This is a genomic window from Austwickia sp. TVS 96-490-7B (assembly GCF_019331795.1).
Classification (GTDB): domain Bacteria; phylum Actinomycetota; class Actinomycetes; order Actinomycetales; family Dermatophilaceae; genus Austwickia.
This window is the reverse complement of sequence record NZ_JAHPZL010000008.1, coordinates 57672-115342: the sequence shown is the minus strand read 5'-3', so window position 1 is coordinate 115342 and position 57671 is coordinate 57672. Positions and strand designations below refer to the sequence as shown.

General features: G+C 62.9%; 57 protein-coding genes and 1 riboswitch (2 of these 58 cut by a window edge). Of the genes, 15 read left to right on the top strand and 42 right to left on the bottom strand.

Annotated features, from left to right (window positions below; genetic code table 11):
- The 5 genes from KEM60_RS11100 to aat form a co-directional block, all read right to left on the bottom strand.
- Nucleotides 1-1050: the 5' portion of an Ig-like domain-containing protein gene (locus KEM60_RS11100; RefSeq protein ID WP_219107682.1), read on the bottom strand. Its footprint begins 216 nt before the window's first position; 1050 of the gene's 1266 nt are visible here — the first part of the coding sequence; it begins with the start codon at nt 1048-1050; its stop codon lies beyond the left edge, outside the window.
- 248 nt (nt 1051-1298) lie between these two features.
- Entirely contained in the window at nt 1299-1715 is a 417-nt protein-coding gene (locus KEM60_RS11095; protein ID WP_219107681.1) for a cytochrome c oxidase subunit 4, read from the bottom strand.
- Nucleotides 1712-3493, bottom strand: a complete 1782-nt coding sequence (ctaD, locus tag KEM60_RS11090) for a cytochrome c oxidase subunit I (RefSeq protein ID WP_219107680.1) — start codon at nt 3491-3493, stop codon at nt 1712-1714. Before ctaD ends, KEM60_RS11095 begins: the two co-directional genes overlap by 4 nt.
- On the bottom strand, nt 3493-4476 hold the full coding sequence (gene coxB, locus KEM60_RS11085; protein WP_219107679.1) for a cytochrome c oxidase subunit II: 984 nt from the start codon (nt 4474-4476) through the stop codon (nt 3493-3495). The genes ctaD and coxB overlap by 1 nt, the downstream gene beginning before the upstream one ends.
- A 114-nt stretch (nt 4477-4590) precedes the next feature.
- Nucleotides 4591-5304 (bottom strand): leucyl/phenylalanyl-tRNA--protein transferase, encoded by a 714-nt coding sequence (aat, locus tag KEM60_RS11080; RefSeq protein ID WP_219107678.1) that lies wholly within the window; start codon nt 5302-5304, stop codon nt 4591-4593.
- Between the two features lie 99 nt (nt 5305-5403).
- On the opposite strand from aat, the gene KEM60_RS11075 reads away from it, so the two are divergent.
- Together KEM60_RS11075 and KEM60_RS11070 are read left to right on the top strand one after the other, a co-directional pair.
- Complete coding sequence (locus KEM60_RS11075) at nt 5404-5745, top strand: PadR family transcriptional regulator (RefSeq protein WP_219107677.1); 342 nt, start codon at nt 5404-5406, stop codon at nt 5743-5745.
- A gap of 1 nt (nt 5746) precedes the next feature.
- Nucleotides 5747-6274, top strand: a complete 528-nt coding sequence (locus tag KEM60_RS11070) for a hypothetical protein (protein WP_219107676.1) — start codon at nt 5747-5749, stop codon at nt 6272-6274.
- 82 nt (nt 6275-6356) lie between these two features.
- Here KEM60_RS11070 and KEM60_RS11065 read toward each other — a convergent pair whose 3' ends face one another.
- The 3 genes from KEM60_RS11065 to KEM60_RS11055 form a co-directional block, all read right to left on the bottom strand.
- The gene (locus tag KEM60_RS11065; RefSeq protein WP_219107675.1) at nt 6357-6707 is read right to left on the bottom strand and encodes an iron-sulfur cluster assembly accessory protein; all 351 of its coding nucleotides are present in this window, start codon (nt 6705-6707) and stop codon (nt 6357-6359) included.
- Nucleotides 6708-6808: 101 nt separating this feature from the next.
- Nucleotides 6809-7984 (bottom strand): glycerate kinase, encoded by a 1176-nt coding sequence (locus KEM60_RS11060; RefSeq protein WP_219107674.1) that lies wholly within the window; start codon nt 7982-7984, stop codon nt 6809-6811.
- Between the two features lie 142 nt (nt 7985-8126).
- On the bottom strand, nt 8127-9539 hold the full coding sequence (locus tag KEM60_RS11055) for a dipeptidase (protein ID WP_219107673.1): 1413 nt from the start codon (nt 9537-9539) through the stop codon (nt 8127-8129).
- A gap of 78 nt (nt 9540-9617) precedes the next feature.
- Here KEM60_RS11055 and KEM60_RS11050 point away from each other — a divergent pair, with 78 nt between their 5' ends.
- Nucleotides 9618-10208 (top strand): DUF3043 domain-containing protein, encoded by a 591-nt coding sequence (locus tag KEM60_RS11050; protein ID WP_219107672.1) that lies wholly within the window; start codon nt 9618-9620, stop codon nt 10206-10208.
- 11 nt (nt 10209-10219) lie between these two features.
- On the opposite strand, the gene KEM60_RS11045 is transcribed toward KEM60_RS11050, so the two are convergent.
- From KEM60_RS11045 to hisF, 4 genes are all read right to left on the bottom strand, one after another.
- Nucleotides 10220-10432: a hypothetical protein gene (locus tag KEM60_RS11045; protein ID WP_219107671.1), complete on the bottom strand. Its 213-nt coding sequence runs from the start codon at nt 10430-10432 to the stop codon at nt 10220-10222.
- A gap of 82 nt (nt 10433-10514) precedes the next feature.
- Nucleotides 10515-11732 (bottom strand): YihY/virulence factor BrkB family protein, encoded by a 1218-nt coding sequence (locus KEM60_RS11040; protein WP_219107670.1) that lies wholly within the window; start codon nt 11730-11732, stop codon nt 10515-10517.
- A 122-nt stretch (nt 11733-11854) separates the two neighbouring features.
- Complete coding sequence (cbiE, locus tag KEM60_RS11035; RefSeq protein WP_219107669.1) at nt 11855-13141, bottom strand: precorrin-6y C5,15-methyltransferase (decarboxylating) subunit CbiE; 1287 nt, start codon at nt 13139-13141, stop codon at nt 11855-11857.
- Nucleotides 13142-13225: 84 nt separating this feature from the next.
- Nucleotides 13226-14029 (bottom strand): imidazole glycerol phosphate synthase subunit HisF, encoded by an 804-nt coding sequence (hisF, locus tag KEM60_RS11030; RefSeq protein ID WP_255574536.1) that lies wholly within the window; start codon nt 14027-14029, stop codon nt 13226-13228.
- 195 nt (nt 14030-14224) lie between these two features.
- Between hisF and trpS the strand changes: the two genes are divergently transcribed.
- The 3 genes from trpS to KEM60_RS11015 are packed head-to-tail and all read left to right on the top strand — an operon-like array spanning nt 14225 to nt 17558.
- Nucleotides 14225-15388, top strand: a complete 1164-nt coding sequence (trpS, locus tag KEM60_RS11025; RefSeq protein ID WP_219107667.1) for a tryptophan--tRNA ligase — start codon at nt 14225-14227, stop codon at nt 15386-15388.
- Nucleotides 15389-15391: 3 nt separating this feature from the next.
- Nucleotides 15392-16360, top strand: coding sequence for a hypothetical protein (locus KEM60_RS11020; protein ID WP_219107666.1), 969 nt, complete (start codon nt 15392-15394; stop codon nt 16358-16360).
- Between the two features lie 10 nt (nt 16361-16370).
- On the top strand, nt 16371-17558 hold the full coding sequence (locus KEM60_RS11015) for an aromatic acid exporter family protein (protein WP_255574534.1): 1188 nt from the start codon (nt 16371-16373) through the stop codon (nt 17556-17558).
- 23 nt (nt 17559-17581) lie between these two features.
- Here KEM60_RS11015 and KEM60_RS11010 read toward each other — a convergent pair whose 3' ends face one another.
- Nucleotides 17582-18397, bottom strand: coding sequence for a DeoR/GlpR family DNA-binding transcription regulator (locus KEM60_RS11010; protein WP_219107664.1), 816 nt, complete (start codon nt 18395-18397; stop codon nt 17582-17584).
- 318 nt (nt 18398-18715) lie between these two features.
- On the opposite strand from KEM60_RS11010, the gene KEM60_RS11005 reads away from it, so the two are divergent.
- From KEM60_RS11005 to KEM60_RS10995, 3 genes are read left to right on the top strand one after another with little or no spacing between them, the layout of a single operon-like run.
- Nucleotides 18716-20056, top strand: coding sequence for an ABC transporter substrate-binding protein (locus tag KEM60_RS11005; RefSeq protein WP_219107663.1), 1341 nt, complete (start codon nt 18716-18718; stop codon nt 20054-20056).
- The gene (locus tag KEM60_RS11000) at nt 20053-20961 is read left to right on the top strand and encodes a carbohydrate ABC transporter permease (RefSeq protein ID WP_219107662.1); all 909 of its coding nucleotides are present in this window, start codon (nt 20053-20055) and stop codon (nt 20959-20961) included. The genes KEM60_RS11005 and KEM60_RS11000 overlap by 4 nt, the downstream gene beginning before the upstream one ends.
- Nucleotides 20958-21875, top strand: coding sequence for a carbohydrate ABC transporter permease (locus KEM60_RS10995; RefSeq protein ID WP_219107661.1), 918 nt, complete (start codon nt 20958-20960; stop codon nt 21873-21875). Before KEM60_RS11000 ends, KEM60_RS10995 begins: the two co-directional genes overlap by 4 nt.
- A gap of 133 nt (nt 21876-22008) precedes the next feature.
- Here KEM60_RS10995 and KEM60_RS10990 read toward each other — a convergent pair whose 3' ends face one another.
- Nucleotides 22009-23748: an ABC-F family ATP-binding cassette domain-containing protein gene (locus KEM60_RS10990; RefSeq protein ID WP_219107660.1), complete on the bottom strand. Its 1740-nt coding sequence runs from the start codon at nt 23746-23748 to the stop codon at nt 22009-22011.
- Nucleotides 23749-24045: 297 nt separating this feature from the next.
- Between KEM60_RS10990 and KEM60_RS10985 the strand changes: the two genes are divergently transcribed.
- Together KEM60_RS10985 and KEM60_RS10980 are read left to right on the top strand one after the other, a co-directional pair.
- Nucleotides 24046-25263, top strand: a complete 1218-nt coding sequence (locus KEM60_RS10985) for an MFS transporter (RefSeq protein WP_219107659.1) — start codon at nt 24046-24048, stop codon at nt 25261-25263.
- Nucleotides 25264-25353: 90 nt separating this feature from the next.
- Nucleotides 25354-26595, top strand: coding sequence for an MFS transporter (locus tag KEM60_RS10980; RefSeq protein WP_219107658.1), 1242 nt, complete (start codon nt 25354-25356; stop codon nt 26593-26595).
- Here the strand turns inward: KEM60_RS10980 and KEM60_RS10975 are convergent.
- The 3 genes from KEM60_RS10975 to KEM60_RS10965 all read right to left on the bottom strand — a co-directional run bounded on the left by KEM60_RS10975 (nt 26582) and on the right by KEM60_RS10965 (nt 28345).
- Nucleotides 26582-27082 (bottom strand): PH domain-containing protein, encoded by a 501-nt coding sequence (locus KEM60_RS10975; protein ID WP_219107657.1) that lies wholly within the window; start codon nt 27080-27082, stop codon nt 26582-26584. The genes KEM60_RS10980 and KEM60_RS10975 overlap by 14 nt on opposite strands.
- 49 nt (nt 27083-27131) lie before the next feature.
- The gene (hisG, locus tag KEM60_RS10970) at nt 27132-27977 is read right to left on the bottom strand and encodes an ATP phosphoribosyltransferase (protein WP_219108178.1); all 846 of its coding nucleotides are present in this window, start codon (nt 27975-27977) and stop codon (nt 27132-27134) included.
- Nucleotides 27978-28081: 104 nt separating this feature from the next.
- Nucleotides 28082-28345, bottom strand: a complete 264-nt coding sequence (locus KEM60_RS10965; protein ID WP_219107656.1) for a phosphoribosyl-ATP diphosphatase — start codon at nt 28343-28345, stop codon at nt 28082-28084.
- A gap of 345 nt (nt 28346-28690) precedes the next feature.
- Between KEM60_RS10965 and KEM60_RS10960 the strand changes: the two genes are divergently transcribed.
- From KEM60_RS10960 to KEM60_RS10950, 3 genes are read left to right on the top strand one after another with little or no spacing between them, the layout of a single operon-like run.
- Nucleotides 28691-29611 (top strand): hypothetical protein, encoded by a 921-nt coding sequence (locus KEM60_RS10960; protein ID WP_219107655.1) that lies wholly within the window; start codon nt 28691-28693, stop codon nt 29609-29611.
- Nucleotides 29602-30864, top strand: a complete 1263-nt coding sequence (locus KEM60_RS10955; RefSeq protein ID WP_219107654.1) for a hypothetical protein — start codon at nt 29602-29604, stop codon at nt 30862-30864. Before KEM60_RS10960 ends, KEM60_RS10955 begins: the two co-directional genes overlap by 10 nt.
- A gap of 12 nt (nt 30865-30876) precedes the next feature.
- Nucleotides 30877-31632, top strand: coding sequence for an ABC transporter ATP-binding protein (locus tag KEM60_RS10950; protein WP_255574532.1), 756 nt, complete (start codon nt 30877-30879; stop codon nt 31630-31632).
- On the opposite strand, the gene ribH (KEM60_RS10945) is transcribed toward KEM60_RS10950, so the two are convergent.
- The 7 genes from ribH (KEM60_RS10945) to KEM60_RS10915 form a co-directional block, all read right to left on the bottom strand.
- Nucleotides 31560-32051 (bottom strand): 6,7-dimethyl-8-ribityllumazine synthase, encoded by a 492-nt coding sequence (ribH, locus tag KEM60_RS10945; protein WP_219107652.1) that lies wholly within the window; start codon nt 32049-32051, stop codon nt 31560-31562. The two genes, KEM60_RS10950 and ribH (KEM60_RS10945), sit on opposite strands and share 73 nt — an antisense overlap.
- A gap of 60 nt (nt 32052-32111) precedes the next feature.
- A complete protein-coding gene (pnuC, locus tag KEM60_RS10940; RefSeq protein WP_219107651.1) occupies nt 32112-32870 on the bottom strand; it encodes a nicotinamide riboside transporter PnuC in 759 nt (252 codons plus the stop codon).
- Complete coding sequence (ribH, locus tag KEM60_RS10935) at nt 32870-33373, bottom strand: 6,7-dimethyl-8-ribityllumazine synthase (RefSeq protein ID WP_219107650.1); 504 nt, start codon at nt 33371-33373, stop codon at nt 32870-32872. The genes pnuC and ribH (KEM60_RS10935) overlap by 1 nt, the downstream gene beginning before the upstream one ends.
- A 3-nt stretch (nt 33374-33376) precedes the next feature.
- On the bottom strand, nt 33377-34636 hold the full coding sequence (ribB, locus tag KEM60_RS10930) for a 3,4-dihydroxy-2-butanone-4-phosphate synthase (RefSeq protein WP_219107649.1): 1260 nt from the start codon (nt 34634-34636) through the stop codon (nt 33377-33379).
- Entirely contained in the window at nt 34633-35247 is a 615-nt protein-coding gene (locus tag KEM60_RS10925; RefSeq protein ID WP_219107648.1) for a riboflavin synthase, read from the bottom strand. The genes ribB and KEM60_RS10925 overlap by 4 nt, the downstream gene beginning before the upstream one ends.
- A 17-nt stretch (nt 35248-35264) precedes the next feature.
- The gene (ribD, locus tag KEM60_RS10920) at nt 35265-36281 is read right to left on the bottom strand and encodes a bifunctional diaminohydroxyphosphoribosylaminopyrimidine deaminase/5-amino-6-(5-phosphoribosylamino)uracil reductase RibD (RefSeq protein WP_219107647.1); all 1017 of its coding nucleotides are present in this window, start codon (nt 36279-36281) and stop codon (nt 35265-35267) included.
- Nucleotides 36282-36338: 57 nt separating this feature from the next.
- Nucleotides 36339-36569, bottom strand: a complete 231-nt coding sequence (locus tag KEM60_RS10915) for a hypothetical protein (RefSeq protein ID WP_219107646.1) — start codon at nt 36567-36569, stop codon at nt 36339-36341.
- Nucleotides 36542-36675, bottom strand: a riboswitch (FMN riboswitch). Its footprint overlaps the gene before it by 28 nt.
- 353 nt (nt 36676-37028) lie before the next feature.
- Between KEM60_RS10915 and KEM60_RS10910 the strand changes: the two genes are divergently transcribed.
- Nucleotides 37029-38336 carry an MFS transporter gene (locus tag KEM60_RS10910; RefSeq protein WP_219107645.1) on the top strand — a complete coding sequence of 436 codons (1308 nt, stop codon included), beginning with the start codon at nt 37029-37031 and terminating at the stop codon, nt 38334-38336.
- 18 nt (nt 38337-38354) lie between these two features.
- Here the strand turns inward: KEM60_RS10910 and KEM60_RS10905 are convergent, their stop codons facing one another.
- The 18 genes from KEM60_RS10905 to carB all read right to left on the bottom strand — a co-directional run.
- Nucleotides 38355-39230, bottom strand: coding sequence for a carbohydrate kinase family protein (locus tag KEM60_RS10905; protein WP_219107644.1), 876 nt, complete (start codon nt 39228-39230; stop codon nt 38355-38357).
- A complete protein-coding gene (locus tag KEM60_RS10900; protein ID WP_255574531.1) occupies nt 39227-40018 on the bottom strand; it encodes a nucleoside/nucleotide kinase family protein in 792 nt (263 codons plus the stop codon). Before KEM60_RS10900 ends, KEM60_RS10905 begins: the two co-directional genes overlap by 4 nt.
- A gap of 15 nt (nt 40019-40033) precedes the next feature.
- Nucleotides 40034-40690, bottom strand: a complete 657-nt coding sequence (gene rpe / locus KEM60_RS10895; RefSeq protein WP_219107643.1) for a ribulose-phosphate 3-epimerase — start codon at nt 40688-40690, stop codon at nt 40034-40036.
- Between the two features lie 86 nt (nt 40691-40776).
- A complete protein-coding gene (locus KEM60_RS10890; RefSeq protein WP_219107642.1) occupies nt 40777-42378 on the bottom strand; it encodes an RsmB/NOP family class I SAM-dependent RNA methyltransferase in 1602 nt (533 codons plus the stop codon).
- Nucleotides 42371-43345 carry a methionyl-tRNA formyltransferase gene (fmt, locus tag KEM60_RS10885; RefSeq protein WP_219107641.1) on the bottom strand — a complete coding sequence of 325 codons (975 nt, stop codon included), beginning with the start codon at nt 43343-43345 and terminating at the stop codon, nt 42371-42373. Before fmt ends, KEM60_RS10890 begins: the two co-directional genes overlap by 8 nt.
- 4 nt (nt 43346-43349) lie before the next feature.
- Nucleotides 43350-43895: a peptide deformylase gene (gene def, locus KEM60_RS10880; RefSeq protein WP_219107640.1), complete on the bottom strand. Its 546-nt coding sequence runs from the start codon at nt 43893-43895 to the stop codon at nt 43350-43352.
- A 75-nt stretch (nt 43896-43970) separates the two neighbouring features.
- Nucleotides 43971-45374, bottom strand: coding sequence for an MFS transporter (locus KEM60_RS10875; RefSeq protein WP_219107639.1), 1404 nt, complete (start codon nt 45372-45374; stop codon nt 43971-43973).
- 161 nt (nt 45375-45535) lie between these two features.
- Nucleotides 45536-47578, bottom strand: a complete 2043-nt coding sequence (locus KEM60_RS10870; RefSeq protein ID WP_219107638.1) for a primosome assembly protein PriA — start codon at nt 47576-47578, stop codon at nt 45536-45538.
- A gap of 37 nt (nt 47579-47615) precedes the next feature.
- The gene (metK, locus tag KEM60_RS10865) at nt 47616-48830 is read right to left on the bottom strand and encodes a methionine adenosyltransferase (RefSeq protein ID WP_219107637.1); all 1215 of its coding nucleotides are present in this window, start codon (nt 48828-48830) and stop codon (nt 47616-47618) included.
- A 99-nt stretch (nt 48831-48929) separates the two neighbouring features.
- A complete protein-coding gene (coaBC, locus tag KEM60_RS10860; protein ID WP_219107636.1) occupies nt 48930-50237 on the bottom strand; it encodes a bifunctional phosphopantothenoylcysteine decarboxylase/phosphopantothenate--cysteine ligase CoaBC in 1308 nt (435 codons plus the stop codon).
- A gap of 59 nt (nt 50238-50296) precedes the next feature.
- Entirely contained in the window at nt 50297-50560 is a 264-nt protein-coding gene (gene rpoZ / locus KEM60_RS10855) for a DNA-directed RNA polymerase subunit omega (protein ID WP_219107635.1), read from the bottom strand.
- 172 nt (nt 50561-50732) lie between these two features.
- The gene (gene gmk / locus KEM60_RS10850) at nt 50733-51266 is read right to left on the bottom strand and encodes a guanylate kinase (protein WP_255574530.1); all 534 of its coding nucleotides are present in this window, start codon (nt 51264-51266) and stop codon (nt 50733-50735) included.
- Between the two features lie 63 nt (nt 51267-51329).
- Nucleotides 51330-51647 carry an integration host factor, actinobacterial type gene (mihF, locus tag KEM60_RS10845; RefSeq protein ID WP_219107634.1) on the bottom strand — a complete coding sequence of 106 codons (318 nt, stop codon included), beginning with the start codon at nt 51645-51647 and terminating at the stop codon, nt 51330-51332.
- A 239-nt stretch (nt 51648-51886) separates the two neighbouring features.
- Nucleotides 51887-52252 (bottom strand): chorismate mutase, encoded by a 366-nt coding sequence (locus tag KEM60_RS10840; RefSeq protein ID WP_219107633.1) that lies wholly within the window; start codon nt 52250-52252, stop codon nt 51887-51889.
- On the bottom strand, nt 52249-53157 hold the full coding sequence (pyrF, locus tag KEM60_RS10835; RefSeq protein WP_219107632.1) for an orotidine-5'-phosphate decarboxylase: 909 nt from the start codon (nt 53155-53157) through the stop codon (nt 52249-52251). Before pyrF ends, KEM60_RS10840 begins: the two co-directional genes overlap by 4 nt.
- A gap of 131 nt (nt 53158-53288) precedes the next feature.
- Nucleotides 53289-54266 carry a dihydroorotate dehydrogenase gene (locus tag KEM60_RS10830; RefSeq protein ID WP_219107631.1) on the bottom strand — a complete coding sequence of 326 codons (978 nt, stop codon included), beginning with the start codon at nt 54264-54266 and terminating at the stop codon, nt 53289-53291.
- Nucleotides 54266-55165: a dihydroorotate dehydrogenase electron transfer subunit gene (locus KEM60_RS10825; protein WP_219107630.1), complete on the bottom strand. Its 900-nt coding sequence runs from the start codon at nt 55163-55165 to the stop codon at nt 54266-54268. The genes KEM60_RS10830 and KEM60_RS10825 overlap by 1 nt, the downstream gene beginning before the upstream one ends.
- On the bottom strand, nt 55158-57671 hold the 3' portion of the coding sequence (carB, locus tag KEM60_RS10820; RefSeq protein ID WP_219107629.1) for a carbamoyl-phosphate synthase large subunit. Its footprint extends 867 nt past the window's final position; the window shows 2514 of its 3381 coding nt (coding positions 868-3381); its start codon lies beyond the right edge, outside the window — the gene reads right to left on this strand; its stop codon occupies nt 55158-55160. The genes KEM60_RS10825 and carB overlap by 8 nt, the downstream gene beginning before the upstream one ends.

The following is a 57671-nucleotide window of genomic DNA, read 5'->3' as shown; positions in this document are numbered from 1 at the left end:
AGCCATATTAATGCAGCCGTGGGAGACATTCTCTGATCCCTGTTTATCTACTGACCAGGGAGCTGAGTGCAAGAACTCGCCACTGCTTGTTATCCGCATGGCCCATTTCACTTTGGTGCGGTAATACTCCGGGTCCGACTTGTCGACTCCGAACGTCGAGGAGTCCATCGTGATGTCTGGATGTTTGTCCTGAATGACTTTGGTGCCGTTGCGGGTCTCAAACCGCTCCCCCGGCCGCCCCCCACTGATCTGGAAGGTCTTGACCTCCTGCCCGTTTTCTTTCAGGACCATCGTGTGCGCATTGAGATCAACTTTCATGATGCGCTGGGTGCCGATATTAAGCTTTGCTCCGTGATCTTCGGTGAGGTAGTTGCCTGAGGTAATTCTGATCCCAGATAAGGGGGCGTTCACGGTAAGTTTGGTCCCTGCAGCCCAGTATTCCTTGGGCCTGTACAACAGAGTCGTGTCATTGGTCCACCCCCACGACCCCACCTGAGAAGGTTCGGCGGTCACCGTCAGCATCGACTCGATGTCTTTGCGCACCTCAACATCGGTCACCGGGGCGTTGAATTTCACCTGGATCGGCATCCCCGATCCCACCGTCCATCCGTCGGGGGTCACGGTATAACCCACGGAGTTAGCAGCGGCGACAGTGCTGAAAGTCGAGGTCGTCGTTGTCTCACCGGAACCGTTCTTGGCAGTCGCCTTCACGGTGTACGTCGTCGTTGGTGCCAGAAATCCCGTGGAGGTCCAGGATTTGTCGGGACCAATGGCACCGTTGACGGTGCGTTTGCCATCTGAGCTGGCGACGGTGACTTCACCTAGAGTCCCGCCCTCAGCTTTGACCGAGATGACTTTCTTGGTGTCCACATCTTTAGCGCCATCTGGGAGGGACACACTGATTTTGACCGGCGCAGATGTCGCAGGCATCGCCTGGGGGTCGCCCACGTTTTCCTGTTCGGAGCTGCAGGCGGATGTTCCAGCCAACAACACCGTCCCAGCTACCACCACAGAAATCCTGCGCCCCCGCACTCCACCGTCACGCTGCATCTCGTGTCCCTGTCTTCGATGATGGCCACATCGCCTTGTCCACCTTCAGTCCCTCTCCGATCGGCCACCGGTGAGTGCAGCCCAGAAGAACAGTCCGACGTTGGGACTCCGCGTTCAACAGAATGCTACGCCGCGCTGGGAGGCACGGTACAACCTCCTGAGATCACGCTGTGGAAACGCTGGCCAGCACAGTTGCGCCGGGGCACCTCGCTTCAGCGAGGTGCCCCGGCGCAACTGTGCTGGAGAGGTCAGATCCCGATGTCTCCACGGTAGTACTCGAAAGTCCAGCCCAGCAGGGCGATCACCCCGAAGATAAACCCCACGATGAACACCCACCACCCCACGGCAAGTCCCAGGAAGAGCAACAATGCCGCACCTGCGAGTGGCAGTGGCCACCAGCTATGCGGGCTAAAGAATCCATAGTCACCTTCGACGTCCTCGATGCGGGCTGCCGGGTCATCTTCCGGGCGAGCGTCGAGTTTGCGGGCGGTGTTGGCCAGGTAGAACCCGACCATTCCCGTCATCACCCCGGTCAAGCCGATGCACACCACCCCAACCGGCTCAACACCGGTGGGGGTGAACTTCCAGGTCGCCCAGCCATACACCGCGGCAACGATCAAGAAGGGCACCGCGCCGTACTGAAACAGTTTGGTCTCAATCCTCATCGGGGGTTGTCTCCCTCACGCCGGGACGCGCCCGGCTCCTCGGTGCCGACACCATGCTCGTCGATGTCGGCTTCGCCGTACAGCTTGTCCAGGACATTCTTGTCCGGAGTCGGGCTGTCGAGCTCTTCCACGTCAGGATGATGCAAATCCCATGCGGGACGCTCTGATCGGATCCGCGGGATGCTGTTGAAGTTGTGGCGCGGAGGCGGGCAGCTGGTCGCCCATTCCAGCGAGGCCCCGTATCCCCAGGGGTCATCAACGGTCACTTTGTTGCCCTCCCGAGCGGTTTTCCACATGTTGTAGAAGAACGGCAGGAAGGACAGACCCAATAGTACTGACCCCACGGTGGACACGATATTCAATGGCTGAAAACCATCTTCAACCAGGTAATCGCCGTATCGGCGGGCCATACCCTGCACGCCGAGCCAGTGCTGCACCAGGAAGGTGAGGTGGAAGCCCACGAACAGCAGCCAGAAGTGCCACTTGCCGAGCCGCTCGTCCAGCATGTATCCGGTGAATTTGGGCCACCAGAAGTAATAACCGGCGAACATCGCAAACACCACAGTCCCGAAGACCGTGTAGTGGAAATGCGCGACCACGAAGTAGCTGTCAGAGAGGTGGAAGTCCAACGCTGGGCTGGCGAGCATGACACCGGTCAATCCTCCGAAGAGGAAGGTCACCAGGAAGCCCAAGGCCCACACGATGGGGGTTTCGAAGGTGATTGATCCACCCCACATCGTGCCGATCCAGTTGAAGAACTTCACTCCGGTGGGGACTGCGATGAGCATCGTCATCACCGAGAAGAAGGGCAACAGGACTTGGCCGGTGACGTACATGTGGTGGGCCCACACTGTGACCGACAACGCGGCGATTGCGATCGTCGCAAAGATCAGGCCCTTGTATCCAAAGATCGGTTTCCGAGAGAAAACCGGGAAGATCTCACTGACGATGCCAAAGAACGGCAAAGCGATGATATAGACCTCGGGATGCCCAAAGAACCAGAAGAGATGCTGATAGAGGATCGGGCCGTTATTGGCCGGATCGTAGATATGCATTCCGAAGAGACGGTCACCAGCCAGCCCCATGAACGCCGCGGTCAGCACCGGGAAGACCATCAGCACGAGGATGGAAGTGACCATGATCGTCCAGGTGAAGATTGGCAACCGGAACATCGTCATACCCGGGGCTCGCATACAGATCACCGTGGTGAGGAAGTTTACCGAGCCCATGATCGTGCCAAAACCGGTCAAACCAAACCCGAGAATCCACAGGTCGCTACCCAGATTGGGAGAAAAAGCTGGGTTTGATAGCGGCACATAGGCGAACCACCCGAATGACGCCGCCCCACCCGGCACCAGGAATCCTGAGACCGCCATCAAGCCACCGAAGAGGTACAACCAGTACGCCAGCATGTTGAGCCGCGGGAAGGCCACATCCGGCGCACCGATCTGCAGCGGTAACAAGGCATTGGCGAATCCGGCAAAGAGCGGAGTCGCGAAGAGCAGCAGCATGATCGAGCCATGCATGGTGAACAACTGGTTGAACTGCTGCAAGTTATGCAGCACCTGCAAGCCTGGTGAGACGAGTTCCGCTCGGATCACCAAGGCCATCAACCCGGCGAGCAAGAAGAAGAACATCGACGTCACGAAATACAGATTGCCGATGACCTTGTGGTCGGTAGTGGTGATAATCGAGACGAATCGTTGCCCCGGAGTGGGGCGGCGCCGAGTCGGCGCGGTGACCGCGCCGTGGCTCGCCGGTGAGAGGACGGTCGACATCACTTCTTCCCCTCTGGAGTCCACTGCATCAGCTTCTCCTGGCCAGGTTCCAACGGAGAACGGTTGAGGCTGTTATCCAACATCCCGGTCTGTCCTTTGTCGCGCAGCCCTTGGAGGTGTTTGTCATATTCCTCTTGGGTGACGACTTTGACGTTGAACAACATCGCCGCGTGATACTGCCCGCAGAGCTCTGCACACTTGCCCTGGTAGGTACCAAGTTCGCGTGGGACGACCTGGAATTTATTCACTTTGCCGGGGATCATGTCCAGTTTTTGCTGGAAGGCCGGCACCCAGAACGAGTGGATGACATCTCGAGAGGTCAAGACAAACTCGACGCGCTTGTCCTTGGGCAGATAGAGAGTGGGGAGCGTCTTCTCCACGCCGGGTTCGCCGGTGAGTTTGGCTTGGACGCCGGACTCCCACACTTTGCCGTCGACATAGTTGAAGTCCCAGCTCCACTGTTTGCCGACAACATTGATGGTGACATCTGGTTTTTGGCTGGTGTCCAGCAGCACCGCTTCGTCACGAGCGGTGTAATAGAACAGGACAAAGATCATCATCACCGGCACGACGGTGTAAAGCAGCTCGATCGGCACGTTATATCGCAGCTGGGGTGGCAGCCCGGTGTCATCCTTCTTACGCCGATAGGCCACCATGCACCAGATGGTCAACCCCCAGACGAGGGCCCCCACCGCTAGTGCGGCGATCCAGCCTCCGACCCAGAGGTCCTGCACCCGTTGAGCGCCGTCGGAGGCGCCTCGAGGCAGGAATCCGCGAGACAGCTCCTCGCTGCTGCAACCGGAGAGGACGAGGGCTGCCAGGCCCGCGACCGCCGCGACGCTTCGCACCCGGCGTGGCCCACGGCCACGGGGGTCAACTTGCCGACGCAATGGCGCACCTTCCACTGACGGTGAATAAAGGCCCCGCCGTACGTCGGCCAGGGAAGGCCGATCCACCTCGACGGCAGGGCGCGTGGTGCTCATGACATTACCGGCCGCTGCAGTGCTCACCTGGGGGTCTGAGGGGGATGGACCGGGGGGTGCACCTCCTGAATCGGTGGGCGGCTCTCTGAGCCGACCAGCGGCGGTGACAGCCTGTCAACGGGCTCTGAATGGCACCTGAATTGACGTCCCGGACGGCACATTCAGCGGTGGCGCCTGGAGGGCTAGCGCCAGTCGGTCGAAATAGTCATCTCGGGGGATCTCTTGGACACCGAGGCTGCTCAGGTGCGGGGTGGCCCATTGCACATCGATGATCCGGCGGGGGTCGTGATCGGTTCGCATGACGGCGACGAGAGCTGCCAGCGCTGCCTTGGAGGCATCGGTGCGTCGTCGGAACATCGATTCCCCGGCAAATAACCCCCCGACAGCGACGCCGTAGAGCCCGCCAATGAGCTCGTCACCGTCCCATACTTCCACCGAGTGCGCCCAGCCCAGGTCGTACAGCTCCCGGTAGGCCCCGCGGATCTCGTCAGTAATCCATCGTCCCGGTCGAGTGGGATCGGCGCAGCCAGTCAGGACGGCGTCGAAGTCGCTGTCCCACGTGAATCGCCACGTCCGCATCGATCGACGTAGTGAACGGGACAGATGCATCTGCGCAGGGTCAAGGACACCACGAGGGTCGGGGCTCCACCAGCCAAATGGCGGCGCGCCGTCGTCGTCCAGCCCCATGGGAAATAGGCCGGATCGATACCCCTCCAGGAGAGTTCCGGGTTCAAGGTCGGCACCGACGGCGACGAGATCCTCGTCCTCGGTCAGCGCAAGGTCGCAGAGATTCCAAGGGGTCGCGGGGGGTTCGACTGGCTGTGGCACAGCGAACACCCTAGTCAGCAGAACAGGCCTGGTGATCCAACGACACGATCACCGCAACGCTACTAGACTTTGCCAAGTACCAGTCTTAGCCTAGATTTCATGTCCGGCCACGACCCACAAATGCTCAAAGGGGTCCTTTCTCTGCTGCTTCTGCGCCTCATCGCCGACCAGGACGGTTATGGCTACGGCATCGTCACCCGACTGCAACAGTCGGGGTTTCCCGATCTCGCCGAAAGCACCGTCTACCCGGCCTTGACCCGCCTCGAATCCGCTGGTCACCTCGAGTCCTACCTGCTGAGATCCGTCGCTGGCCCCGCCCGCAAGTACTACCGAATGACCGACAGTGGCCGCACCGAACTCGCTCGCGCCGACGCCGCCTGGACCGCCCTGGTCACCGCCGTCGCGACCCTCCATGACACCGCACTCACCGAGGAAGCCTGACATGTCCATACTCGACACCGTGCGCCTCCACGCCGCCGTCATCCGCTACGACTTTGCCTTGGACCTGCGCGGCGTCCCCGGACGAGCCCGCCGCGATCTGCGGCGGGAACTCCGCAGCAATCTCCGCTCCTCCGCCACACAGAGCGGTATCAATCACGCCCTCGCCGGGATCGGGTCCCCCGAAAGCCTCGCCAGAGAATCAGCAGCTGCGCTGCGCGACCCCCGCCGTCCAGCCTGGACCCGCGGCCTCGTCTGGGTCGGCTTTGCCCTGACCGCCTACTGGATCATCGGCATCATCACCATGTTCACCTGGATGGACGCCATCGTCGCCAGTGGCGTCACCCATGAGGTAGTTGGTGGCGTCACCATGCTGCCGGGAATCGAATACCGAGCCCAACACACCACCACCAGTGTCAGTTTGGGATTGACGTTGTCCGCACCAACCATGCTGGTCAGCCTCGGCATCTTCACCCTCACGTTCGCTCTCGGAGCCCGCCTGTGGCGCCCCCTCCGACGCGTTGACGCCTGACTGCTTTCCCGGGGGGCACGCCCAACGGCCGCCGCTTCCCATTCAGGAAGCAGCGGCCGTCGTACGACGTCCTCAGGAACGATCAGTGGAAGCTGTCACCACACGCGCAGGAACCCTGCGCACTCGGGTTGTCAATCGTGAATCCCTGCTTCTCGATCGTGTCAGAGAAATCGATCGTCGCCCCGTCCAGGTACGGCGCGCTCATCCGGTCCACGACGACCTCAACGCCATCGAAATCCCGGACCAAGTCACCGTCGAGGTTGCGCTCGTCGAAATACAACTGGTAGATCAAGCCGGAACAGCCACCAGGCTGTACGCCGATCCGCAATCGCAGGTCGTCGCGGCCTTCCTGCTCCAATAAGCTCTTCACCTTCGTCGCGGCGACATCGGTCAGGAGCACGCCGTGGGCCGCGGTGTCGTTCTGGGTGGTCATGACTGCGTCCTTCGCTGGTCTCGAGCGGGTCGTGGAGTCAACGCCACGACAACGGCGAAACATTCCCCGCCCGGGCAGCGTACGCGATCGACACCGGACATCTACACCGCACCGCCAGCAGGTGACCAGGTCGCTGCCAACCGGGCGGTCCGCTCTCGCACCGCACACACCGGATCCGCCATCGCCGCTGCCACCTGGTCAGCAGTTGACGCCACCGCATACGCCCCCGCCAGCCCCATTTCCATCCACTCGCGTCGTCCCACCATCACCTCACCAGCCAATGCGACCACCGGCACCGCTCGATGCGACACCGCAGCCGAGACCTCGGCCACCACTCCCCCATGCATCGATCGATGGTCCAAACAGCCCTCACCCGTCACCACCAGGTCGATACGGGACGCCAACTCCGGCATCCCCCAGGCCTGCAGGCACCATTGCGCGGCGCTCCACCGGCGCGCCCCCAAGACCATCAGCCCATATCCCAGCCCACCACCGGCCCCAGCTCCCGGTAATCGATCTACCCGCCGTGCTGCCCCCGTCAAAAGATCGACCGTCGCTGCTGACACCTCATCCACGACCTCCCGGAAACGTCCCAGCGCGAATTCCAACTGCTGTGCTTGCTCCGGGCTGGCACCACGCCCGCCTGCCGTCGCCGCTGAGGTCCCCTGCAGACCCAGCAACGGCAGATCCTCCTGGGTGGCCACCACCACCTCCACCTCTGCGAAATGCTCCCGCACCCGACCTAAACCATCCAGGTCCCCGGCAGCCACCCCCGCCAAAGCCGCGCCACCGCGCGCTAACGTGGAGACATCTCCCACCCCTAATGCCGCCAACAGCCCTGCCCCGCCGTCGTTGCTCGCCGCATCCCCGACTCCCACCACGATGCGGGTAGCGCCCTCAGCGCGCGCCACGTCCACGAGTTGCCCCACCCCAAAGCTGCTGGCGACCGCCGGATTGCGCTCCCCACCCCCCAGCAGATGCCCACCGTTGGCTTGAGCCGCTTCGACGTACGCCGTCACCACACCACCCTGGTCAGTGAGCAGAACTGCCGCTGGCACGTCCCGGCCCAACGGATCCGAGACCGTCGTCGCCACCGTCAGCGCGCCGTCCAGCGCAGCTGACATCACATCGAGGAAACCGGCACCGCCGCCGCTCAATGGCGCAAGACTCACCTCGTCATGCGGAGCGCGACGTGACCACCCCGCAGCCATCGCCTCAGCAGCTTGCACAGCAGTCAGCGTCCCGGCGAAACGCTGCGGGCAGATCAGCACTCGCATGGCAGACATCGTGACACCGAGCAGCCGATCACCCCAAGAGGCTGTGAGGACTGCCCGTGGGTGCCTCACCATCCACGAGACGGTGAGGCACCCACGTATCCCCCGATTGGCAACGGCACAACCAGCGCCGAGAGCAGTCAGCTCAACGCACCGACCGTGCCACCGTGTCCAACAACAACGCCTCCGCGAGGCACACCCGCTCAAACTCTCCCAGGTGCAGGGACTCGTTCGCGCCATGCGCCCGGGTGTCCGGATCTTCCACTCCGGTCACCAAGATCGCCGCCTGCGGGAACTGTTCCGCGAACTCCGCGATAAACGGAATCGACCCGCCGATCCCGGTGTCCACCGGATCCACCCCCCATGCCTGCGCAAAGGACGCCCGAGCCGCGTCGACGTACGACCCACTCGTGGGCGCGACAAATCCGTTCCCGTGGTCCTCCAATTCGACCTCTACCTGGGTGCCCCACGGCGCATTCGCCTGCAAATGCGTGCGAATCGCTTCCCAGGCGCTGCGCCAGTCCTGCGATGGCGCCAGCCGCACCGACACTTTCGCCCGCGCCTGCGGCAGTAACAGGTTGGCCGCAGTGTCCACCGATGGAGCGTCAATCCCGATGACGGTGGCCGATGGTTGTGACCACAGCCGAGACACCACACTGCCGGTCCCGATCAGCGCAGCACCGGCCGGTAGCCCAGCGTCACTGCGGAACTGGTCCTCGTCATAGATCAGATCGCTGGCCTCATCGCTGACCAGACCGTCAATCGCGACGCCCCCCTCCTCGGTGTGCAACGTGCTCAACAACCGGCAGAGCGCTGTCAACGCGTCCGGGGCAGCACCGCCGAACATCCCAGAATGCACTCCGTGCTCCAAGGCGGTCACCGTGATCACCACCCGCACGTTGCCGCGCAAGGTCGTGGTCAACGCTGGCGTTCCCACTGCCCAGTTGCTGGAATCGGCCAACACAATCGCGTCGCAGTCCAGTTGCTCACGGTATGTCGAAAGAATCCCGGCCAAACTCTGTGACCCGACCTCTTCCTCCCCTTCCACAATGACTCGCAGGTCCACCCCAAGTTCGTCGCCGAGCACTCGCAGCGCCGCCACGTGGGCCATCACCCCGGCCTTGTCGTCGGCAGCGCCGCGCGCATACAGCCGCCCGCCACGTTCGGTCGGTTCGAACGGCGGCGTGTCCCAGTCTGATTCCGCTCCCGGGGGCTGCACATCGTGGTGGGCATAGAGCAACACCCGAGGAGCCCCTACCGGACCGGGCTTGTGTCCCAACACCGCTGGATGACCGTCACCCATCTGCACCACCTCGACATCGAGGCCTTCTCCCCGCAGCAGCTCCGCGACCCGATCTGCACTGCGAGCCACTTCTTCCGCCGGGAAACTTCCCAGCGACACACTGGGGATGCGCACCAGCGACTCCAAGTCGGTGCGTAGTCCGGGCATCGCCGCAGCGACCCGAGCAGCCAACTCCTCACGTCGTGCCCCGTTGATGGATACCGCGCTGTCCTGTCGCGCGGACGATGAATCCGTCTGAGAAATGTGAGAGTTCATAACGCCACCCTAGGAGGGGAAGGCCTGCTCAGGTGCAGCTTGGTCCGAGCTCGCCACGCGTGGCCTAGAGTTTCCCTCGTGTTCGGACGCAAGAAGCACGAGGAGACACTGCAGGAACAGCTCTCCACGGAGAGCCCTCAGTCGCGCCCCGGGGCGAAAAATCGCCCCACCCCCAAACGTCGCGAAGCGCAAGCCGCGCGCCTGAACCCGCTCGTGCCCGCAGACCGCAAAGCCGCGGCCAAAGCCGCCAAGCAAGCGGAGCGCGCCGAGCGGATGCGGCGGCAAGAAGCGATGCGGCGCGGCGAGGAGTGGGCGCTACTCCCCCGCGACCGTGGCCCACAACGCGCCTGGATCCGGGACATGATCGACGTCCGATGGAACATCGGCGAGTTCATGCTGCCGATCATGCTGATCGGTCTGCCGTTCGTCATGATCTCCACACCCAACAGCGTGGTGTGGCGCCTCGGGGCATCGGTCGTCTACGGCGCCTTTGCCGTCTTCATCCTCGACACCATCCTGCTGTGGTTCCAGATCCGGCGGCGACACCACGCGAAATTTGACACCCCCCCGGCCCGAGGGACGTTTTTCTACGTGATGAGTCGGTCTTTGTCGATGCGCCGCTCCCGGTTGCCGCTGCCTCGGGTCAACCGCGGACAAAAAATCGACTGACCCTGCACTGGTCACCCCATGTCAGTCAACGGCATGGGTCCATAGAACTCCGCCCCGTCACACAACAGAGTCACGGCAGCAACGCCCTCATCAGCTAATTCTGGCCACGACCCTCCCAGGAAGGACTCGGCGTCCCCCTGGGAGGCAAACGGCCCACCGTCAGCCACCGACGACATCGTCGTCCCAGCGTTGTCGAGGTAATTCCAGCTCCAGCTCTGAGTCATGGCAGCAACCTACGTCGTCTCGGGGTCCCGCACGCACTACCAGCTCAAGCACCGACGATGATCCAGGCGGTGGCCGCGATCGTCACCGAGGTCGTCGGGGACGGGTCACCCGGGTGCTCATCCACCCAGCCAGCCGACGCATGCTCCGCGCCGGACCCCAACCATCACGGGAAGGGCTATGCCCGGCGTACATGGCCCGCATCGCCTTGGCGAGGCGTTCGGCTTCCCGCCGGGCAGCACGCTCCCGACTGGCTTTGGCGACCCGGTTGCGGGTCTCTTCATGAGCTTCCGCCGCGAGTCGGTCATACTCCTCGCGGCGAAGGCGAGCGGAACGCACCTGGCCGTCATGATCAAAACTGACCCTGACCTGCTGGAACCCTTTGATCTGTTGTGCGCGAGCGAGGGCGGCATAGGCGTCGAGGTCAGCATCAGTGAGGTCGACGTCGTCGGTCAGCGGGGTGAGCAGCGCGCGCGGATGCAGCCCGAGAGCAAGCACGGCGTTGAGCTCGGCGCAGATCACAAATCCGGTGGCCACCAGATAACTCCAGGCCAGCAGACCGAGGACCACGGCAAAAACCCCGTTAGTAGCGGAGGCGCCTGCGATATAACTGCGCACAAAGGAGGATCCGACGCTCTGCAACACCTGCCAGATCAATACCCCCAGAAGGCTCCCAGGCAGGGCTTGGCGGACAGCCACCGGATAGGTGGTGCCGTGACACGAGATGATGAGAAAAAGAGTGAGAGTAATGAGGCTGGAAATCAGCAGCCCAGACGCACCCATGGCGCGCTCGCCAAGGTCAAAGATGTCCAAAACACCCTGAGAGAGCAACGTGCTGACGATGAGGAAAAAAGCAACCAACAGAAGAAGGGCCAGACTGCGTAGACGCCCGAGCACCGCGTTGGGGCGGGAGATTCGCGGCACGTACCAGGCAGAGTTCATCGCGTTCTGCATGGCTTGAGCGACTCCAAGAGCACCGTAGAGGGCACCCACGGCACCGACAGCAACCGCCGTGCCACTGCCATGTAGGGCAGATCGTTGGACCTGATCACTGATGACCGGAATCTGCCGAAATGCTGACTCCATGATGCGTGCTTGCAGATCAGGTTGGCTTTCTAAGGCAAACCCGAGGGCAGCGGAAAGCAAAAGAAGTACGGGAAAGAGCGAGACAAAACCGTAATAGGTGATGAGGGCAGCAAGATAGCCGCCCTGATCGTCGAGGTATTTGTAGACGACGGCGATGGGAATCCCCACGGTGGGATGTCGTCGCTGGAAGGCGTCCACGCGTCCGACGGCACTCATCGCCCCTCCAGTCTTCGGGTGTTGGCGACATCGGTCGGTCGCGTCTGCGCCGGATCATCCCACGAGCGGCTCGGTGTCGGCGGGGAGAAGACAGCTGCTGAGCTGGGCGGGAGTGTCGTCGCTCACCCGGTGGGCTTGGCCAGCCGCCACAGGGTGACGCTCTCCCCGGGCTGCCAATGCGTCCCTGCCGAGTCGAGAGTGGCTGCTGCACAGTCAAATCGGGTCATCGTCCCGCCCATGGTGCGATAACGAGACAACAGGACAGCGCTGTCTTCGAGATTGTGTCCGACCCCGACAAGCCGCCCTCCAGGACGGAGTAACTCCCAACATTTATCGACGGTACGGGCCCAGACCGTCGGATCAGCACGCGCCGGATCCGCCAGCAAGACCGCATCAGGCGACCCCACTCGCCCCAACGCCTGGGTGAGCCCCACCGGACTGCGTCCGGACCGATCAAGCGCACAATCACTCCACCTGACGGTGATGCTGGGGCCAGCTTCCGGATGAGCCGCCCAAATACCGGCGCACCGGGCGTCTCCCCCAATCTCCCAGAGAATGTGCCCAGGCGCCGGCCCGACGGCCGTAAGTTGACTGACCAACACCGTCTCACTCATCGCTGCGGCAGCCCCACCAGCCATGGAATCACGACGAGGAGTCACTGCCCCGGAGTACGCCGCAGGTGGCGTCACCACCACGGGCGCCATCGGAGGCGGATGGGTCACCGCACCAGGAGATACGGCGGCACGAGGCGGCCCGTGCACAGTGACAGCAACCAGGTTCAACGCGGCCGTGATCTTGGCATTCCAGGACGCGGCCACCCCGTCCCATCGACGCTCGTTGGGGGCACCCAGGTCGCCGAGGACAGACAGAGCACTCGCGCCGTACCCCAGTGCGGTGAGGCGGGCGGCGAGCGCGGCAGGGGTGTCTCGTCCGGCGGAGAGAACGATCAGGTGAGTCGCGTCGGGGAGGAGGCTGGGGAGTCGTCGTAGTCCCCCGCCGGCGGCGTTGAGGACCGTGGTGTCCTCGACCGGCCAACCGAGTCGGGCGCAGGCGAGGGTGACGGAGGACAAGGTGGGGAGGAAGAGGAGCCGGTTGGCTCCGAGTTCGTCGACGAGAGTGCGTCCGATGCCGTGGACGAGGGGGTCGCCGGAGGCGAGGACGACGACGGCGGTGTCGGCGTGTTCGTCAATGAGGGCGGTGATGTCGGCGCGGCGGAGGCTGCGCCATTCGACGCGGCGGGCTCCGAGCCAGACTGGAAGGTGAGCGAGTTGGCGAGGGCTGGCGATGACGGTGCCGCATTCACGCAGGGCGTGACGTGCAGGTTCACCCAGCCCGGCCCAGCCGTCAGCGCCGATACCCACGACGACGACGCCGCGGGCCGCGAAGGTCTCGGCGATGCGGCGCATCATGGCGTGTCGCCATCGTGGAGGGGGTCCCACACATCATTGTCATTCGGCCGTCTCAGGTACTTCTGTACCTAAAAGAGGCTCAGCTCAGCGAGTTTCGTGCCCTGCTGCGCGCAATGCCGTTTTGACGTCCGCGATGCTGATCTCGCCGAAATGGAAGACGCTCGCGGCGAGGACGGCGTCGGCTCCGGCATCGACGGCTGGGGCGAAGTGGTCGAGTCGACCGGCCCCGCCGCTGGCGATGAGTGGGACGGTGACTTCGTGCCGAACGCGTCGGATCAGGTCGAGGTCGTAGCCGTCTTTGGTGCCATCGGCATCCATGGAGTTCAGCAGGATTTCTCCGGCGCCCAGGTCCGCAGCTTGGGCGCACCAGGCGAGGGCATCCAGGCCAGTGCCGCGGCGGCCGCCGTGGGTGGTGACTTCGTATCCGGAGTCGGGGCGGGAGTGACCGTCAGCTGAGACGTCGGCGCCGGGTTCGCGGGCGCGCCAGCGGCGGACGTCAGCGGAGAGGACGAGGACTTGAGCGCCGAATCGGTCAGCGATCCGGGCGATGAGGGTGGGATCGGCGATGGCGGCAGTGTTGATACCGACTTTGTCGGCGCCGGCGCGTAATAGCCGGTCGACGTCGTCGACGGCCCGGATGCCACCCCCGACGGTGAGCGGGATGAAAACTTCCTCGGCGGTGCGCGAGACGATGTCGTACGTCGTGTCGCGGCCTGCGCTGCTGGCGGTCACGTCGAGGAAGGTGAGTTCGTCAGCGCCTTGGGCGTCGTAAGCGCGAGCGAGAGCCACCGGATCACCGGCGTCTCGCAGGTCGAGGAAGTTGACGCCCTTGACGACGCGGCCGGCGTCGACGTCCAGGCAGGGGATGACTCGGGTCGCTACGCTCACGGCGCTCAGCCTAGGGCCGACCGGCGTGGGGCGGCGACGCGCGGCGGCGTACCATGTCCGCATGACCCGCGCCGTGAGTTGGTGGTGGTCGTCGATCTGACGGCCCTGACGATCCTCTCGCTGCACTCTTCCGCCGTCGCCTGCACGACGGCGGTCGTACGTCGGAACGCGGGCGGCCCGCCCCCGACAAGGAGCATGACTGTGACCAGCCTTACCCCCGAGTTGACCGACCCTGCCGCCCCGGGTGACGGTGGGTCGAGTGTCGAAGGCCAGGCCGTGGCCGATGCTGTCAGTGACGCGAGTTTGCGTCGCAGCCAGGCCCGCAGCGACGAAATTGAAGCGCAGATCGCCGTGGACCCGCGCGGTTTTCGGATGTTGACTGGTGACCGGCCGACCGGCAACCTGCACTTGGGCCATTACATTGGGACATTGTCCAACCGGGTGCGGTTGCAGAATTTAGGTGTTGATACTTTCGTGGTCATCGCCGATTATCAGGTGATTACTGATCGGGACGGGGTGGGGGAAGTCCAGGAGCGCGTATTTTCCCTGCTCACTGACTATATGGCAGTGGGCTTGGATCCGACGCGGACCACGATCTTCACGCATAGCGCCATTCCGGAGCTCAATCAGCTGTTGCTGCCCTTCTTGGCGGTGGTGACTGACTCTGAGTTGCGCCGTAACCCCACGGTGAAAGCGGAAATGGAGGCCACTGGAAACCGGCCGATGTCGGCGTTGATGTTGACCTATCCGGTGCATCAGGCCGCGGATATTCTCTTCTGCAAGGGCAACCTGGTGCCGGTCGGTAAGGATCAGTTGCCACACCTCGAGCAGGCCAGGGTCATCGCGCGTCGTTTTGATGAGCGTTTTGGTCGGGCTGATCGACGTCGCCCGGTGTTTCCAGCTCCGGAGGCATTGCTCTCTGGGGGGACTAACATTCTGGGCACTGATGGTCAGAAAATGTCAAAGTCGCGGGGTAATACCATCGAATTGGGGATGTCCGCTGACGAGACGGCGAAACGGTTGAAGCGCGCCGTCACCGACTCGGACCGCCACATCACCTATGACCCGCAGAACCGGCCCGAAGTGGCGAACCTACTGTTGATGGCCGGGTTGCTCTCTGGCCGTGACCCGGAGATGTTGGCCGAGGAGATTGGCGACGGGGGTGGCGCTCGGCTGAAAGCTGTGGTCACTGAGGCTGTCAACGAGCATCTCGCACCGATCCGGGCGCGTCGCGCCGAGTTGGCTGCTGACCCTGGTCATCTGCGTGCGGTCCTCGCCGAGGGTAATGCTCGCGCTCGTGACGTGGCCACGGCAACCCTCGATGAGGTGCGTGCCGCGATGTCGATGAGTTACGTCTGAGGCATGGCTGGGGATCGTTACGTCACCGGCGACCCGCGGGCCGCGATTGTGGCTTTGCTCGCGGCCGCTCGACGGCGTGGACCGTTGGCGGCCGGCACCAGCGTCATTGCCATTGACGGTCCGTCCGGGGCAGGCAAAAGCACATTTGCGATGCGCCTGGTCACTGCACTGGTGGATTTGACTGGCAGCGAACCGGTCTTGGTGCATATGGATGACCTGTACCCAGGATGGGATGGTCTGGATGAGGCGATTCCGTTGCTGACCGAGCGGGTGTTGGCCCCCTTGGCTCGGCGGCAGCGGGCTTCGTTCCGACGGTACGACTGGGGGCAACGGCGTTTTGCTGAGGAGCATGTCATTCCCGCGGTGCCGTGGCTGGTCGTGGAGGGCGTCGGGTGCGGCGCTCGGGCCTGTACGCCGTACCTGTCGGCCTTGGCGTGGGTGGATGCTCCCACCGAGCAACGGATGCGTCGCGGCATGGACCGGGACGGTGACGCGTATCGGCCACATTGGGATCGGTGGGCCCGTCAGGAGCATCGATTATTCACAGTGGAAGGCACTATGTCGCGAGCGGACGTGCTCCTCGATTCCGGTGACAATGCGGGCAACAATGGTTCTGTGGATTCCGGACCTACGGCGGTCCCCCCGCCGGTGACAGGCCGCTCTGGAGACGCCTTGCAGCAGGCGATCGTGGAGATGACGCACGCCCTCGGCGAGGACGTGCAGATCCACGTGGATAGCGCGGTGACCATCCTGACGCGACGTACCCCGTTTGCCCGGATCAGCCCCGCCACCGAGGGCGGGGTGTTGCTGGATCTGTCCTTCCCGCACGGTGCACCCCACGATGTGCGGCTGGCACCGACGTCAGGCTTCGCGCCGTGGCGGTGGCGGGTGTGCGTGGAAGCCAGCGCCCTGGACGCCGATCTGATCGTCCTGGAGGGTCTGATCGAGACCGCATATGCGCAGAACGGCTGAGACGGGCGGCGTGCGCGATTCCCCGTGGATGGATCGCGGACTGGCGCTGCCCCGCCAGGTGGCTCGGCGGGGACGGTCGTCGGTGGCGGTGCGGATCCGTCGACTGCGGGGGCGAGCATTTTTTATTGGTCAGTGCGCGGTCACCGCTGCTGTGGCATATGGCATCGCTGGCGGGTTATTGGGCCATGCCATGCCGATCTTCTCCGCGGTGGCAGCGATCATCGTGTTGGGCCAATCGTTCGGGCAGCGGATCCAACGGGTCGTCGAGGTGGTTGTCGGGGTCGCGCTGGGAGTGTTCATCGGGGACGCTTTTGTGCACGTGATGGGCGCGGGTTACTGGCAGTTGGCGGTGGTCGTGGCCTTGGCGATGTCGGCTGCGACCTTGTTGGACGCGGGGGTGGGGATGACAGCCACGGCGGGTATCCAGTCAGCGGTGGTGACGATCTTGGTGCCCCCGGCTGGGCAGGCGTTCCTGCGGTGGACCGATGCCGTGATCGGCGGTGTCGTGGCCTTAGCTGCGGCAACGATCACTCCCACATCGCCGGTGCGGGCGCCACGGTTGAAGGCAGCAGCGGCACTTCGAGAGGTTAGTGAGGTCCTCGCCGACACGGCCGGGGCTTTGCGGTCACGAGACCAGGTTCGGGCACTTGAAGCCTTGCAGCGGGCCCGCACCGCAGATGGGTTCCTTGCCGAGTTGCGTGACAGCGCCGATGCGGGACTGGCGGTGGTGCGGACATCCCCGTTCCGACGTCGACACCTGCCAGCGGTATTGGTGATTGCGGAGTTGCTGGAGCCGCTGGACTACACGATCCGCAACGTGCGGGTGCTGGCTCGACGGGCAGTGGTTGCGGTCACCGCCGGTGAAGTGGTCTCTCAGGCATATCTGTCGCTGGTTTCCGACTTGGCGGTGGTGATGTCGCAGATGGCCGATGATTTGGCTGTCCGAGAGTCCCCGACGTCCTGTCAGGCTGCGTTGGTGCAGCTCGGGGAGCTGACGACGTACGTCGATGAGCGGCCCTCGTTGTCTTCGGAAGTGATCCGGGCGCAGGTACGGTCGATCGTGGTAGATCTGCTGGAAGTGTCGGGGATGTCCGCAGAAGAAGCGGTGGCAGCGGTCCCCCGGACCTTCGAGCTGGTGGACGGGCAAGAAAGCGCCGACCCGGACGAGGATGAATCAGACGACGCCGAGCAACCATGAGCCCTGTCCGGGATCCAACCGTGTCAGGACGATCCGGTGGCAACGACGACCTCACCGATGTGACGTCGTAAGGCGCGTAGGGCATCCGCGCTGATGCCGCTATCGGTGATGAGGACGTCAGCACACGACAATTCAGCGACTGAGGTGAGTGCAACGACTCCCCACTTGGAGTGGTCGACGAGAGCGACCAGTCGAGATCCCGCGTGAATCATCACCTGGGCGGTGGCCACTTCTGAGAGATTGGGGCAGGTGAACCCCCATTGTTCATCCATGCCATGGAAGCCGTGGAAAACCACGTCTACCCGCAAGGTTTTCATCGCGGCCATCGCGATAGGGCCCACGAGGGCATGGGAGCGGGTGCGCACTCCACCAGTGAGGATGACCTGGCTACTCGCCGGAAGCGATTCATAGAGTAGGTCGGCTGCGTCGGTGGAGTTCGTCACAACAGTGAGGTGTTCCAGGCCAGCAAGTTCAGCTGCTAGCGCGTACGTCGTTGTCCCCGCGGACAAGGCGATAGTCGTGCCTGGCCGAACCATGCGGGCAGCCGATCGAGCAATATGCACCTTCTCGGTGTGGGCCAGAGCGGTCTTGGCGTCAAAACCAGGTTCGATATCTTCACGGGTGGCGCCTAGCGACGGTCCGTCCACGGCGACGGCGCCGCCATGGACCCGTCGAACAGCTCCAGCACGATCGAGGGCCTCAAGGTCTCGCCGGATCGTCATGTCCGACACCTCAAGGCGACCTGCCAGGTCGGTGACTCGGGCGGCGCCGCTGGAGCGAATCGTGTCAAGGATCAGTTGTCGACGTTGGCTGGACAGAAGGTTGGCCGGTGTCGTCATGGCACTCGATCCTCCTTCAGGGATGTCACCTTCGTCCGTTGCCACGCCGCACCGGGGTTGAGGTGGGGGTTGTCGTCGGGGTCAAGACGTCACCGTGGGCTGCTCACCGCGTCGTGGCTGACACGGTGGATAGTCTCGAATCACTAAGAACAAAAGTCAACACAAACGATCACATCTGGTCGTTCGACCCTGCTCGTTGACAGTGCAGCTCCCCCGAGCAAGGATGCCTCCGAACGAAACTGTTTGAATCTGTCTGACTTCGTGTGACTGAGGGTCCCGTCGCCACAGCCCTTAGTTCCGGCGAGCAAAGGAGCTGCCATGACACGTCCGTCGTCCGAAGCCGAATATCTGGGCTCATTGATCCCCGCTTCGCTCGCCGCCACCCCCACATCTCGTCGGAGCCTGCTCAAGGGGGCCTTCGCGGCGGGAGCCCTCCTGGCCGCTCCCCCGCTGCTCACCGCCTGCGGGGATGGCGGCTCAGGCAGCGGCACCGGCACCGTCAAATTTGGGTCGAACCAATCCGACGCCGTGCCTAAAGCAGCTATCTCCGACGTGATCGCCGCTTTCAAGAAGGCTAACCCTGATATTGACGTTGCCATCAATACGATTGATCACAACACCTTCCAAGAGAACATTAATAACTATCTCCAAGGCTCTCCCGATGATGCCTTCACCTGGTTCTCTGGATATCGCATGCGATTTTTTGCACAGAAAGGCCTGATCGGGGATCTATCCGACCTATGGAAAGATCTCCCCGGCTACAGCGACACGATCAAGAAAGCCTGCACCGGCGACGATGGCAAACAGTACCTGGTTCCTGGCATGTACTACCCATGGGCGATGCACTATCGAAAGAGCGTTTTCGCCGACAAAGGCTACGACATCCCCAAAACTTTCGATGACCTGATCGCACTCTGCGCAAAAATGAAGAAAGACGGCATGGAGCCGATCGCCTTCGCCGACAAAGACGGCTGGCCAGCGATGGGCACCTTCGACATCCTTAACCTCCGAATTAACGGTTTTGAATTCCACGTGAATCTCATGGCAGGGAAGGAAGACTGGTCTGGCTCAAAAGTCAAGAAAGTCTTTGAACAGTGGAAGCGGATCCTTCCACATCACCAGCCAGACTCACTGGGGCGGACGTGGCAGGAAGCCGCTAAGAGCCTCTACCAAAAACAGACCGGCCTCTACTATCTCGGAACGTTTGTCGCGCAACAATTCCCCAAGGGCGCCGAGCAAGAAGACCTTGATTTCTTCAACTTCCCAGAGATCGACTCAACGATCGGCACTGACGCCATTGATGCGCCCGTTGACGGATACATGATGGCGCGTCGCCCCCGCAATGAAGCTGGCGCGAAGAAACTCTTGAAATTCTGGGCCAGCCCCGAAGCGCACAGAGTCCTCGCCACAGCAGACGCGTCGATGATCTCTACCAATGAGAAAACCGACACCTCAGTCTACGTCCCATTACAGAAACGGCAAATGGAATTCGTCACGAAAGCCAAGAGTCTAGCTCAGTTCCTCGACCGGGACAGCCGGCCCGACTTTGCCTCCACAGTGATCACTCCCGCGCTGCAGTCGTTCATCAAGACTCCCGATGACGTCGACTCAATTCTCAGTAAGGTCGAAGCCCAAAAGAAGACCATTTTTACCGCATGACCAGTCACGCAGCATCCCGACGTCACCGTCCACGCCGTATCGGTCTATCCCCCGCCGACCGGCTCACCGTGGTCCTCATGGTCGCCATACCAAGCTTGGTCGTCATCGGCCTGGTATGGCTACCGGCATTGGCAACCGTCGTGCTCTCCTTCTTCGACTGGGACGGTTTCACCGCATTCAGCGACGCTCAACCCGTCGGCGGCGAGTTCTACCACCAAGCAGTGTCGACGTACCCAGCTTTCTGGCCCGCGGTGCAGCACAACCTGATCTGGCTAGCGGTGCTTTTCTTTGTCGCCACCCCGCTCGGAATGTTCGTGGCGGTCCTGCTGGACCATGAGGCCAAACACACCTGGTTTTATCAAACGTCGTTCTATTTGCCGGTCGTACTGTCAATGGCGCTAGTCGGTTTCATCTGGCAGTTGATGTTCAGCAGGGACGAAGGCTTGCTCAATGCAGTTTTGGGTACGCGCATCGATTGGTACGGCGATTCCTCCGTCAACTTGTGGTCAGCCCTGATCGCCTCGACCTGGCGGCATATGGGCTACATCATGCTGCTCTACTTAGCCGGTTTGAAAGGCGTGGACAACACGCTGCGGGAAGCAGCTCGCATCGACGGAGCCAGCGAGGTGCAGACCTTCTTCCACGTGGTCTTCCCAGTGCTGCGGCCGATCAACATCATCGTGCTGGTGGTCACAGTCATCGAATCATTGCGGGCGTTCGACCTGGTTTGGGTGATCAACAAAGGCCGCAACGGTCTCGAATTGATCTCCACCGAAGTCACTCGGAATATTGTCGGTGAAGCCCAACGCATTGGATTTGGTTCGGCTCTAGCCACCATCATGCTGTTGGTGTCCTCGGTGTTTATCGCCATCTACTTGCATATTGTCATGAAGGAGGACGCGTGAGCGCCGTACCGACTCGTGATCGCGGCACCGCTACCGCTTCAGGAGTGCCCCGGGACCACCGCTCATGGACTCCCACGCGTATCGCCATCCACGCTTTTCTTCTCACGTTAGCTTTAGCGTGGATTTTCCCCCTGGTGTACGCCATCCTGGCCAGCCTGCGCAGTTACGAATACACCTCCACACATGGCTACTTGAGCATCGGTGGATTCACCTTCGACAACTATCGACATGCCTGGCAGCAGGCGCACTTCGGGGAAAAATTTATCAACTCGGCTATCGTCACAATTCCAGCGGTGATATTGACCTTAGCGTTGGCTTCATCGGTCGCTTTTGTGGTGGCCCGATTCTCCTGGCGATTTAACCTAGCCCTGCTGGGCGTGTTTACCGCAGCGAACCTACTGCCCCCTCAGGCGTTACTCATCCCAGTCTTTAAAATGTTCCAGGCAGTAGAAGTGCCATTCTGGTTCAGTGACTCCGGTAGCTTACTTGACAGCTATTGGGGCCTGATCATTATCAACGTCGCCTTCCAGACCGGATTCTGCACATTTGTATTGAGCAACTACATGAAGACCATTCCGAAAGAGTTGTACGAATCGGCAATGGTCGACGGCGCAAGCTTGTGGCGACAGTTCATCCAGTTGACGCTCCCATTATGTCGCCCACCATTGGCTGCATTGGCTACCTTGGAGGTCACCTGGATCTACAACGAGTTCTTCTGGGCCACCGTGCTGCTACAAAGCGGGTCCAAATATCCCATCACTAGTTCACTGAACGACCTGCGCGGCCAGTTCTTCACCGACAACAATCTTGTCGCTGCCGGCTCTTTGATCGTGGCGATCCCGACAATTGCCATCTATTTCGCATTGCAGAAACATTTCGTATCAGGTCTGACCTTGGGCGCCACCAAGGGCTGATCCTCATCGGACGTCTCAATGGCGACGGTCCCCCCTTCCCCCATGATGGTGACCGTGATGCTCCCGGTCGAAACGTATTTTTGACCGGGAGCATCGTCGATCTCACTCACCAACAACCTCCAGCGATTGAGATCTACCGACGCCTGTGACTTCGCCTGGTTGAACCACGTCTCCGGTTGACCCTGGCTTCATCCCAGACAGGTTCGTCGCTCTCGTAGAGCTCACCATCAGCACCGAAAATGAGGAACCGATCGAAACTGCGGGCGAACCAGCGATCGTGGGTGACGGTGAGTACAGTGCCGTCAAAAGCGGACAAGCCCTCCTCCAAGGCCTCAGCGGAGTGCAGGTCAAGGTTGTCAGTAGGTTCGTCGAGGAGCAGCAGCGTCGCCCCAGACAGCTCGAGCATGAGGATCTGGAAGCGAGCTTGTTGACCCCCCGAGAGTGAATCAAAGGTCTGCTCGGCGGCCCGGGCAAGCTCGTACCGATCGAGGACGCGCGCTGCCTCATCGTGCGGTCGCCCCCGACGGTGATGGTCACCGCGATGCAAGATTTCCAGCAGCGTGCGACCGGCGTACGTGTGGTGTTCGTGAGTCTGCGCGAACCAGCCCGGAGTGACGCGGGAGCCGAGCCGGGCGATGCCGCTGTGCTGCACGACCGGCGGGGTGACGTCACCGACCGGACGATTTCCCAGCTCTGGGTCGCTACCACCACCTGCGAGGAGCCGCAGGAAATGTGACTTTCCTGAGCCGTTCGCGCCAAGAACCCCAACCCGTTCGCCGTACCAGATTTCCAGGTCGAAAGCATCCATCAGCGAGTCTGCGCCACTGCTCGGGTCGGGCGCTAAGAGGTGGAGACGCTCGCAGATCACAGCCCGCTTCGCGGTACGCCCACCCGTCAACCGCATTCGGACGTTCTGCTCCTGGGCCACCTTCTCTGGCGGACCGGCCTGCTCAAACTTGGCCAACCGGGTCTTGGCCGCCTGATAGCGCGAGGCCATCCCGTCGTTGTACGCGGCCTTCTGCTGATACATCAGCATGAGCTTGCGCAGCTTAGCCTGTTCTTCTTGCCAGCGGCGCAGCTGCTCCGCGAGATCGGTATTGCGCTTCTGTCGAGCCTCGTGCCAGGTCTGAAACGAATCCGGGTGGGTCCACGCGCTGGCGCCAGCGGCACCCGGTTCCAGAGTGACGATACGGGTGGCCGACTCGGCGAGCAGCTCGCGGTCGTGACTCACGAGAAGAACCGTCTGATCCGTCTCCTTGAGCTTCTGGCTCAACCAGAGTTTGCCAGGTACGTCGAGATAGTTGTCCGGTTCGTCGAGCAAGAGCACCTCATCAGGTCCCTGCAGTAAAGCCTCGAGCACCAGACGTTTCTGCTCTCCGCCGGAGAGTGTCCCGGCGCGGCGATACTGGCAGCGTTCAAACCCCATGCCCAGCGCGGCAGTGGTGATGGAGTCCCAGATGGTCTCATATTCATAGCCGCCGTAATCACCCCAATCTGCCATCGCTTGGGCATACGACATCTGCGCCTTGACGTCGTCGACCTCCATGATCCGCAGCTCCGCTAGATCAACAGCCCTCGCTGCAGTCGCGATCCGATCCGGGGCGACCGAAATCAGCAGGTCCCGGATCGTCGTCTCGTCGCGAATCGACCCGATGAACTGCCGCATCACCCCGAGACCTCCCGAGCGCGTCACGGCACCGTCATATCCGCACAGGTCTCCAGAGATGATGCGTAAGAGCGTGGTCTTGCCAGTCCCGTTGGGCCCGACCAGAGCAACGACCGCACCGTCACCGACTCGGAAGCTCACCTCATCCAGCAACGGTCGGCCGTCTGGCAGCGTATACGAAACACGGTTGATATCGATGTGGCCCACGCGAACCTATCCTGCACGGGGTCACTCCGCGGCGGCCACTCATTTTATGTGCCACGCCACTGGAACTACTCAGATCGCCGGCCCACCACACCGGACAGCGAGGCCACGATCCGTTGATTGCCCTGCCGTGGACTGACTTCTTAGTCACGCAGCTGTCGTTCATTGCCGAAGCGACATCAGCGCCGTCCACTGCTGGAGTGAACCCATCTCAATTCGAATGACCTACCCGCCAGCTTTCACCCGAAGCAGCATCGCTCACGCCGTATGCTCAGGGTTTACCCCGAAAGGTGGAAGCCCATGTCGACAGTCCAGGATCACCGAACGCGTATCCGTGATTTTCTTCCGATCGTTCACCTGTCGACGCTGATCGAATCGATCGGAATTGGGCTGTTCCTCACAGCATCGACTCTGTATTTCGTGCAGATCATGGGCTTATCGAAGACCCAGGTCGGCGCTGGCCTAAGCCTGGCCGGGGTGGTGGCAATGGCGTGCTCTCCAGTGGTGGCACGCGCGTCGTCCTACCTCGGCCCCCGACGTGTCCTCGCCCTGCTGAACGTCCTGCGGGCAGCCGCAACCGTGGGATATCTGTGGGTCGACGATTGGTACGGGTTTGCTGCAGCGACAATGATTGCCTCTCTTGCTGATCAGTGCACGCCATCACTAATTCAGACCTATGTAGGCACGTTAGCTGTCGGTGACTTACGTTCCCGAGTGATGGCGGCGCAGCGGACATTCCTTAACGCTGGCATCAGCGTGGGCGGACTCATTGCTGGTGCCGCCTTAGGACACACTGACCGCTCTACCTTTGATGGCTTGTTGCTGGGGGCAGCAGCCACATATGTCGTGGTAGCGGTGGTGCTCGCCTGGGGCGACGACGGTACGGCGGTCAGGACCAGATCAGAGAGTTTTCAAGCACCGCTACGCGATCGGAAATTCCTTGCCGTGACGGGGTACAGCGCACTCCTATCGCTGTGGAATCCACTACTGAATGTCGCTTTTCCGCTCTGGCTGATCACCGGAGCACACTTGCCTGCCAGTTATATCGGGCTTCTGTACGCCGGCAACACGTTTCTATGTGTTTTCTTACAGTATCCGTGCAGCAGATACGCTCGCACCCTGCGGCAGGCACGATATTCATATACTGTCTCAGCCTGGTCTATTGCTGGAGCATCAGCGTGCTTTCTCTGCTCAGGCCTGACCGCTGACGGTGCTGCATTACTCTGCGTCACAGCAGCAGTCGTCCTCCTGACTTTCGCTGAACTTTTCCAACTCGGCGCCGACTGGACACTGACTTACTATCTATCACCAGAAGATGGACGGAATTCCTACCTGTTGTTTTTTGGAGTAGGAAGGATCATGGGAGCCAGGGTTGCTGGCCCGATGATCATGACCGGGGTCGTCCTTGCCTGGGGATCTCTCGGATGGGTCACGTTGGTAGCGCTCTTCGTTCTCGCTGGTTTCATCCCACATTTCACCCGAGACCAGCATTTCAGATCCCCGTCGCTGGTCGACTAATCCACATCCCTGCACCCGGATGACATCCTGATGATTCATGATCCCGGCCGTGTCGTGGAGTGCTCATTTATCTTGGCGACAAGGAGCCCCGTGAAAAAGCCTCATAGCACATCGCATGCTGATGTCATTCGACTCTGGACAGGATCGACCGTCAGCCAGATCGGTTCGGCCATCGGTGGAGTGGCCTTAACCATGATTGCGATACAACGCTTCCCGGCAGGCGTCTCCCTACTGGCCATGATGGCACTGTTTTCCTCCGTCAGTGGGCTTCTGATGGCGTTTCCAGCAGGGGCATTTGTGGAGACTCGTCGCACCCGACCCATCATGATCACCACGGATGTTGTGAGAGCGGCCACCATGGCAGGCGTCACGCTGCTAGCGACCTGTGGCGTGCTCAACGTCTATGCGCTCTGCTTGGTCGCAACTATCAACGGCGGAGCACACGTGCTATTCTCCACGGCTTCTCAGGTGCACTTGCGCAATATGGTCGATGAAGAAAGCTACCCTGAGATCAATGGGAAGATGATGTCCACCCTGTGGCTATCTCTCATTCTGGGGCCAGCCGTTGCCGGCCTGTTATTGATCATCCTTGACCCGATCTGGCTATGCATCTTTGACGGTTTATCTTTCCTCGCAGCAGCGCTATCTGTGGCACTTCTACGGAGCAAGGAAACGCTCACACCTACCAGCGCACACTGGAATCCTTCACCTTCTCTGCGGGAACGCATGACGGGGGGTATCTCACTTCTTCGCACCGATCGTCAGCTCAGGTCATTTTTTGCCGCGTGGGGGGCCTTCGCCGGACTGTCTGCAGCCTTTAGTCCGATCTGCAAAGCGTTCCTCATCCAGGATCTAGCATTTCCAGCCTCTCAGTACGGGTTGATGATGGGTATTTCTTCAGTAGGTGGATTAGCAGGAGCGTGGATGACGCGTTATTTTGAAAACCGTCGCGGATTGGAGCGCACCATGCACATCTCAGCATGGGCTCGGAGTAGCATTTATCTTTTGTTTCCATTTCTCACCGGTGGGACTTTCAGTGTCATTATCGCTACGGCACTCTATGGAGCCCTACTCTTCACTACCAGTCTGACAAATTCCACCACTAGCGCCTTGCGCATGCGTGCCACACCGGTGTCCCACCAAGCGAGAATCAGCGCGTTATGGATCTTTGCTGGAACCGCGACCGGACCGCTGGCATTGCTGGTAATCATGCCACTCACCCACATCTATGGGGCGCGTGTCACCCTCGCCGTAGTAGCGACAGGCATCGCCGCAACACCACTTCTACTCCCCCGATCTCCCACCGACGGACGAGGCGTCAGTCAGGGCTAGGCGCAGCTGGAGGTTCCGCACCCACGGCGTGTACGTGCACCAATGCCGCTAGCCGACCCGCCAAGACCCGCCCATGTGCGCCGTCAGCTTTTTGGATCGCCATCACCGCGACCGTGTCAGCATCGTCGAGGTCTAGTCGCGCCCACGGCGCTCCCCCACCGAATTGCACCCGTACGACTTGGGACCAGCTCAAGTGCCGCGTGATCAGCAGGTTTCGTACGACGATGCCCTCCCGTGAGGGCAGCGCTTTGATCGTGGCGTACCGCCATAAAAACCAGGCAATAGCTGCACCAATGAGGAAAATCATGGCGCGGTCCAGGATGCTCCAATCCCCTTTTTGACCTTCTCGGCCAGGGACGGTGATCGCGGCGTACGTGAACAAGGCAAACACCATTAAGCCCAGGACGACCGCCACCACCATCCCCCGACGGAGGGCCATCACGGCATACGGGTCGACATCCGCGGTGCTACGGGAGGTGCTGCTCATGCGACGGAAGGCTACCGACTTCGATACCGCGGCAGCGCAGCCGGGACTCTCACAAACGACAGGCGGCGATATCGGTGACCAGAATGGCACGGGCCCCGAGGAGGTACAGGTCGTCCATCACTTTGTTCATGCCACGGCGGGGCACCATCGCCCGTACCGCCACATATCCCTTGTCGTGCAATGGGCTCACTGTCGGGGATTCCAACCCAGGGGTGATCGCGCAGGCTTGCTCGACCAACTCCACCCGGACGTCGTAGTCGACCATCACATAGTCGCGAGCCGTGATGACACCGTGCAGGCGGCGCTGCAGCACCTTCAACGCAGGGTCGTGAGCGGTGTCCGGTCGAGCAATCAGCACTGCCTCACTGGTCAGGATCGCGTCGCCGAATACTGCCAGGCCTTGGTTACGCAGTGTCGTGCCCGTCTGTACGACGTCGGCGATGACATCGGCGACACCCAACATGATCGATGTCTCCACCGCACCGTCCAGACGGACCACTGACGCGTCGACTCCGTGTTCCGCCAGGTGTGACCGCACCAACCCGGCGTAGCTGGTGGCGATGCGTGAGCCAGCCAAATCGGTGATGCTGCTCGCGGCGCCATCACGCCCAGCGAATCGGAACGTGGACCGGGCAAAACCCAACGCCATCGTCTCCACCGCATCGCTCCCGGAATCCAGGAGCAGATCACGTCCGGTGATTCCCCCGTCGAGGGTGCCAGACCCGACATAGAGCGCAATGTCCCGGGGGCGCAGGTAGAAAAACTCGATGTCGTTGTCGGCGTCGGTCAGGACCAGCTCTTTGCTGTCGCGCCGGACGGCGTACCCAGCTTCTTTCAGCATGGTCGTGGCGGACTCGGACAGGCTGCCCTTATTGGGGACGGCGATACGCAACATGGTTGATGACCTCAGGATCGGTGACATGCCGCCCCAGCTTGCTGCGACAGCAGCACTGGGAGGCGAATAACAAAGTGGTACGACGAGTGAGTCCGCGGCGCGGCTCACAGATGTCGGTACACGTCCTCCAAGGTCAAGCCCTTGGCGATCATCATGACCTGGGCGTGGTAGAGCAGCTGGCTGATCTCCTCGGCGGCCTCAGCATCACTTTGGAACTCGGCGGCCATCCATGCCTCAGCAGCTTCCTCCACGAGTTTCTTACCGATGAAATGGATGCCCTTGTCCAGCTCCTCGACAGTGCCGGAACCGACCGGGCGGGTACGGGCCTTCTCCGCCAGTTCGGCGTAGAGATCGTCGAAGCTTTTCACGGGCGAAGACTAACCGGACCACCCCAACCGCCCGTACGGCGTACCGCAATATGGCCACAGGTCCCTCGGCGACAGAGGCTGACGGGGGGGTGGGGCCCCGATGCGGGGGCTAGGGCAAAGCCACCTGATGAGGCACCTCACGACAACCCCGTGCTGACAGTGCCGCGGACAAGCAAGCGGTGAACGTGGTGACCCAGCCAAGAAATGCCGGTTGCTATTCGACTGTTCTGGTCACTTGTCTTGTTAGTGTCGCATCGTCGGAAGGCGCGTCTGGACAATCACCAGCGCAGAGATGCTCTGAGGGCTGCAACTTTTTACACCCAGGGAAATACTAGAGGACTGGCCATGGGGCGAGCACATCAGATCCGCACTATGGTGATGCTCTTATTGCTGAGCTGCCTCGCAGTCACCTTGGGTGCATATCTGGATCGTCAGCAGATGGCTCGATTAGAGGGGAATCGTCTTTACAGCTCGGCAGCGGTGGCAGCATCGGTTCATCCTCGCCAGGCATTGACGTTGATCCGTAAGCTAGGAGGCGCAAACCGCGCGTTCATTGATATGGACGAGAATGGGCCAGCCCGGATGGTGACTGTCGGTGATCCTCGAGCTTTCCGGTTCCCTTCCGCTGACGGCAGTCACTTCAATCAGGGGCCTAGCCCCCAAGCAGTCGTGGGCGCATCGGCGCAGACCGCAATCTCAAGCGGCCAACGCGTCGTCAAAACCGAGGGGCGAGAGGTGCCCATAGTGGGAATGCTGGGGTCACGTTCGGACAGTTTATTAGCATATGACGTGCTGGTGGTCGACGACGACATATTTGCCAAGGCACCGCTGGGAGTTGTCACCTTTGACGGACCCGATGCAGCCCAGGCGGCACGCGCCGCGTTCGGTGATGCCGTGATGCCGGTGGGTGCCGGGGTAGCTGATCGAACGAATGTCGATGTGATATCGCCTGTCTTGGTTCGGCTATGCGGTGGCGCACTAGCACTCGGTTCACTGCTGAGCGGTGTGATCATCGCGTCCTATGTGCGCCGGTGGCTTGAGGTGTCTTATGTCCTGGGCCAGTCGAGAGCGGCATTGTTCAGCGCGGTGTCCGCCCAATTCGCACTCGTGGCGTCGCCCGCGGTGTTGATCGCGTTAGGTCTCGGCTGGTTCGCTGCGTTACCAGGTGGCCCAGCAGTGCCCGGTGCGTGGTTCATGGTTGGGGCATTAGCTGCTGGGTTCACCGCGACGCATGTGTCGATCTGGCGGTGGCGACCATGGAATTGATCCGCGACCTGTCTCGAGGCGTTGCGGCTCGTGTCGCCAAAAGCGCTTTGATCGCGACGCTCCTGGTGGCCAGTTATACGGTGGCAATCTTCTTAGTGTCTGTGGATGACGCGATGAGCCAAGGCTTGTCCCCGCGAGCGGCACGCGAAATGGTCAGTATCACTGACAGCCTTGCCGACCCCGATGCTTTTGCCGAAGTCTCGGGGTCTGAGGCCGGGGTACGCACGGCGGGAAAATACTACGATGAGCTCAGGTCCCTTCCACACGGGACTTTCCTCAGCGCTTTTAACCAACCAGTTTCTGTGGAAAACTTCACTGGCAAACGGGAGATTTTCGCCCTGAAAAGATCAGGGCAGATCGTGATGCCACATCGCGACCCTCAAACTCACACCATGATCCAGCCGGTCACGTCAATGCAACTCAACCAGGCAGCATGGGATTTTTACGGCCTTAAGGTAAATGAAGGTTCAGTCTTTTCATGGGCTGATGTCAACTATGAATCACAGACCATACCCATCATTTTAGGCGACGCCTATCACGACACATATCGGGTGGGCGATGCGATGAAGATCGAGTTTTATGGACGCTTCCTCTCCGCTCACGTCGTGGGGTTTCTGCAGCCCAAATCACATCTATACTACAAAGGCGATATGAATCATGCCTTGAATACTTCTTTGATCCTCGCTTACCCGCCGAGCCTACCAGCAAAAAACTCAGAAGAAACTGCAAAGTTTTATAGCATCATGACATTTGCCATGATTGCCGGAGACATCGCCGTTAATCCGGGCAACTCAGTGGCTCATGTACGTCGAGACATAGAGTTAGCCTCCCAACGAAGCCAGTTCTACAGCTACCAGATCCTTGGCGCGCCCAGTTATCTCACCCAGTACACCCTGGTGCGTGATGTGGTCCTGCAGAATCGTGACCTCATCGCGGGGCTCTTGCTCATGGTGGCTGCCGTCGGGGTATTGATCACCGGATGGGTGAATCGTCGCACGGCCCACGAACGTCGAGAGTGGATCGCCGCCATGTGGATACTAGGGCAACCACGTGCCATTACGGCACGCGTGGTGCTCCACAGCGGGTTGATATATGCCCTACTGACCATCATGTTATTGATCTTTGGCCTCAGCCGTCTCCCCGGGCAGAACCTCACTGCTCTCATCGTGACGATCACCGTGATGACAGTGGTGGTGATCGCAGATCTTGTGGATGAACTCCGCTTAGTGAGGCGCGCCACCGATCCATCATAGAAAGGGATCCATATGATTACTCTTGACATCGCCTCCAAGGCAGTATCAGAGCCTGATGGCTCACAGCGAATTCTCTTTGAAAACCTCAGGTTCGACATGAGTCCTGACGTCACTTCTACTGCACTTCTGGGTCGCAGCGGCTCCGGTAAGACAACATTGCTACGGATCCTTGCTGGCCTGGATATCCACTTCGAAGGCACCTACTGCTACCGGGGTCAACGTCTTTCCCAGAACGTGGATGCCATGGCCCGGCTTCGACGCGACGAAATTGGCTACATCACTCAAGAAAACACTCTTCTCCCTGACCGCACTGTCACTGAGAACGTGTTGCTGGGACTTCGATCGACACCTCCACTTCGCAGCAAAGCCGCTGACCAGCTCACGCGCGTCGGTTTGGCTGGTTTCGGGGCAAGACGTGCGGGGAAACTCTCCGGAGGGGAAGCGCAGCGTGTCGCTATCGCTCGAGCCCTCATCAGAGAGCCTCGGCTGGTCTTAGCCGACGAACCCACTGGCGCCCTCGATGAGGCCACCGAGTGCGACATCTTGGACGTTGTGGCTGAGCTCGCTGACAGCGGTGTGCACTTCGTGATCGCCACGCATAGCGGGAGTGTCGCCCAACGCTGTCAGAGACAGCTAGAAATTCGCGATCAGAAACTGACGCTCGCTGAGCACCCGGTCACCTCCACAGCAGCCGATCAGCTGTGCGGATGCAAGTCCCACTCGCGCAGCACCGTAGCTGTCGCCAAGGCCGTAATTCCCGCCTCATAACCCTTCGACTCGCGGCTGCCATGCACCCCTGACCGGTCCCGGGCCTGCATCTCGTTTTCACAAGTCAACACGCCAAAACCGATGGGAATTCCTGACGACGTGGACACCCGGGATAAGCCTTGAGTGACGGATTGGGCGACGTACTCAAAATGCGGGGTGCCACCTTTAAGAATGATGCCCAAGGCGACCAGCGCGTCGTACTCCTTGCGCACTACCCGGGCGCACACCACCGGAAGTTCGAAGGCACCGGGCACGCGGATGACTTCGGGGGCGGTGACGCCATATTCAGACAGTGCCAGCTTCGCGCCAGCCAACATGCCTTCCATGTAGGCCTCATGCCAGCGAGCAGCGACAATAGCCACTTTCATGCCTGTCGCGTCGCCCACCCATCCGACGTACCGGTCGTGGTCCTCGCCCATGCAGGCCTCCTCGCCTCAGGTGGACAGCCCGCCGTCAGGAAAGTGGAGGGACATCCGTCGTCAGATGGATCGCCCCGCGTCAGGGGCTGCTCTCATATCGGCAGTGAGCGAATCTTCCCGAGGGGAAACCGTTGTGGGATGCGTCTCGGGCGCTTCTGCCCGTGAGGCTTTGAGCCACACGAAGAACCCATACACCACGAGGGCGCCGTAGATCGCGTAGAGCACCGCGCTGGGATAGTAGGCGCTGCTCCACAACAGCGGAATCCCCACCAGGTCGACAGCTATCCAGCACAACCAGAAGTCATTCCATCCCCGAGCCATCGCATAGGTCGCCACGATTGACCCGGTAAAAATCCACGCGTCCGTCCAGTAATACCAGCGAGGTGCGGGCCATCCCGCCCCCACCGCAGCGAACACCGCTTGGGCGGCCACCACGACCACGACCCAACCGACCAGGTAGCCCAAACGTTCCTTCCAGGTCGCCCACCGGGGGGTGATCGCCGGGGCGTCTTTGGCTCGACCCTGGCGCGTCCTATTCCACTGCCACCAGCCATACAGGCTGGTGATGACAAAAAACACCTGCCGGGCGGACTGGCCAAACAAGGGGTGCCGACCGTCTTCCAACGCCAATGCGGTCCCAAAAAACACCGTGAACAGAATGACGTTGCCGACGATACCCACCGGCCATGCCCACACCCGACGACGTAACCCCCCGACAGCTGACGCAAACCCGAAGAGGTTGCCGATGATCTCTCGCCAATACAGCGGATACCCGCCGACCATGATCTTGGCCTCAAAAACCTCCCGCAGCAGGTCCATCACCGCTCCTGTCCGGCTGCGGCGACCCGCCCGCTAGCTGGCCACGTCCGCAAAGCTACCGCCGTGGCCACTGCGGCCGACGCTGCCTCAAATCCTTTGTCTTCCACTGACCCATCCAACCCGGCACGCGCCACAGCCTGCTCTTCGTCATCGCAGGTCAGCACACCAAAACCAACGGGTACGCCGGTGGTCACCGCGACCTGGGTCAACCCCGCGGTGGCCCCAGAGCACACATAGTCAAAATGCGGAGTCCCCCCACGAATGACGACCCCCAATGCGACCACCGCGTCGTAGTGTGGCGCCAGCCTCGCGCAGGCCACCGGAAGCTCGAATGTCCCTGGCACCCGCACCCACTCCACCTCAGTGCAGCCTGCTTGAGCCAACGCGCGACGTGCCCCGTCGATCAGCCCATCCATGACAGTGTCATGCCAGCTCGCCGCCACGACGGCCACCGACAGCCCTGACCCGTCCGCTGACACTGTCGGACTCCCTTGCCCAGCCATACGTCATCCCTCTTTCACAGACAGAACCGGGGCACCGGCATCCATCAACAGATGCCCCATCCGGTCTCGTTTCGTCGCCAGATACCCGGCATTCCTTGGATTCGACTCGATCGTCAACGCCCGACGGGCCACCACGTCCAATCCCGCTGACCGCAACGCGTCGACCTTCGCCGGGTTGTTGGTCAGCAACGACAACGTGCGCACTCCCAGATCGGCTAACACCGCCGCGGCCCCGCCGTACTCCCGGTTATCGACCGGCAGCCCCAACTTCACTTGCGCGTCAACGGTGTCGACGCCACCGTCCTGCAAGCGGTACGCCGCGAGTTTCGCGAGTAACCCCACCCCGCGCCCCTCATGACCTTGCACATACACCACTACCCCCGGCTCGCCAGCGACTTGCGCCAATGCCGCCTGCAACTGCGGACCACAGTCGCACCGCAACGATCCAAACGCATCCCCCGTCAGGCACTCCGAATGCACCCGCACCGTCGCCACCTCACCCACCCCGTGTGGACTGACCAACGCGATGAGTTCAGCGCCCGTCACCCGGTCGTGATAGCCGATCGCCTGAAAATCGCCGTACGCCGTCGGCAGCACCGTTTCCGCGCCCCGAGACACCCGCTCCGGAGCCTGCGGGACCACCACCACCGGGTCATGACACCGCCGCCACCGCGCCAATTCCGCGATCGTCACCACCGGAAGGTCATGCGCGGCCCCCAACGCCAGCACCGCATCGGTGCGCATCATCGACCCGTCGTCATGCACTAACTCACCGATCGCCCCGACCGGGGTCAACCCGGCCAGCCGAGCCAAGTCCACCGCAGCCTCCGTGTGCCCGGCCCGCTCCAACACCCCACCTGGCCTGGCCCGCAATGGCACCACATGACCAGGGCGGATCACATCTTGCGGACCACTCGCCGGGTCCGCCAACACCCGGATCGTGTGCGCCCGATCCGCCGCGCTGATACCCGTGGTCACCCCGCGCGCTGCATCACAAGTAATGGTGTACGCCGTCCCCCGCGGGTCCTGATTCGTCGCCACCATCGGTGGCAGCGCCAACGCATCTGCCCGCTCCGCCGTCATCGGCGCGCACAGATACCCCGAGGTGTGTCGGATCGTCCATGCCACCCACGATGTCGATGCTGTCTGCGCCGCCAACACCACGTCGCCCTCGTTCTCCCGATCGGCGTCGTCCAACACCAACACTGGGCGCCCCGACTGCAAGGCCTCAAGCGCGGCCTCAATGGTGGCGAAGTCGTTCATCGGGGCTCCCCTGCTGCGGTGGAGTCAATGCCAGTCAGCCGTTCGACGTATTTGGCGATGACGTCGACTTCCACGTTGACGATTCCACCGACCGGCAGTGTCCCGAGGGTGGTGGCCGCCAACGTCGTGGGGATCAGGCTGACGTCGAATTCCTCCGATGTCAGTCGAGACACGGTCAAAGACACACCGTCGAGGGTGATGGATCCTTTGTGGACGACATACCTGGCGAGGGTGGGTGTCAATGCGAAGGTGACGACGTCCCAGTCATGTCCGGGAGCGCGGTGCAGACAGGTGGTGGTGGCGTCGACGTGCCCTTGGACGATGTGTCCGCCGAATCTGCCGTCGGCGCGCATGGCCCGTTCGAGGTTGACTGGGCTGCTTTCACGGAGGGCGCCCAAGCTGCTGCGCGCCAACGTTTCGGCCATGACGTCGACGGTGAAACTGTGCTCGTCGTATCCCGTGACGGTGAGGCACACCCCGTTGATAGCGATCGAAACGCCCGCGCTCGCGTCGGAGACGACTGTCGGTCCGTGGACGCGCAGCACCACCGAATCGGGGCGCTGCTCTACGGCAATGATGTGGCCGAGTTCCTCGACGATCCCGGTAAACATGGGTCTTCCTCCACTTCTCAACGGACAGTGCGGTAGGTGAGTCGAACGTCGTCGCCGCAGCGGGTGACGTCGTGCAGTTGGAGACGGTGGGCGTCAGCGAGGGTGCTGATTCCGAGGTTGCTAGCGGCGGTCGGGCCAGCCCCGAGCAGGAGTGGCGCGACATAGGCGATGACTTCGTCGATGCACCCGGCCTGCAGGAATGCGGCAGCGAGGTGAGGGCCGCCTTCGAGCCAGACGTGGCGGATTCCTCGCGCCCACAATTCCGCGAGCGCCTGCTGCGGGTCGTGGGTGTGCAGCTGGAGCAGGGGCGCGGAGCCGTCCCGTAGTCGTGCCGTCGCGGGAAGCTCTCGCAGTCCAACGACCACCCGCCATGGTTGGCGGGTAAGTGGCCGTTCGTTGGGGGTGTCGATGTCGGTGCGTACTGTCAGTTGGGGATTGTCGGCCAGGGCGGTGCCAGTGCCGACCATGATGGCGCCGCACGCTGCCCGGCGTTGGTGGACGTCGACGCGAGCTTGGGGGCCGGTGATCCACTGCGAGCTGCCGTCGGCGGCGGCGCTGCGGCCGTCGAGGGTGGCGGCGTATTTCCAGGTGACGAAGGGGCGGCCAAGTCGCATCGCTGCTGTCCAGATGTCGTTGAGCTGTTCCGCGGCGTCCGCCAGCAGTCCCGAGGTGACCTGTATTCCTGCTGCGGCGAGCCACGTCCCTCCCCCGCTGGCCTGCGGGTTGGGGTCTGATTGGGCGTAGACGACTCGGGTGATTCCGGCGTCGAGCAAAGCCTGGGTGCAGGGGCCGGTGCGTCCGGTGTGGTGGCAGGGTTCGAGGGTGACGTACGCCGTCCCGCCGTGCGCGCGACCTGCTGCTTGGGTGAGGGCATCGACTTCGGCGTGTGCGCTGCCGGCGCCGCGGTGATATCCGACGGCGACGACTGTGCCGGCGGGGTCGGTCAGGACCGCGCCGACTCGTGGGTTGGGGTCAGCGACCACGCCCTGGGCGGCGGCGTGTAAGGCCGTGCGCATGTGGGTCAGGTCGTCCATCAGGTCCCTTCCGGTCCGGCACGTCACGGTGCGAACTCCGGGGTCCTGGTCGGCTGGTCACGCTGCTGCGGGTGGGGCCGTCGTTGCTGTCGTACGTCGATGTCGCTGGGTCGGGTCGACGGTGATGGTCACCTCCGTGGAGGAACCACCGGTGTCGACCGGGCCTGGACATGCATCGAGCACGCCCGGGGGCGTGCTCGCGACAGGACCGACGGCGACACCGTCGGGCGTCACCGGCGTACCACCCTTTTCGGGGTGGACACGTGCACCTCCCATCCGGACTTTCACCGTCGGTCCTGGAATTCCACCAGGTCCACCGGCCCCTCGCGAGCGAGGAACACGGGTCGCGGACTATCACCGCCGGCTCGGAGTTTCACCGACCCCGGAGCACGTTGGCTGCCAGTATGCCACCGGTCAACGAATGCTGGACCAGGACTTCGGTCCTTGGTCACCTGACCAGTCACGGCGTTCGTCCTGACGACGCTGGGGCATCCCCAGGGTTGGTCTGCCGCTCCGCGAGAGGCCATGCACCCACCTGATCACGTCATCTCTCGTTGGTGAAGGTGTCATCCGCGATACCGACGCATTGACACACCGCGCCGTGGTGGGTGATGGCAGACTCATGACTGATCGACTTGCCAGTGAGAGGTTTTCTCTCTCACCGAAGATCTGCCTCAATGCACTATCACATTGCGTCAGCAGCAGAGCTCCTCATCGTCATCGGCACCGATCAGGAAGAGTGTTCCCGTGCCTGTGGACAAAGAGCAGGAACATCGACATTCCCTACGAAGGAACACAGCTTTTCGTCATCTGTTCATCGGCGGTGCAATATCCACGGTCGGTGATCTGCTTTTCGATGTCACGGCACTGCTGTGGTTGACATCCAGATTTCCCGCCGGTGGTACGTCGATCGTGGTTGCTGGAGCTGTGGCTGCAGCAGCCACGATGCTCCCGTCGCTGGTTTTCGGGCCGATCGCTGGCGCAGTGGTGGATCGCCTTCCCCGACGTGCTTGTCTGTTGGCGAGCAATGCCATTCAAGGTGGATGCATGGTTGGGCTCGCCGTCATCGCGATGGTGGGGGGTTCATGGCCCGCGACGGTGCCTGACATCTGTCTCGTGGCCGGGCTATTGATCACTAATATCGCCAGTCAAGTCACCACGCCCGCCAGGATGGTCCTCACGGCGACCATCGTTCCCCCTGCCAGTCGAGATATCGCCAGCAGCGTGACCATATCCACGTTGATGACGCTGTCGATCGTAGTTCCACCGTTGGGTGCACCGCTGTATGTCTTGGCCGGGCAAGAAGCCGCGATGCTACTTAACGCCGCGAGCTTTGCCGTCTCTTCGTGGTGTTTTCTTCGCGTGCCAGAAGTCTGTGGTACAGCGGCACCAGAACACCTCACAGCGGGCTTGCTCAGGAGTATGCGTGCCGGTTTGGCTACCGCAACTCGGATTGTGATGGTACGGCGATTGCTCCTTCTGGTTTTCTTTGCCGCGCTGTGCCTCAGCGGTTTAAATTCACAAATGGTGCTGCTGTGCCGCGAAATGCTCGGGTGGGACAGCGAACGCCTCGGGGTGCTCTTTGGGCTAGTGGCCGCGTCCAGCTTGGTCGGCAGCATCGCTGCACCGGTGCTGGCGCGCACTGTCGGTCCTCGAGTGATGGCCGCAGCGGCTTTGACTGGGGTTGGCGCAGGCCTGATCTTCTCCGGCGTGACGACCCACACCGGGATGGTCCTGACCGGTCTGGCCACAGTCGGTGCAAGCTCTGGAGCGTTCAATGTGGCGGTCGGGCCTGTGCTGATGAATCACTGCCCCCGAGATTCCCTCGGCCGCGTCTCCGCGCTACTCAGACCGTTGGACTCCCTCGGATCACTCATCTCGATCGGGCTCACCGGGGTCCTCCTCACCACGCTCGGAGAGCACCGAATCATCATCGGTGGGTGGGAATGGGGCCGGATGAGTGTCCTCTTGATCGCCAGTGGCGTCCTGTTCATCGGCACCACTGTCGTGGTCGGTCGGCAGCTTGATTACTCCACGCATTCCGATCCGTCCTGACCAGACATCAGAAGATCACTACCAGCGCGAAAGGCTGTCCAACCACCCTCTGGCGCCGCGACAAGCCACCCGTTTCGCGGCGACCCGGGCAGCCGCATCAATCGCCACATCCAAGTCCATGCCGACGGTCAATCCCGCAGCGAGCGCGCCGTGGAAAGCGTCGCCAGCGCCGAGAGAGTCCACGGCCTCGATGTGCGGTGGATGGCATCGGCGGATAGTCGCTGTGGGGTCCTTGGCAGTGGCCCACTGGATGGCGTCAGGCCCATCGGTCATCACCGCGACCTCAACCCCGGCTGCCAGGACGTGGCGGATCGCGCCTGCCAGGTCGGTGCCCAACCCGGTGGCGTAGTCAGCGGAACCGGCAGCGACGTCAATCCGGGGCAGCCACGCCTCCACATGGGCTTTGGCGCTCCCAGCGTCCAGGAGGGTGCGCACGCCCCGAGATCTGGCGAGATCCAGCGCGGTGACGGCGGCGGCAGGGTGGTGTCCGTCGAGGAGGAGGACTTCTGCCCGCTCGAGAGCATCTCCGGCGGGTCCGGTCAGCACAAACGGAGTCTGCAACGCCCCAGATGAGATGACGGTGCGCTCTCCGCTCTGGTCGACCACGCAGGAGGCGACGGGCAGAGACCATCCTCGCGGAGCGATGTCATGGACGTCGACGTTCCACTCGGCCAGTTCGGCGCGGACAGTGTCTGCGGCTGGGCCAGATCCCAGCCCAGTGATCAGTGTTGCTGAGCCGAGGAGCCTAGCCGCGCAGATCGCAGCGTTGGTGGCAGGTCCCCCAGCGCACATCTCCGTGCTGACCGCCACGTGCTTACGACCCCACACTGGTGGTCGGTCCACGCGATGGACCACGTCGAGGACGGCCAAACCCACACAGACGAGGTCGGTCACATCTCCTCCTCAGCCATGCTCAACGTCACCACCACATCGGCGCGAGCACGAGTCGTGGCGATCAGCTCAGCGTTCTCCGCATCCACACCGACCGTTGCTCTGGCTCGCGCTTGAGCGCGGCTACGGCCATACGCTTCATGGCGGGCCACGAGACGAGCCACCCGCACCCGCTCAGGCACCTCGACGTACCACACCTCGTCGCAGAACTCTCGGGCCTGCGCCCACGGCCCCTCCGGGAGCAGCAAATAGTTACCTTCGGTGATGACGAGCCTGGTGGAAGGACGGATCGGAACGACCGCCGCGATCGGGTCCTCCAGGTCGCGGCGAAACTCCGGCGCCCACACGGTCTCATCGCCGGGGCGTCGGATACGACGAAGCAACGTGAGATATCCGACGACGTCGAAGGTGTCCGGCGCCCCCTTCCGCGCGGAGCGTCCCAGCCTGGTCAGCGCCGACTGGGCGAGATGAAAACCGTCCATGCCCACCACGGTCGCGTCGAACCAGCATCCGGCGAGATAGTCGGCGTACGTGGTCTTCCCGGCGCCCGGCGCCCCAGCGATCCCCAGGACAGCCCGTTCAGGCGACCGGGCCATCAAATCGAGCAGCCGATGCCACGCTCCGACTTCATCGACGACCGGTGGTGACGTTGGCGTCACCGGAGGATACGGCGAACAGCCCGTGGCCGGATCCACCAAGACCACCGGTGGCGCCGTAGAGGCATCGACAGGATCGGCCTGCACCGCCTCCTCAGGCAACGCGATCGGGACTTCATCAGGGGCGGCTGACATCGGTCGCGCCGCAGGTCAACAGGCGTGAGCCCGCGCCAGGGCACGCAATTGCTCGACGGCATCAGCCGCATCAGGGGCGCCATAGACCGCCGACCCCGCGACAAACACATCCGCGCCGGCCTGCGCGCATCGCTCGATGGTCTCGGCGGAGACTCCCCCGTCGACCTGCACCCAAATCTGGCCCCCATGTCGACGCACCGATTCTCGGACCGCACTCACCTTCGACATCTGGTCAGCCATGAAGGACTGCCCCCCAAAACCTGGTTCGACAGTCATGACGAGCACCATGTCCACTTCGGGCAGCAACTCCTCGTACGGCGCCCACGGCGTCCCCGGTTTCAGCGCCATACTCGCCCGGGCCCCCGCCGCACGAATCGCCCGCGCCAACCGCCTGGGGTCAGCGGCAGCCTCCACGTGGAAGGTGACACTGCTCGCACCAGCTTCGGCGTACCCGGGCGCCCAACGGTCCGGATCCTCGATCATCAAATGACAATCCAACGGCAACGGACTGACCTTCACCAGGGACTCCACAATCGGCAGGCCGAGAGTGAGATTGGGGACGAAATGGTTATCCATCACGTCCACATGGGCCCAGTCAGCGTTCTTCACCGCCTCCAGTTCACTTTGGAGGTTCGCGAAGTCGCTGGAGAGGATGCTGGGACTGATCTGCACTGGAACAGCCTACTGGGGTGAGATGTCACCCACCTGGCAACCCTCGCCGGGACCGTGATCGTCCCGGCGAGGAGAGCACTCTCACGTCAGTGGGTACGGCGCAGCACCGCCGCGAACATCCCGTCTGTGCCATGCACATGCGGCCACAGCTGGACGTACGGCGCCTGCCCGGTGTCATCCAATGGGCCAGTCGCCACCTCGTCGAACACAGCCTTGGTGTCGAGTTCAACCACGCCGATCCCAGCGCTCGCGGCGCGTTTGATGGCGTCGGCGACCACATACCGGGTTTCCGCGAGGTGCGGGCTGCAGGTGGCATACAGCACGACGCCACCAGGTCGGACTGCCTGCAACGCCGAATCCAGCAGTTGCCCCTGCAGGAGGGTCAACGCGGTCAGATCATCCGGGGTACGACGCCACCGGGCCTCCGGGCGGCGACGCAATGCGCCCAGACCAGTGCACGGCGCATCGACGAGAACTCGGTCATAGCTGCCCGGCTCAGCTGGACCGATATCGCGCCCGTCACCAGCGCCGACATAGACCTTCGCCCCTGTTGAGACCGCCGCGGCCACCGTGCGACGGACCAAGGTCGCCCGATGCTCGCTGACCTCGTTCGCGAAGAGCACCGCATCCTGACGCACGCTCAACGCGGCGAGCAGGCCCGCTTTACCACCGGGGCCAGCGCACAAGTCCAGCCAACGTTCCGGGGCAGCTGTGCCGAAAGACTCACTGGTGGCGGACTGTCCCGACAGATCAGTCTCCACTGACAAGACTGGCGCTGCCGCCAGGGCCAGCGCGATGAGTTGGCTGCCTTCGTCTTGGACCGCAGCGCGACCGTCGCGGACTTCTGGGATCACGCCAGGATCGCCAGCAGCGAGAATCGCAGCAGTGGGCGCGACACTCCCGGTGACACAGCCTTGGTCGAGGAGGTCGTCCACATCGACGAGCCCAGGGCGCGCGACAAGGGTGACGGCGGCGGGCACATTGTCTGCGGCGAGGAGTCGAGCCAGGGCGTCATCGACATTCTCTGCCGTGGCCATGTCGTGTCCGAGCAGCGCAGAGCGCAACGCTCGAGCGATCCATTCAGGGTGGGACGTCTGCACTGCTAGACGCGCAGGCACATCCGCCCCGCATCCGGCGAGGACGTCCTCCACCCAGCTGTCCCGGTCACGTTCGGCGATCCGATGCATGACCGCGTTGACCAGCCCACCGACGCCAGGACCGTGAGTGTGGCGGGCCAGAGCCACGGTGGTGTCACAGGCAGCGTGCACCGGCACTCGCATGCCGAGCAGTTGATGCGCGCCGAGGCGCAAAATGTCCAGGACGGGACGGTCGAGTCGTTCAACGGGACGTCCGGAGCCCAGGGCGATGATCCGGTCGTAGAGAGCACGTTGCCGAGTGGCGCCATAAACCAGTTCGGTGGCGAACGCAGCATCACGTCCGCTCAACCCGGCTGACCGCAGTCGTTGGGGCATCTCCAAGTTGGCGTAGGCGCCATCGTCGATGGCCCGCATCACCTCGTAGGCCACAAAACGGGCGGCGTCAGCATGGCGATGCCGGTCGGCGGGGCGGGTCGCAGAGCGACGCCGCGGACCTCGATGATGCTCAGGGCTCCCAGGTCGGCGATCGGTGGAGCGGCCTCGGCGGGGCCGGTCGTGGTCGGCGTCGTGGGGTTGGTGCGGGTCAGCCATCGTGGCGCTCCAGGTCGAAGAAGGTCCCTGCGGTGATACGTGCGCCCCGGGCCCAGTCAGCGGCGGACATGGCGCGTTTACCGGAGGGTTGGACCTCACCGAGGAGGACCGGCGTGGTGGCGGTGCCCACCATCACCTGGGATCGGGTGGCGACGATCTGCCCTGGAGCGGGCAGCTCGGAGTCGCCAGGGAAGGCCGTTGTGATGTCTTCAGTGGTCAGCAGGCTCACCGGGCCAACTTTGAGTCGATGACCCCCCAGACTGGTCCACGCGCCAGGGGCCGGGGTGCAGCCGCGGATCCGCCGATCCACTGCGAGCGCCGGGTCTTGCCAGCGGATCCGTGCGTCATCGACGGTGAGTTTAGGTGCGTGCGAGATCCCTTCAGCCGGTTGCGCGATGGGGGTGGCCTGTCCTGAGTCGAGGGCGTCCAGGCTGGCGACGAGCAGATGCGCGCCAGCCACCGCGAGCCGGTCAAGCAGGTCACCAGCAGTGTCATGGGCGTGGATGCGTTCGGTCATCCTGCCCAGCACTGGGCCAGTGTCGAGTCCTTCCTCGAGGAGGAAAGTCGAGGCGCCAGTCACATCATCGCCAGCGATCACAGCGTGTTGCACCGGAGCGGCCCCGCGCCAGGCCGGTAGCAGCGAGAAATGCAGGTTGATCCAGCCGTGGGTGGGAATTTCCAAAACGGGGCGAGGGATCAGGTTGCCGTAAGCGACGACGGGGCAAGCGGCCGGAGCGAGGTCACGCAGCCGTGCCTGGAAGTCCTCGTCACGCGGGGTGGCCGGAGTGAGCACCTCCAGGCCGAGTTCCTCGGCGCGGGCTTTCACCGGGCTGGGATGCCAGGTCCGGCCCCGCCCTGATCTGGCGTCCTGCCGGGTCACGACCGCGACGACCTCGTGATCGGAAGCCATCAGGGCGTCTAAGGCGGGAACGGCGACAGCCGGCGTCCCGGCGAAAACCAGACGCACTGCTCTACAGTCCTTTGCCGAAAGTAGCGTGTGGGCTGAGCTTGACCACTGGTGGTGTCGCTCCGGCCCATTCGGCTTCTCGGATGGCTTTCATGGCGCGGCGACGGGCATCCCGGTCGAGCCGGTCGATGAACAGCACCCCGTCAAGGTGATCGGTCTCATGCTGCAAACAGCGGGCAAGCAGGTCGCTGCCTTCCACCGTGACAGGTTCGCCGTACATGTCCATGCCGGTGGCGACGACCTTCATGGCACGCGGGGTGTCCACGTAAACGCCCGGAATGCTCAGGCAGCCCTCGTCGCCGTCTTGGAGCTCATCAGACAAGCTCAGCACGGGGTTGCACAGGTGACCCAACTGGTCGTCGATCCACCACGTGAAGACCCGCAACCCGACCCCGATCTGGGGAGCTGCCAGACCGACTCCCGGGGCTTCCTTCATCGTGTCGGTCAGATCCGCCACCAAACGGCGTAATTCCTTGTCGAAGTCGACGACCGGAGCCGCCGGGGTACGCAGTACGGGGTCTCCGAAGAGTCGGATGTCCTTGACAGCCACGAGCTTCCTTTTGCTGGTCGGATGGGGATCCACCAGTTTACGTGCCGCCTGTCATAGTGCATCGTCCGGCGGTGTTCAACCCGTAGTGTCCGCCTCATCCCGGTGACGCCGTCCCGGTACGGCGACCCGGTGCGCCGCCCTCCGCCGATGTCCGGCTACAGGTGCCGCGGAGGGTAACGACGCAGCTGGCATAGGCGATGGCGCGGAAGTGCTCTGCGCATCTGGTGAATGCTCTGAGCGGTCCTGGAATCCGGCGTCTTCGACCACCACTCGTTGGAGGTCTCGCACCTGAGTGACCGACAGGGTCATGCCGACGATCAGCACAAACACCACCGACGAGCCAATCAACGTCCACGTCGTCCCCACTCCCGCTGCGATGGGGCCGATGATCAACTGACCGGCCGGAATCGCCACGAACGATCCCAACGCGTCATAGGCGGATACCCGAGACATGAATTGTTCCGGAATGCTTTCATGCAGAGTTGTCTGCCACGACACCATAAAGACCTGCACTCCGGCGCCCGCGCAGAACGCCGTCGCCAACAACACCGGCAACGGAGCAGGGCCCGCCAATGCCATCAACGGCAAGGCCAACGCACTGATGGCGATCATGCCCACCCGCAGCGGGTGCACCACTCGGGCCCGCATCATCACCACAGTGAAAGCCAACAGGCCGACAGCTTCAGCAGAGACAGCCAACCCCCACGCTTGCTCCCCCAAATGTGGGTCGGACTTCACCACCACCGGCCCTAACGCTGACCATGCCCCCGCGTGGATGGCATTGAGCACTCCACAGGAGCACACCACCACCCACAGCCACCGCCGGGACACCATGACATCCCACCCGGCGCGCAACTCCCCCAACATCGAAGACCCACCCTCGCCCCGGTGCGTAGGCAACGAGATCGCCGCCATACACAAGCCAGCGACCAACCAGGTCAACGCATCGAAAGCTAGCGCCCATCCAGGACCAGACCAGATGACCAGCAGCCCTGCGACGGCTGGACCGATGACCGCCAACCCGCTACGGGAAAACGCCAGCAACGCATTGGCCTGTTGCATCAGCCGACGGTCCACGACCTGAGGCACCAGCCCCTGAATCGCGGGCATCGTGAACGCGGTCATCGTGCCATTGGCTACTTCAATGACCGCCAGCTGCCACAGATCCGCGCGGCCAGTGATCACCAACCATGCCGCTGCACCTTGAGTGACAGCCGACAACACATGGGAGACCACCAGCACGTGTGTGCGCGGCAAGCGATCAGCGATCACCCCACCCACCAGCAAAAAAATCACCAACGGGATGCTGCGTGCCGCAAGAATCTGGCCCAATGCCACCGGGGAGTCGGAAATGTCCAAGACAGCGAACGCCAACGCCACCGGAGCCATCACTGAACCGGCCGTCGAAATCATTCGCCCGACAAAAAACCAGGCGAAACGGGAATCCTTTAGCGGCGCGAGGGCCTGGGAGCCACTCATCGACCCGCCCTCCTCAGCACGTCAGTCTCAGGAACAGTTCGCAGGTGAGCAGAAACACCTGGCTTGGCAGCGACTCGTGTGGCACATCCTATGTCGACAGGTAGTTGTGAAAACCCCCGCAGCGAAGACTTGACCCGGAGTTGACCAGGTCTTGGTCGTCCTCAGACGTCTACCACGCCGACCTTGACGTGCACCTGGTCACCCGGACGGCGAGCGCTGCGGATTGCTTTGGCCTGAGCCACAGCCCGAGCTGCTTGTGCTGCCACCGCCCATGGGGCGCGCAGCACCAGTTGCACCTGATCGTCTCCAGCCACCGGGATCGGCCCCAGCCGATCGACCTGAGCAGGCAGCACCGCGATCTCCACCAGGTCACGCACCGCTCTGCGCGGACCACGCACCGAAGCCACCCACACCGCAGGTGGGAGTTGCAAGCTCTCCCGCTCAGCGAGTTCCCGATCAGCCAACCACTCCGGCGCCCACCGCACCAAGGCCTCCACGACGGGCAGAACCACCCCTTCAGGCACTCCAGCCAACACCACTGACCCGCGCGGCCGCACCAGCGCCGCCGCAGACATCCACCGCCGTAACGCCTCCGGGGTGGCTTCTAACTCGGGCCGATCCAACCCCGCCCACGCATCCAACAACAGCGCTGCCCCGTAACCGCCCTCCGCGACCGGCTCAGCACCCGGCGTGGCGATGACCAAGCTCGGCTGACCACTGACCTGCTCCAACCGGTCAGCACCGTCCGAAGTACGCACCGGGACACCCGGAAACGCCCGCCCCACCTCCTCAGCCGTGCGTTGCGCACCCACGACGGACCCCCGCAACCGCTGGCCCCCGCAGCTCGCACACACGTACGCCGGAACACGAGCCCCGCACCACCGACACGAAGGCACCTGCCCGGAGGCCTCCCACGCCAGCGGTCCCGAGCACGACGGACAACGCGCCGCAGTCCGACATCGGGTGCAGGACAACGCAGGGACATACCCCCGACGAGGCACCTGCACCAGCACCGGAGCATCCCCTGCTACCTCACGGACCACTCGAAACGCCGCACTGGGTAGATGCGCGCGCGCAGCCGGGCCGTGGCGTTCGACGTCCACCGTCTCACCTGCGACATGGATGCGAGCCGTGGCTGCCCGGACCGTTGCCGCGTCGGCCCGCACTTCCTTCACCTCACCGCGAGCCACAGCCGCCGCCACAGCAACGCTCCGTGTGAATCCCCCGACCAAGCATGATGCTCCAGACAAGGCCGCCTGCGCCTGCAGCACCTGCCGCACATGCGGATACGGCGCACGCGGTTCCACGTGGTTGCTGTCGCCGTCGTCCCACCAAGCGACTAATCCCAGGTCGCGTACTGGGGCGAACGCTGCCGCTCGCGTTCCCACCACCACCGATGCCTGGCCCCGCAGCACCTTCAACCACGCCGTGTATCTCGCCTGCGGTCCCTGCGCTGCTGTCAGGCACACATGGCGACCGGCCCCCCACAGGCGAGTCAACGCCGCATCCACCCGGGAGACATCGACCGCATCCGGCACGACTAGCAGCGCACCACGCCCGCCGCTGACAGTGGCCGCTGCTGCCGCAGCGAAAGCATCCGGCCATTCCTGTCCCGGTCCATGCCCAGGCAACGCCGTCCAAGCTGCTGAGGCCTCCTGGTGCTGCGCCAACCGGTGCAAGAAGGTCGGGCCCGCCGGATACGCCGACCATGCGGACTCATCGACGATCACTGGTTCTTGCGGTGGCGCCCACGTGCGTGCGTCCAGTGCACGTTCTGCGGTGGCATGACGAGGAGGCACCGCTAACCGCAGGACATCGGCAAAAGTCCCCGCTTGATCGTCAGCGACCCGTCGCACCACGGCAGCTGTGCGCGCAGTGAGCACCACCTCCGGGCTGACCACCCGGCGCAGCGGACTCAACCGGCCGCCGAACTGCGCCTCAGCGCGACGAGCTAACACCACGGCGGATATGTCCCGCCCAGAAAAACGCACCTTGACCCGCACCCCCGGACGTGCCGTCGATGACAACTCTTCCGGGACGTCGTACTCAAACGGACGATCCAAATGCGGCACCGACACGTCCACTGCCACCACCGCCACCGGACCGAGGGCATCGTCCGGGACGTCCTCTGGCGCTGCGCTTTCAGCGAGTAGCCAGGGCTGGAGGATCTCCTGCCACGAGTGCGGGGCATGCGGTGACGTCATGACCGACGTCCTACCGCATGCCCCCGACGACGTGCGGTCACTTCACGGCGCGCAGCAGCTCCTCAACCCGGTCGGTCTTCTCCCAGGTGAAGGCGTTGGTGACATCGGCGATGCTGGTGCGCCCAAAATGTCCGTAAGCCGCAGTGGCCTGGTAGATCGGACGAAGCAGGTCCAATTCGTCAATGATCGCTGCGGGACGCAGATCGAAGACAGCGGTGATCGCCGCTTCCAACGTCGACACTGGCACGGTTTCCGTCCCGAAAGTCTCGACATACAACCCCACCGGCTGGGCTTTGCCAATCGCGTAAGCAACCTGCACTTCACAGTGCGTGGCGAGACCCGCCGCGACGACATTCTTGGCGACCCACCGGGTGGCGTACGCCGCCGAACGATCGACTTTGCTCGGGTCTTTCCCCGAAAACGCGCCCCCGCCATGACGAGCCATCCCGCCGTACGTGTCAACGATGATCTTGCGGCCGGTCAGACCGGCATCCCCCATCGGGCCACCGATCTCAAATCGCCCGGTCGGGTTGATCAAGGTGCGCATCTGCTCGTGTGAGAGATCCACACCCGAATCGGCAAGCTCTTCCAACACCGGCTTGATGACGTACTGCTCCACATCGGGCGCCAGCAATGCTTCCAAACTGACATCAGCAGCATGCTGGCTGGAAACTACCACTGTGTCGAGACGGACCGGCTGGGAACCGTCATACTCAATGGTCACCTGGGTCTTGCCGTCCGGACGCAGATAGGCCATTTGTCCTGCCTTACGGACCGCGGTGAGCCGTTCCGCGAGGCGGTGCGCCAGGAAAATCGGCAACGGCATCAGCTCAGGGGTGTCAGTGCAGGCATATCCAAACATCAAGCCCTGGTCGCCAGCGCCCTGCTTATCTAGCGGGTCAACGCCGCCAGTGCGGTTCTCATAGGCCGTGTCGACACCTTGGGCGATGTCACTGCTCTGCTGGCCGATGGAAATCTCCACTCCGCAGGTGCGCCCGTCGAAGCCCTTAACGGAAGAGTCATATCCAATCCCGACGATGGTGTCGCGCACCAGACGAGGGATGTCGACATATCCGGTGGTGTCCACCTCACCGGCGACGTGGACAAGTCCGGTGGTGACCATCGTCTCCACAGCGACCCGGGCCCGAGGGTCCTGCTCCAACATGGCATCCAGGATGGAATCGGAGATCTGATCACAGATCTTGTCCGGGTGTCCTTCGGTGACGGACTCGGAGGTGAATAGGCGGGCCACGAAGCCTCCTCGGGGCGTACGAGCACCCGGACACGCACGTTCGGTCCCCGGGTCGGCGCCGACCAGCGCCGTCTGTCAATCGTAGTCCGGCGCTAGGTCTTACCCGGAAAACTGGGCGAGCGATAGCACGACAGCGTCGAGTACCGCCGTCGCTGCTTCGGCCTTCGTCCCGGTCACTTCGATGAGCGGTGCGTCACGGTCAGCCGCGAGCACAGTGACCGTCGTGTGATCCTGCCCAAAGACTAAATTTTCGCCGACTTCGTTGACTACCAACAGATCACAGCCTTTACGAGCGAGCTTACGGCGGGCGAGTTCCAGCACGCTGCCCTGCTCGTCACCGGTCTCAGCGGCAAATCCCACCAGCACCGGAAACCCCTGCGCCCCCCCGCGACGCGCCACCAACCCCGCCAAAATGTCCGGATTACGGACAAGCTCGATGACTGGCGCCGCTGAGTCCGCCCCCTCGCCGTACTCCTTTTTGATCTTCGACGGGGCATACCTTGCCGGACGGAAGTCAGCGACCGCCGCTGCCATCACCACGACATCAGCCTGCGGGAACACCTCCGCGACCGCCGCTGCCATCTGCTCAGCAGTCTCCACCGACCGCACCCGAATCCGCCCCGCGCACTCCCGATCAGCGCTCGCTCCCTGAGAAAAAGGCTCGGGGATCGTGACATTGGCGCTGATCAGATCCACGGTCGCACCACGACGAGCCGCATCTTCCGCCACCGCATATCCCTGCTTACCAGAACTGCGGTTGCCCAAAAAACGCACCGGATCCAGCGGCTCCCGGGTCCCTCCAGCGGTAATCACCACATGACGGCCACTCAAATCCTGCACCGGGGCCGGTCGCAACAACGCCATCGCTGCGTCGTGGATCACCTCGGGATCCGGCAACCGACCCGGTCCAGTGTCGCGTCCGGTCAGCCGTCCCACCGCCGGGTCCAGCACCTGGATTCCCCTGCTACGCAGCAGATCAACATTGGCCTGGGTCGCCGGGTGCTGCCACATCTCGGTGTGCATCGCTGGAGCCATCAACACCGGACAGCGGGCGGTCAACAGGACTGTGGTGAGCAGGTCATCGGCCATGCCATGCGCAGCCCGGGCCAGGAGATCCGCGGTCGCAGGAGCGATCACCACCAGATCGGCGCTCTGCCCGATCCGCACATGGCGGACCTCATCGACGCCCTCCCACACCGTCGCGCTGACTGGATGCCCGCTCAACGCCTCCCAGGTAGCAGCACCCACAAAATGCAAGGCCGCCTCAGTCGGAACCACCTGAACATCAAGGCCGCCTTCGCTGAACAGCCGGGACAGCGCACAAGCCTTATATGCCGCGATGCCGCCGCCCACCCCCAACACGACACGAGTACGGCGGTGGTGGGAGGGGTCGACGACGGCAGTCATGCATCTGTCCTTCAACGCGTCCGAGGTCACAGCCGACCCCGGTCCGGATGGTCTGACGCTCAGGCGTCCAACGGAGTCGAGGTCAACAAGCGACCGTTGATCTCACGCAAAGCCACCGACAGGGGCTTTTCGTGGACCTGAGTCTCGACGAGCGGACCGACGTACTCCAGCAGACCCTCGGAGAGTTGGCTGTAGTAGGCGTTGATCTGGCGGGCGCGCTTGGCTGAGTAGATCACCAGTGCGTACTTGCTCTCGGAGATCTGCAACAGGTCGTCGATCGGAGGGTTGGTGATGCCGATCGGGTTCGCGACAGTGCCGGACACGTGCTTCTCGTTTCGGTCGGGGTCATTCGGTCGGAGATCGAGACCTGCCAAGAGGGGCAACGCTTACCGCGCGTCACGACGTCCGCGCTCACGATGCCCGTCGCAGGCCTGTCAGCTGACGGTTCACGAGCTGCCCCCTGGGCTTGTCGGCCCAGGGAACAACACGCGCACATCAGGGTTTCATTAAGTGTACGAGTTCTTCCGCAGCACGACGTACGTCGTCGTTCACGATGACGACGTCAAACTCCGCCGCAGCCTCGAGCTCCACCTTCGCCGTAGCCAGCCTGGCCCGCCGTTCGGCATCAGTCTCCGTGCCTCGTCCAACCAGTCTGGTGACTAACTCTTCCCAGCTGGGAGGTGCGAGGAAGACGAAGAGCGCATCTGGCATCGTCTCGCGAACCTGCCGCGCCCCTTGAAGGTCGATCTCCAAGAGCATCGGATGCCCAGCATCCAACGCCGCCACCACCGGTCCGCGAGGAGTGCCATATCTCGCCAGGTTGTGCACGACAGCCCATTCCAGCAGCTCGCCCCGCATCACCATCTCGTCAAATTTCTCATCCGAGACGAAGTAATAGTGTCGCCCATCCACTTCTCCTGGACGAGCGGTACGCGTTGTTGCAGAAACGGACATCCACACCTCGGGATGATGCTCACGCACCCAAGCCGAGACAGTGCCCTTGCCGACCGCAGTCGGACCGGCCAACACGACTAGCCGCGACGAGCCGGACCGGGCAGGTCCTTCCGCCCGGCCGGGCTCCTCGCTCAGGGCTCAGCCCTGCTTGAAGCGCTCGAGCAGCGCCGCGACCTGGTTGGCGCCGAGGCCCCGCACGCGGCGAGTCTCCGAGATGCCGATCTCTTCCATGATCTGGCGAGCCCGGACCCGGCCAACACCCGGCATGGACTCCAGCAGGGAAGACACCTTCATCTTGCCGATGACGTCGTTGGTCTTGCCTTCCTTGACCACGTCGGCGAGGGAGCCCTGAGCGTTCTTCAAGCGGTTCTTCACGGCGGCCCGCTCACGGCGCGCGGCCGCGGCCTTCTCGAGTGCTTCCGCGCGCTGCTCGGGGGTCAGCTGGGGTAGAGCCACGGGATTCTCCTCGCAAGATGCTGCCAGTTGTCAGAAGGCGGGATGGCTCCACGGGGGCGCCGCAGGGGCTCCGACCGGGGGTTTTTCGCCATGCCCAGGGTTGAACCTAGCGAAAGCGCCGGTCAGGTGCAACGGGGCACGCCTGGTCAGACGCCCAAGTTGTCATGTGCTGAGGCTGACCGGCGTCCCAGAGCCCACCAGGGAGAACCCCACCGAAGAAGCCCCGACGAAACCCCTCATCATGACGTCAAGTTGCCGCTGTCAGCTTCTCTGCCGGCAGCGATCGCCTGATGGTGATGAATGACTTCATCAATGATGAAAGTAAGGAATTTCTCGGCGAAAGCTGGGTCCAAATGAGATTGCTCAGCGAGGGCTCGAAGCCGCGCGATCTGCGTCGCTTCCCGCTCCGGGTCCGCAGGCGGCAGACCATGTTTAGCCTTCAATCTGCCGACTTTTTGCGTGCATTTAAATCGTTCAGCGAGGAGATGGATCAACGCCGCATCAATATTATCAATACTGTCCCGAATAGCACTCAGCTCCTTCAACGGATCATCATCGTGAGACGCCGTATCCCCGCCCCGAGAGGCACCGCCGACCTCGGTCATGCCCCCTCCACCAATGCTCGAACCGAGTCCGCGACGACCCTGGCGCGCTCGCGCAGCGAGACGACATCTGGCCCGGCAGAGAGGATTTCTCGGCTGCTGGACGCCAAAACTCGGGGCAATGCCGCCCCAAAAACCCTGCGGAGATCATCCGCAGTCGCTCCCTGGGCACCCAACCCAGGCGCCAACAAGGGGGCGTTAGCCGCCGCCAGATCCAGCCCCAGGTCGGCGACAGCATCGCCCACCGTGGCGCCGACGACCATGCCCACACTCCCCCACTCGCCTCGCCCGCCAGCGGAGGCATTGTCGGCACCTACCCCCGTCACGACATGGCCAGCCACGCTAGTCCCGTCCAGCTCGGCATGCTGTACCAGCTTCCCCTCCGGGTTAGAGGTCAGCGCCAGCACAAACACCCCAGCCCCGGTCTGCAGGGCCAGGTCCACCGCCGGACGTAACGACCCGTAGCCCAGATACGGGCTCAGCGTGATCGCATCCGGGCGACACGGCGCCTGCGCCCCCAAGAACGCCTCGGCGTACGCCTGCATCGTGGATCCGATGTCGCCGCGTTTCACATCCACGATCACCTGGGTGCCCTCCCGCTGGAGATCAGTGACCACCCGTTCCAACAGCGCCACCCCTGGGGACCCGAAGACCTCGAAAAAAGCTGACTGAGGTTTCACCGCTGCCACCTGACCGGCAAAAGCCTCCACACAGGTCATCGAGAACCGCTCCAGTCCGGACAGGTCATACGGCAGCCCCCAGGAGTCCACCAGCGCAGGATGCGGGTCAATTCCCGCGCACACTGGCCCCCAGCGGCGCATCGCCCGCTGCAAACGCACCCCGAAAGGCGCACCAGCGCTCGCACTCCCCTCCGCGACGGCCTCGACGGAACCGGACGGACAAGTCATGACATTCCTTTCCTGACGCCCCACCAGATCACCCGGGGCAGGCGTCGATCAACGAGTGTGATCGGACGTCGTCGTCCGTACGACGGTGCTGGTGACGACGCGATGCTGCGCCGTCACCAGCGGTGGACTTCTCAGACCATTCGGTCATGGGCAATGCCGACCAGGTGAGACAACGAGGTGAAACCGCGGTCTGTCGCCGCGTCCATCAACTCGGTCAACACCCGCACCGGCGCCTGAGGGTCGTGGAAGGTGGCGGTCCCGACCTGGACGGCGCTGGCTCCGGCCGCGAGGAATTGCACAGCGTCTAAACCGGTGCGGATCCCGCCGACACCAATGATGGGAACCTGGGGCAGTCGACCGTCCCGCATCGCAGCGTGCACCTGAAAGACCGCACGCACCGCAACCGGGCGGATTGCCGGACCTGACAGTCCCCCGGTGATCCCCGCCAAGTGAGGGCGCAACCGGTCGGTGTCGATCTCTAGGCCCAACAAGGTATTAATCATGGTCAACCCGCTCGCGCCAGCCTGGATGGCAGCCCTGGCAATAGCCACTAGGTCAGTGACATCCGGGCTGAGTTTTGCCAGTACCGGGACATCTGGGGGCAGTTCGGAACGCACCTCCCGCAGCACCTCAGCAGTGGACTCTGGGTCGCAGGAAAAGACCAACCCCCGATTGGCGACGTTGGGGCAGGAGATGTTGACCTCCACCCCAACGCAGGTATCGAAATCGTCGCTGTTGCGCACCATGCGGGCGACATCAGCGAACTCCCGAGGATCATTGCCAGCGATCGATACCAGCACCCGTGCTTGGACCGTTTTCAGCCACGGGAGGTCATGCCTCAGGAACGAGTCAATCCCCGGACCCTGCAGCCCGATGGAATTGAGCATCCCCGACGGGGTCTCCGCCATCCGGGGGGTACCTCGACCGGATCGAGGTCGCATCATCACCGTCTTCGTGGTGAACGCCCCCAAACGAGAAATGTCGAAGAACCGGTGCAGTTCTCGTCCATTGGCTGCACACCCGGACGCGGTCAGCACCGGATTGGGCAGAGACACCTGGCCGCCCAGGTCAACGGTGGTGTCGATCTGTGCGGGTGTCGCCGTGGACATCAGTGACCTCCCGCCCGTGGTGCGCCCACCGCATCCGGTGGGACATGACAGCGTCCGTCGTCAAAGGCGTCCCAGCGGACCCGGTCGCCCCGGAAAGTCGGCCCCTCCACGCAGGAGCGGACCATCCGGGTCGCGCCATCACGGCCCTCAACCGGCATCACGCAGGTCATGCACACTCCGATTCCACAGGCCATCGCTTCCTCCACCGCGACCTGGGCGATCGCGCCAGTCGCTGCAGCGATCTCGCTGACTGAGCGCAGCATGGGCATCGGGCCGCAGGCGTAAATGGCTCCGGCCCCGGTCCGGTCAACGACATCGGCGAGGACGTCACTGACCCACCCTTTCACCCCCAGGGAGCCGTCGTCGGTGGTGACAGTGACCTGGTCCGTGACGTCAGCGGCTCGGGTCACCCCGTACAACCGATCCCGGGTGGCGGCACCGAGAATCATCGCTGGTGGGCAGTCTCGTTCTTGGAGGACCTGCGCGAGCCAGAACAGGGGTGCACTGCCATAGCCTCCGCCAACCAGGATGCAGGGCACCGGCGAGGTGGGCAGCGGGAAGGGCCGTCCCGACGGGCCGACCATGTCCACCTCGGCGCCTGGCGTCAACGACACCAGCCAGTGGGTGCCTTGGCCGCGCGCGGAGACGACGAGGCCCACTCGCCCCGGGGTGTTTCCGTCACCAGGGGTGGCCGAACTGATCGAGAAGGACCGTCGTAATAACGCGCCGGACATCTCCCCACCCACAGTCACGGTGACGAACTGTCCTGGTCGGGCCATCTCAGCGATGTGCTCGACCTCAAAGGTGAGCTGGTGGTAGTCCCCTACCACGGTGTGATCGGCCAATCGGGCCGGTTGCTGTGCGATCCCAGCTTCCCGGATCCGGGTGATCTCATCCATGTTCCCCTCCTGATGACCGCGGACCTGTCTCAGCTGGTACGGCGTCCGTGGCCGCTGCCCCCGGGGCACCGCTCAAGTCCACCCCGGCGGCGTGTTCTTGCAGCGAGCGCACCTGCACTGGATGGGCCAGGACCGATTCGATTCCATGCACAGCAGCGCCCAATTGCTGGACTGTCGTGATGATGGGTCGGTCCATACCAGTCGCCGCAGTGCGGATGGCATAGCCGTCTCGGCGAGCGTCGCCCCCTCCGGGGGTATTGACGATCATGTCGACCTCGCCTGCTTCGATCAGGTCCACGATCGTGCGTTCCCCATCCGGGCCAGGCCCTTCGCTGTGTTTGCGCACCACGCGGGAGTCGATGCCGTTACGACGCAGCACGTCATGGGTGCCAGCAGTGGACAACAACTCAAAACCCAAGTCGGCGAGTCTTTTTACTGGGAAGATCATCGCCCGTTTGTCGCGGTTGGCGACTGAGACGAAAATCCGTCCTGCCGTAGGCAAACCCCACAGCGCTCCCATCTGAGTTTTGGCGAATGCCGCGCCGAAGGTGCGGTCAATACCCATCACTTCACCGGTGGAACGCATCTCCGGACCGAGGACGGAGTCCACCAACCGTCCCTGCTCGGTGCGGAATCGCTTGAACGGCAGAATCGCTTCCTTGACTGACACTGGCGCGTCGACTGGCATGGCCCCACCGTCACCTCGTGATGGCAGCATGCCTTCGATACGCAACTGCGCAATGCTCGCCCCGAGCATCACCCGCGCTGCCGCTTTGGCCAGCGGCACACCGGTGGCTTTCGCCACGAAAGGTACGGTCCGGGAGGCCCGTGGGTTCGCCTCCAAGACGTGCAAGACGTCTTGTGCCAGAGCGAATTGGACATTCATGAGTCCCTGCACGCGCAAACCGCGGGCTAGGGCCAGACAGGATCGGCGCACCCGGTCCAGTTCTCGCGGCCCCAACGTCACTGGCGGCAACACGCACGCCGAGTCACCTGAATGGATCCCGGCCTCTTCGATGTGTTCCATGATCCCGCCGACATACATGTCCTCGCCGTCATACAACACGTCGACGTCGATCTCGATCGCGTCGTCGAGGAATCGGTCGATCAGCACCGGATGATCCGGCGATGCCTGGGTCGCTCGGTCGACGTAGGCCTGCAAGGTCGCGTCGTCGTACACGATCTGCATGCCACGTCCGCCGAGGACATACGACGGCCGCACCAAGACGGGATAGCCAATGTCCCGGGCGATGTGCACAGCCTGCGCCGCACTGAACGCTGTCCCGTGTCGCGGCGCTGGCAACCCCGCTTCGGCGAGAACCCGACCGAATTGTCCTCGGTCCTCAGCTAAGTCGATGGCCTCCGGTGAGGTGCCCACCACTGGCAGTCCTTCGTCTTTCAAGGCGTGCGCCAGACCCAACGGGGTCTGCCCACCGAGTTGCACGATCACCCCAGCAACCGGCCCCGCAGCTTTCTCCGCCTCGTAGACCTCCAGCACGTCTTCCAAGGTCAGCGGCTCAAAATACAACCTGCTGGAGGTGTCGTAGTCGGTGGACACTGTTTCCGGGTTGCAGTTGACCATCACCGTGTCATATCCGGCCGCTCGCAGCGCGAAACTCGCGTGCACACAGGAGTAGTCAAACTCCACACCCTGACCGATCCGGTTGGGTCCAGAGCCTAGGATCAGCACCGCGGGTCGGTCCCGCGGCGCCACCTCGGTCTCCTCGTCGTACGTCGAATAGTGGTACGGCGTACGTGCTTCAAACTCGGCAGCGCAGGTGTCGACGGTTTTAAACACGGGACGGATGTCGAGCGCTTGACGCACCCCACGGACCACCGCCTCGGACAGCCCCACCAACTCCCCGATCTGGACGTCGGAAAATCCGTGCCGTTTAGCCAGTCGCAGCGTGTCCGCTTCCAGGTGGCGCAGGCTGCGGCCACATTCTCGGATCTGCGCGGCGATGTCGTTGAGCAGATCAATCTGGTCGAGGAACCACGGATCAATCCCGGTGGCCTCGTGGACCTCTTCGACGGTGCATCCGCCCCGCAATGCCTGCTGAACCGTCACAATCCGCCCATCGGTGGGGGTTTGCGCGGACAGCAGGTACGACTGCGCCTGCTCGGGGGTGGGTCGTGGCCCCCGCCAATGGAATGACCCGGCGGGCCGTTCCTGTGAGCGCAGCCCTTTTTGGAGGGCTTCGGTGAAGTTCCGGCCGATCGCCATAGCCTCGCCGACGCTTTTCATGGTGGTGGTCAGCGTCGGATCGGCAGCGGGGAACTTCTCGAAAGCGAACCGCGGCACCTTGACGACCACATAGTCCAGGGTGGGTTCAAAACTGGCGGGGGTTTGTGCGGTGATGTCGTTCGGGATCTCGTTGAGGGTGTAGCCCAGAGCGAGGCGAGCAGCGATTTTGGCGATGGGGAAGCCGGTTGCTTTGGAGGCCAGCGCTGAGGAGCGCGAGACCCGGGGGTTCATCTCGATGACGATGATCCGGCCGGTGGCGGG

Coding starts and splice junctions, on each gene's coding strand:
- KEM60_RS11095 (WP_219107681.1), bottom strand. CDS start 1,715: ATGAGGATTGAGACCAAACTGTTTCAGTACGGCGCGGTGCCCTTCTTG.
- ctaD (WP_219107680.1), bottom strand. CDS start 3,493: ATGTCGACCGTCCTCTCACCGGCGAGCCACGGCGCGGTCACCGCGCCG.
- coxB (WP_219107679.1), bottom strand. CDS start 4,476: ATGAGCACCACGCGCCCTGCCGTCGAGGTGGATCGGCCTTCCCTGGCC.
- KEM60_RS11075 (WP_219107677.1), top strand. CDS start 5,404: ATGTCCGGCCACGACCCACAAATGCTCAAAGGGGTCCTTTCTCTGCTG.
- KEM60_RS11070 (WP_219107676.1), top strand. CDS start 5,747: ATGTCCATACTCGACACCGTGCGCCTCCACGCCGCCGTCATCCGCTAC.
- KEM60_RS11065 (WP_219107675.1), bottom strand. CDS start 6,707: ATGACCACCCAGAACGACACCGCGGCCCACGGCGTGCTCCTGACCGAT.
- KEM60_RS11060 (WP_219107674.1), bottom strand. CDS start 7,984: ATGCGAGTGCTGATCTGCCCGCAGCGTTTCGCCGGGACGCTGACTGCT.
- KEM60_RS11055 (WP_219107673.1), bottom strand. CDS start 9,539: ATGAACTCTCACATTTCTCAGACGGATTCATCGTCCGCGCGACAGGAC.
- KEM60_RS11045 (WP_219107671.1), bottom strand. CDS start 10,432: ATGACTCAGAGCTGGAGCTGGAATTACCTCGACAACGCTGGGACGACG.
- KEM60_RS11040 (WP_219107670.1), bottom strand. CDS start 11,732: ATGAGTGCCGTCGGACGCGTGGACGCCTTCCAGCGACGACATCCCACC.
- cbiE (WP_219107669.1), bottom strand. CDS start 13,141: ATGATGCGCCGCATCGCCGAGACCTTCGCGGCCCGCGGCGTCGTCGTC.
- trpS (WP_219107667.1), top strand. CDS start 14,225: ATGACTGTGACCAGCCTTACCCCCGAGTTGACCGACCCTGCCGCCCCG.
- KEM60_RS11020 (WP_219107666.1), top strand. CDS start 15,392: ATGGCTGGGGATCGTTACGTCACCGGCGACCCGCGGGCCGCGATTGTG.
- KEM60_RS11010 (WP_219107664.1), bottom strand. CDS start 18,397: ATGACGACACCGGCCAACCTTCTGTCCAGCCAACGTCGACAACTGATC.
- KEM60_RS11005 (WP_219107663.1), top strand. CDS start 18,716: ATGACACGTCCGTCGTCCGAAGCCGAATATCTGGGCTCATTGATCCCC.
- KEM60_RS11000 (WP_219107662.1), top strand. CDS start 20,053: ATGACCAGTCACGCAGCATCCCGACGTCACCGTCCACGCCGTATCGGT.
- KEM60_RS10985 (WP_219107659.1), top strand. CDS start 24,046: ATGTCGACAGTCCAGGATCACCGAACGCGTATCCGTGATTTTCTTCCG.
- KEM60_RS10975 (WP_219107657.1), bottom strand. CDS start 27,082: ATGAGCAGCACCTCCCGTAGCACCGCGGATGTCGACCCGTATGCCGTG.
- hisG (WP_219108178.1), bottom strand. CDS start 27,977: ATGTTGCGTATCGCCGTCCCCAATAAGGGCAGCCTGTCCGAGTCCGCC.
- KEM60_RS10960 (WP_219107655.1), top strand. CDS start 28,691: ATGGGGCGAGCACATCAGATCCGCACTATGGTGATGCTCTTATTGCTG.
- KEM60_RS10955 (WP_219107654.1), top strand. CDS start 29,602: ATGGAATTGATCCGCGACCTGTCTCGAGGCGTTGCGGCTCGTGTCGCC.
- KEM60_RS10950 (WP_255574532.1), top strand. CDS start 30,877: ATGATTACTCTTGACATCGCCTCCAAGGCAGTATCAGAGCCTGATGGC.
- ribH (WP_219107652.1), bottom strand. CDS start 32,051: ATGGGCGAGGACCACGACCGGTACGTCGGATGGGTGGGCGACGCGACA.
- pnuC (WP_219107651.1), bottom strand. CDS start 32,870: ATGGACCTGCTGCGGGAGGTTTTTGAGGCCAAGATCATGGTCGGCGGG.
- ribH (WP_219107650.1), bottom strand. CDS start 33,373: ATGGCTGGGCAAGGGAGTCCGACAGTGTCAGCGGACGGGTCAGGGCTG.
- ribB (WP_219107649.1), bottom strand. CDS start 34,636: ATGAACGACTTCGCCACCATTGAGGCCGCGCTTGAGGCCTTGCAGTCG.
- KEM60_RS10925 (WP_219107648.1), bottom strand. CDS start 35,247: ATGTTTACCGGGATCGTCGAGGAACTCGGCCACATCATTGCCGTAGAG.
- ribD (WP_219107647.1), bottom strand. CDS start 36,281: ATGGACGACCTGACCCACATGCGCACGGCCTTACACGCCGCCGCCCAG.
- KEM60_RS10900 (WP_255574531.1), bottom strand. CDS start 40,018: ATGTCAGCCGCCCCTGATGAAGTCCCGATCGCGTTGCCTGAGGAGGCG.
- KEM60_RS10890 (WP_219107642.1), bottom strand. CDS start 42,378: ATGGCTGACCCGCACCAACCCCACGACGCCGACCACGACCGGCCCCGC.
- KEM60_RS10875 (WP_219107639.1), bottom strand. CDS start 45,374: ATGAGTGGCTCCCAGGCCCTCGCGCCGCTAAAGGATTCCCGTTTCGCC.
- KEM60_RS10870 (WP_219107638.1), bottom strand. CDS start 47,578: ATGACGTCACCGCATGCCCCGCACTCGTGGCAGGAGATCCTCCAGCCC.
- coaBC (WP_219107636.1), bottom strand. CDS start 50,237: ATGACTGCCGTCGTCGACCCCTCCCACCACCGCCGTACTCGTGTCGTG.
- KEM60_RS10840 (WP_219107633.1), bottom strand. CDS start 52,252: ATGACCGAGGTCGGCGGTGCCTCTCGGGGCGGGGATACGGCGTCTCAC.
- pyrF (WP_219107632.1), bottom strand. CDS start 53,157: ATGACTTGTCCGTCCGGTTCCGTCGAGGCCGTCGCGGAGGGGAGTGCG.
- KEM60_RS10830 (WP_219107631.1), bottom strand. CDS start 54,266: ATGTCCACGGCGACACCCGCACAGATCGACACCACCGTTGACCTGGGC.
- KEM60_RS10825 (WP_219107630.1), bottom strand. CDS start 55,165: ATGGATGAGATCACCCGGATCCGGGAAGCTGGGATCGCACAGCAACCG.